A 57,671-nucleotide genomic window follows, 5' to 3' on the forward strand; every position below is an offset into this window, starting at 1 on the left:
GATTCTCGGAGATGCTACCAATAAAGTCGACAGTCCATCTGTTATTAGGATTATAACTTATATAAGTCTGATAATCAACAAAATTAGGCTTGTACTCTCCAGTTGTTTCTAATGATCCGAGTAAATAACGATTGGTCTTATATCTCAAACCATGTGACATAGAGAACCGACTATTTCCATAACCCAAGAATCCACTTGCCCCTAAGAGCGATGCTGTCGCTGATGCCTCGAAGCCTTTAATACGTCGGTAAGTGATATCGAGTGCCGATGACATCTTGTCGCCATATTTCGCTTCAAAACCACCGGTTGAGAATCCAACCTTCTCAACCATGTCTGGGTTGATAATAGAAAGTCCCTCCTGTTGTCCGCTGCTGATAAGTAAAGGCCGGTAGACCTCTATGTCATTAATATATACTGAATTCTCATCAAAAGATCCACCTCTGACGTTGTATTGTGAAGATAGCTCATTATGGGTTGACACACCTGACTGCTGCTGAATCAACTCTTCAACAGCATTACCAGTCGTTGACGGATTTTGCCTCATGTCCTTCGTGTCAAGCTGCTCTGTCTGTGAAGTTTGTCTTCTACGCTCCGTAATAGTGATTTCTTGCAATTCTGCTGCAGGACGCATAACAATCTGTATGTTGATTTTTCCTTTCGGACGGCGAAATACACGCTTTCGGGCTCCATAACCCACCATTGTGAAACGTACTTCTACAGAATCTGCCGATTGTAAGTTGATTGAGAACTCACCTTTCAGGTTGGTCATCGTTACCTTACCTTGTGCCAAACACGACACTGTGACCAGTTCCAACGCACGTTCATCCTCATCGACGACTTTGCCTTTAAGGGTAAAACCGTCGGCCCTTGCTGTGATGCTTACTATCATGCACAGTATTATTAATGCAATTCTGCTATTCCATCTTGCCATTCTCTATAATAACGCAAAAAACAAAAAAATATTTGGATGTATCAGAGTTTTTTCGTACCTTTGGCCCCAAAAGAACAAAACCAAACGGATATGAAGAGATTATTACTAACGACATTGGTATGGGCTGTCAACGTACTGATTACGTTCGCAGTTCCTGTAAGTGAGCAAGCTGCAAAGAAAGCGGCTCAAGTTTTTTTCCACCAACAGTGGAAGGCAATGACCCGTGGAGAAGCCCAAGAGTTGACTCGTGCCGTAACAGGTGTAGCTGATGGCGAGGATGCGGGTATTTTTGTGTTTAATGCAGAAGATGGTTATGTTGTGATAAGCGCAGACGATAAGCTGCCTGCAATTTTGGCTTATGGTTATGGTTCTCCTTACGATGCACGAACGGCTCCAATTGCCATGAAGGAGATGCTGGAGGCTTATCATTATGCAGCAACAGCTACGGCGAAGACCCGTGCAACCGTTCCTACTCATGCGGATATTTCACCTCTGATTAAGACAACATGGGATCAGGAGACACCTTATAATAAATTGTGTCCGAATGGATATCCTACAGGCTGTGTGGCAACTGCAACGGCCCAGATCATGTATTATCATCAATACCCTAACACCTATGAATGGGGCAAGATGAAGACTGGATACAAGTCTTCGGATACGGGTGAAGCTGTTGATGCTGTTGCTAGGCTGATGGCGGATGTTGGAGAGAAAGTTTTTATGAGTTATGGCCAGTCAGAATCCTCCGCACGTTTTCTTGATGCCTGCGAAGCTTTGCGTTACGATTTTGGTTATTCCGAGACCACAGAGTATGTAGAGCGTAACAGCTATACTGCCCAAACGTGGGATGAATTATTGTATAATGAGCTCTCATCTAAACGTCCAGTCCTTATGGGCGCACAATCGATGTCTCCGACGGGTGAAGGAGGCCATGCGTTTATTATCGACGGTTATGAAGTGAAGGGCAGCACAGGTTATTTCCATGTAAACTGGGGGTGGAGTGGCCATAGTGATGACTATTTCCTAATCTCCGTGCTTAATCCTACATATCAGTATGCAGGTGGCCATGCAGGCTCAAGTGGTTATTCTTATGAGCAGAATGCCATTGTTGGAATCCAGCCAGCCACCACACCGATGGCAAAAACCTGTCGCTTCATTACGGATTGTTGTTATATTGATGGTGATAAAGGCACGTATACCCGAACATCCACTTCGGTAGATTTTCCCAACGTGGTCATCAATTTCTCTTTTTTTAATCTATGCTATCCTAAAGAAGCGCGTCGTTATGATGTTGCCGTTGCTCTCTATAAGGATCGTGATCTAATTAAGATCCTTGACCAGGGTTCCTTAGGAGATGCGATGGGTTTCGGATTTGGAGGAGGATTTCATAGCAATAGCGTTTCTTTCGGAAAAGACCTGTCGGATGGTACTTACCAGATACGTATACTAAGCCGTGAGACTGGTAAAACAGAGTGGGCTTGGGCAATCGAGTCTGCATGCAGATATGTTGAACTTACCATCAACGGCAATACGATGACGACCACCACCTATGGTAATCTTGAAGAATTTGATAATATTAATGACCTCACAGTCAATTCTGTCAATGTAAGCGGATCGAAGAAGGTTGGTGAGCCATTAACAATTACAATCAATGTGACAAATAATCATGTGCCGAGCAACTCCCCGTTATTCCTTTGGGGCAATGCCAGCTTGGCGGAAGGAACAGATAAATACCAGTGCTTAAGTGGCGGTGGTACAAATCTCGATCCAGGAGAGACAGGCGATCTTGTACTTGAATATACACCTCAGCGCGCTGGTACTTTTAACTTTGTCCTTAGCGCCAGTTCTAGTAATGCCAAGAACCCGCTATATTCCTTCTCTGAAGAAATAACTGGCACTTATTTGTCTTTAGAACTTGTTGTAGATGGAGCAACACCTCAGTCAGATGGAACCAACAAAGTTGATGGCAATACTTTCAAAGGGGTTGTCAAACTATCAAATCATGGCTCTGTGGCATACGATGATAATATCACTTTCAAGCTCGCAGAACTGGATAAGAGTGTTGGTAAATTCAGGTTCATTGATACTTCAAATAAGAAAGCTACTATAGGAATCGGTGAAACCAAGGAATTCTCATTTAGTTATGAGAATCTGACCAATGGTTTATACTATGCCTTGATTGTTGGCTATCAAAACGGATCGTCGACCGTTTATATGAATATGGAAGACGATCTAGTGGCATATAACCAGTTTTACCAGATGACCGAGAGTACTGGCATAGGCATGTTGAAAGCCGATGCTTCCGATGCTGATGTTTATAATATGAATGGTGTCCGATTGGGTAAAGCTGCCGACTTGAAAAACTTGCCTAAGGGCATTTATATCATTAATAAAAAGAAGGTGATAAGGTAACATTGCGAACTTTTGCGAAGTAAAAAAGCATTTGCAAACTATTGCGAATGCTTTTTTTTGGTGGAATAAAAAAAACTTCCTATCTTTGCGCTATGATTTACGAAATACTAATAGGAATTGTGCTTTATGCAGTACTCTTTGTCGTTACTGTACAAAACAGTCGCCGCAAGGTGGTTGCACTCCAGGACCGTCTTGATAAGGTACGTGCGTTGCAAGAGTTGCAACAAGCACAAAGCCTACAGAATATCGAACGTAATGAAGCTAAAATACGCGAGTTGGAGGTCCTGTTGCAGAAGTTGGGTGATGAGAATTCGTTGCTGCGCTTGGAACTTGAAGAGAAGAAAGCCACACTCGATTATAATAATAAGGTGGCGATGATTGAGAACGAGAAGCGCCGACAGGCTGAGACCGTTATCTTTTCGTCGGAGGTCTATCGACAGCTGCAGGATTGCCTGAGAGAAGGACGCAGTTTGGGCCATCAGGAATGGACGGCTTTAGGCGAGCTGGTTAATAGCATCTATACCGACTTTACCGAAAAGCTCTATAATCTCTATCGTATGTCTGATCAGGATTATCATGTCAGCTTGCTCATTAAGGTGCGCATTCAACCGAAAGATATCGCTTTGCTTACAGCTCATTCTAAGGAGAGTGTGGCCTCCACGCGAAGCAGGCTTTACTCTAAAGTATTCGGGCGCAAAGGTTCGTCGAAAGACTGGGATGACTTTATTTTATCACTTTAAAATCCAAATAACATGATGATTGATTATTTTACACAACACTTGTGGCAGATGTGGTCGGTTCTAGCCGTTGTCTGTCTGATTTTGGAGTTGATGGCAGGCGATTTCTTTATCATCTGCTTCTCTATCGGTGCAGTATTTGCAGCCCTGTCTGCTGCTCTTGGTGGCAACATCTATGTCCAGCTGATCTGTTTTGCGGTGTGCGCTCTAATCAGCTTGTTCTGGGTGCGCCCCTTTGCTAAGCGTTATTTGCGTAAGGGTGAAGATTCGCGTGTCAGCAATGCCGATGCGTTGTTAGGAAGACAGGGTAGGGTTGTAGAGACTGTCGAGGCTGATGGGTTCGGGCGTGTGCAGATTGACGGAGACATATGGAAAGCTGTTACTAACGAGAATCAGAGTATCCCTACAGGCACTAACGTATACGTGATTGGACGCGAGAGCACTATTATTACAGTAGAAACAATTCATTAATATTTTATTTTAAAACTAATTATTATGGACATTGCAACTTTCATTCTGGTAGCCATCGTGATATGCGTGGTTATCTTTGCCAAAATGGCACTCGTGATTATCCCTCAGTCAGAAACAAAGATTGTGGAGCGTCTCGGACGCTACTATGCCACACTCCAGCCTGGTATCAACATTATTATTCCTTTCATTGACCGCGCCAAGTCTATTGTTGTATTGAACCATGGAAGGTATCAATACTCCACCACTATTGACCTGCGTGAACAAGTCTACGACTTTCCTAAGCAGAATGTGATTACGAAGGATAATGTACAGACTGAGATCAATGCGTTGCTTTATTTCCAGATTGTAGATCCCTTCAAGGCCACATATGAGATTAACAACCTGCCCAATGCTATCGAGAAGCTGACGCAGACCACGTTGCGTAATATCATTGGTGAACTTGAGCTCGACGAGACACTGACTTCACGCGATACTATCAACAAGAAATTGAGTGCTGTGCTCGACGATGCAACCGATAAGTGGGGTGTGAAGGTGAATCGTGTGGAGCTACAGGACATCACGCCTCCTGACTCTGTGCTTACTGCAATGGAGAAGCAGATGCAGGCAGAACGTAACAAACGTGCCCAGATTCTTACTTCCGAGGGTCAGAAGGCTGCCGAGATTCTTGCGTCAGAAGGTGAGAAGACTGCTATCGTCAATAAGGCAGAAGCCGCAAAGCAGGAAGCTATCCTTCAGGCCGAAGGCGAGGCGCAGGCCCGCATCCGTGTGGCCGAGGCTGAGGCGAAGGCTATCGAGCTGATTACTGAGGCTGTCGGTAAATCGACCAATCCTGCCAACTATCTGCTGGCCCAGAAATATATCCAAATGATGCAAGAGTTAGCCGAAGGCGAGAAGACCAAAACCGTCTATTTGCCTTATGAGGCCACCAACCTACTTGGCTCATTAGGAGGTATCAAGGATCTATTCAAGGCAGAATAACACAAAAAATGAAAAAATCGCAGCATTTTGCTGCGATTTTCATTTTATTTGTGTACCTTTGCAGCCGAAAAGATTAGACGATATGGTACAGAATATTTTCAAGGGTTTGGGTATCGCACTCATCACCCCCTTTAAGGAAGACGGTTCGGTAGACTATGAATCGCTGATACGCCTTGTGGATTATCAGCTGAACAACGGGGCCGACTTTTTCTGTATTCTCGCTACTACAGGCGAGACACCCACACTTACCAAGGAAGAAAAGCAGAAGATTAAAGACCTCGTCGTAGACTATGTCCAGGGGCGTGTGCCCATCCTGATGGGTTGTGGTGGCAATAATACTGCTGCCATCATTGAGGAACTGAAAACCGGCGATTTTCGTGGGGTTGACGGTATACTCAGCGTATGTCCATATTATAACAAGCCTTCACAAGAAGGTCTCTACCAGCATTTTAAGGCGATTGCTGCAGCTACCACGTTGCCCGTTATATTATATAATGTGCCAGGTCGTACAGGGGTAAATATGCAGGCAGCCACAACAGTGAGATTGGCACGCGATTGCCATAACATTGTAGGTATTAAGGAAGCTAGTGGTAATTTGGAACAAGTCGACGAGATTATCAAGAACAAGCCCAATGGCTTTGACGTAATCAGTGGTGACGATTCCCTGACATTCCCTATGGTCAGTTGTGGTGCCGTTGGCGTTATCTCCGTTATTGGCAATGCCCTTCCTAAGGAGTTCTCAAGAATGATCCGTTTGCAGATGCGCGGTGAATACGATCCAGCCCGCACTATCCATCATCGCTTTACAGACTTGTTCTCGTTGCTCTTTGTCGACGGCAATCCCGCTGGTGTAAAGGCGATGCTCTCAGAGATGGGCTTTATTCAGAACGTCCTTCGCCTGCCGTTGGTGCCCATGCGTATCAACAATATGCAGCGCATGTCAGAGATACTGAAAGAGCTGAAAATTTGAAGAAAATCAGGTAAAAAGGGGCGAAAATACATTTTTCTTGAAAAAAGTCGCCAAAAGATTTGGTCAGTTCAAAAAATCTTCGTACCTTTGCACCCGCAAAAAGGAACAAGGTTCCGTAGCTCAACTGAATAGAGCATCTGACTACGGATCAGAAGGTTGTGGGTTTGAATCCCGCCGGAATCACTTGAAGAGAGAAAATCGAAAGATTTTCTCTCTTTCTTTGTATTTCCGATTATTTTTTTGTATCTTTGCCCCAAAATAAGTTTTTATGGAAGATTCAGCACTTAACAGATATTTGGATGAAATCGGAAAGGAAGCTCTGCTTTCCGACGAAGTAGAGAAACAACTCTCATCGCAAATCCTGAAAGGCGATACTAAAGCCCTCTCGAGACTTGTGGAAGCAAACCTTCGCTTTGTGGTGGCCGTAGCCCGTCAATATAAGGGTAAAGGTGTTGCGATGGAGGATCTCGTCAGTGAGGGTAATATCGGCTTAATGAAAGCCGCCTCGAAGTATGATGCCAGCAAAGGTGTCCGCTTTGTAAACTATGCCGTTGTCTATGTGCGTCAGGCTATCGAGAAGTTCATCGAGCAGCAGGCTGGTCTCTACCAGGTGCCAAAGAATGTAAAGGATGAGGTCGTTGCCCGTCAACAAAGTATGCCTCTTTCAGTAGATGCCCCCTTAGGTCATCGAACGAATATGAGTTTATTGTCTGTTTTGATTAATCAGGATGCTCCTTTGGCCGATGAGCGTGTCCATTCTGAAGCCGTTGAGGCTGCGGTGGAATATGCCTTAGGCAGTCTTGACCAGCGTGAGACAAAGGTGGTGAATGCCTTTTTCGGTATTGGCCAAGAACGGGAGACTATGGCTGAGATAGCAGAAGATATGGATGTGAAACGTGAGCGTGTGAGACAGATACGTGATAAGGCTGTGCGAAAACTCCGCAAAGCCTATAAGGCTCGCCTCCGTGAATTACGAAGATAAAATAAATGCTCCCTCGAAAATGAGGGAGCATTTATTTTATTTAATCAAATCAACTGAGCGCTTTAGGAATTTATCCAGCGCCTCGCCTTTGAGCATGCCATTCTGAAGGAGCGCCAGGTCGATAAGTTGGTGAACGATGGAATTGCCCTTTGCATAGTCGGCAATCACAGCTGTCTTCTTGTCCTTCTGCTCCTGTACGGCTTTCTCAGCCTCGGCCTTCTGGTCCTTTTCCTCCTGGGTAATCTCGTCATATTTCTTTTTATCCTGTGCGGCACGAATAGCGGCCAGACGAGCTTCTTGACCCTTTAGCTCGCTCACGATGGGCTTCAGCGCCTCGGCGGTAGCAGCCTCACTCTCCTCAAGTACTTTCTTTACCAATGGATGATCGGAATTCAGGACGATGTTGAATGAGTCGGGCATCTGTCCATAGAAGTTCATTCCTGGCTGGAAACGGCTCATCTCCTTCATACGACGCATATACTCATTTTGTGTGATAATCACAGGACGTGCCTCTTCGCCGAGGGCATCCACCTGAACCATAAACTCTGCCTTCTCAATCTTTGGCATCTGGGTGCGGAACACGGCTGACAAATTGTCACTCTCTTCCTCCGAGAGCTGCGTCTTCTTGGCGTCCTCCTTCACAATCAGACGGTCGATGATGTCGGCATCCACACGTGTGAAGTGGCTCTTCTCAAATTTCTGCTCCAATGTCTGAATAGTGGGAACATCAAGCTGACCGTCAAGTAATAGTACTGAGTAACCCTTGTCCTGAGCTGCCTTGATGTAAGAGTACTGCTCTTCCTTGTCGGTAGCGTAGAGATATACCAACTGATCGTTCTTATCCTTTTGATTGGCCTCGATGAGCTTCTTGTAATCCTCAAATGTGAAGTACTTACCATCTGTATCCTTCATCAGGGCAAAGTCCTTGGCGCGGTCGTAGAAGCCCTCCTCAGAGAGGATACCGTAGTTGATGAAGAGCTTCAGATCGTCCCACTTCTCCTCATACTGCTTGCGGTCTTCCTTGAAGATGGCATTCAAGCGGTCGGCAACTTTCTTCGTGATATAAGTAGAGATTTTCTTCACCTCACGGTCACTCTGCAGATAGCTACGAGAGACGTTCAGGGGAATATCCGGTGAGTCGATCACACCATGCAGTAACGTCAGGAATTCGGGTACGATGCCCTCTACCTGATCGGTTACAAATACCTGGTTGCAGTAGAGCTGGATTTTATTCTTCTGCAGCTCAATGTTCGACTTAATCTTCGGGAAGTAGAGGATACCCGTCAGGTTGAAGGGATAGTCCACGTTCAGGTGAATCCAGAACAGGGGCTCATCGCTCATTGGATAGAGCGTACGATAGAAACTCTTGTAGTCCTCGTCCTTCAGCGAAGAGGGCGTCTTCGTCCACAGCGGCTCCACATTATTAATAATATTGTCTTCATCAGTATCCACCTGTTTGCCGTCCTTCCATTCGGTCTTCTTACCGAAAGCAACGGGCACAGCCATGAACTTGCAATACTTCTGAAGCAAACCCTCAAGCTTGTACTTGTCAAGGAATTCCTTGCAATCGTCATCGATATAGAGGATGATGTCACTACCACGTTGTTCACGCTCGGCATCGTCAATCTCGTAGGCAGGACTGCCGTCACAACTCCACTTTACGGCCTTCGAACCCTCTTTGTACGACTTGGTGATTATTTCCACCTTCTTCGACACCATGAAACTTGAGTAGAAGCCCAGACCGAAGTGACCAATAATGTTGTTGGCGTTATCCTTATATTTCTCCAAAAAGTCGCTAACGCCAGAGAAGGCGATCTGGTTAATATACTTATCAATCTCCTCTTCGGTCATTCCGATACCATGATCGCTGATGGTGATGGTACCCTTGTCAGCATCAAAGTTGACACGTACAGTCAGGTCGCCAAGATCGTCTTTAAACTCTCCTTGTGCGGCGAGGGTCTTCATCTTTTGCGTAGCATCGACTGCGTTCGACACCATCTCGCGGAGGAAAATCTCATGATCACTGTAGAGAAACTTTTTGATAACGGGGAATATATTCTCGGTTGTAACCCCGATGTTACCTTTTTGCATGTTATTATCAATTTATAATTTCATTGTTTGAACATTATTCTGCAAATATCGTGCCAAACAAAAATCCCCCCTGGAAAAACTTCCAGAGGGGATAGGTATGTAAGAGGGTAGAGCAATTACTTCTTCTTGCTCTCACCTTCCAGCTGAGCCTTCAGCTGAGCCAGTGCGTCGATGTCACCCAGTGTTGTGCTGGCTGCAACATTCTCGATCTTCGGAGCATCGTCCTTCTTCGGAGCACGTGCCTTCTTAGCGGCAGCCTTCTTCTCCTCGCGGGCGGGATCCTCGAAGGTGCGACTGTGAGAGAGGATGATACGCTTGCTGTCCTTATTGAACTCGATCACCTTGAAGGGCAGAACCTCACCAGCCTGAGCCTGTGAACCGTCCTCCTTCACGAGGTGCTTCGGAGTAGCAAAGCCCTCAACATTCTCCTCGAGTGATACAACGGCGCCCTTCTCGAGCATCTCGCTGATCTTACCCTCGTGGATAGAACCAACGGTGTACTTCTCCTCGAATACATCCCAAGGATTCTCCTCGAGCTGCTTGTGACCGAGAGACAGACGACGGTTCTCCTTATCGATATCCAGAACGATAACGTCGATCTGAGCACCAACCTGAGTGAACTCTGAAGGATGCTTTACCTTCTTGGTCCAAGAGAGGTCGCTGATGTGAATCAGGCCGTCAACACCTTCCTCGAGCTCAACAAATACACCAAAGTTGGTGAAGTTGCGAACCTTTGCGGTATGCTTGCTGCCAAGAGGATACTTGTTCTCGATAGCCTCCCAGGGATCCTCACGAAGCTGCTTGATACCCAGGCTCATCTTACGCTCATCGCGGTCAAGGGTCAGGATGACTGCCTCAACCTCTTCGCCAACCTTCAGGAACTCCTGAGCTGAACGCAGGTGCTGGCTCCAAGACATCTCTGAAACGTGGATCAGGCCCTCAACACCAGGCTGGATCTCAACGAATGCACCGTAGTCAGCGATAACGACTACCTTACCCTTCACGTGGTCACCAACCTTGAGCTCCTGATCCAGAGCATCCCAAGGATGAGGAGTGAGCTGCTTCAGACCGAGGGCGATGCGGCGCTTCTCGTCGTCGAAGTCCAGGATAACAACGTTGATCTTCTGGTCGAGCTCCACCACCTTGTGGGGATCGTCTACGCGGCCCCAAGAAAGGTCTGTGATGTGGATGAGTCCGTCAACACCGCCGAGGTCAACGAATACACCGTAGCTGGTGATGTTCTTAACTGTACCCTCAAGGATCTGACCCTTCTCCAGACGACCAATGATCTCCTTCTTCTGGGCCTCGAGCTCCTGCTCAATAAGAGCCTTGTGAGAAACGACCACGTTGCGGAACTCCTGGTTGATCTTCACAACCTTGAACTCCATGGTCTTGCCAACGAACTGGTCGTAGTCGCGTATGGGGTGAACGTCGATCTGCGATCCGGGGAGGAAGGCCTCGATACCGAATACGTCGACAATCATACCGCCCTTTGTGCGGCACTTGATGAAGCCCTGGATGATAGCATCTGCCTCGAGAGCCTCGTTGACCTTATCCCAAGACTTGCTCAGACGGGCCTTCTTGTGAGAGAGGATCAGCTGACCCTTCTTGTCCTCAGCGCTCTCTACGTAAACCTCTACCTTATCACCGATCTTCAGGTCGGGATTGTAGCGGAACTCAGAAGCGGGGATGATGCCGTCGCTCTTGTAGCCGATGTTGACAACAACTTCCTTCTTGTCAACGCTGATCACGGTACCTTCTACTACCTGGTGGTCGGCTACCTTGTTGAGGGTTTCGTCGTACGCCTTGTCAAGCTCTTCTTTGTTGACACCAGCGGGCGTGCCATTCTCGAACTCGTCCCAATTGAAATCGTCGAGCGGCTTCACGTTCTTTGTTAAATCTGACATAATAAATTAATTCTGTTGCCCCACGTTTGTTTGTCGGGGCGGGGTCTGAACAGACGTTTACCAGACCATCTTTTAAAGGGTTAATAATTCATAGGAGCAAGCGCCTGTTCCGGCCCCTATTCCCCCTACGGGGGACAAAACGGGTGCAAAGGTAGTAAAAAGAAGTGAGAAGTGAGGGGTGAGAAGTGAAAAGTAGATATTAATTTATGAATTATTAACAAAACAAAGGCCGACCCTCGCGAGTCAGCCCCTGTTAACAATACGTTATTCTATTATAATTATACTTTCACTTGAATACTTCAAACTTCGTCCGGCTTATACAATGCCCTGAGCCATCATGGCGTTGGCCACCTTCATGAAGCCTGCTACGTTAGCACCCTTCACGTAGTTGATGTAACCATCAGCCTCGGTACCGTACTTCACGCAGTTCTCGTGAATGTCATTCATGATGCGCTTCAGATAGTCATCAACCTCCTTAGAAGTCCAGCTCAGACGCTCTGAGTTCTGTGACATCTCCAGGCCAGATACTGATACACCACCAGCGTTAGAAGCCTTACCAGGAGAGTAGAGCAATTTGGCATCCTGGAAGATCTTGATAGCATCGGGCAGGGTAGGCATGTTTGCACCCTCGGCAACGGCGATCACACCATTGTCTACGAGAGCCTGAGCCTGTTCTGCGTTGATCTCGTTCTGAGTAGCGCAAGGCAGGGCGATATCAGCCTTCTCGTGCCAGGGGCGCTCACCAGCATGATATACAGCGTTGGGATACTCCTCAACATATTCCTTAATACGTCCGCGCTCAACGTTCTTCAGCTCCTTCACATAAGCGAGCTTAGCCTCGTCGATACCATCGGGATCGAAGATGTAACCGTCTGAGTCAGAGAGTGTCAAGGGGATAGCACCGAGCTGGATACACTTCTCTGTAGCATACTGTGCCACATTACCAGAACCAGAGATCAGCACCTTCTTACCCTTCAGTTCGATACCACGGGTAGCTAGCATAGAGGTCAGGAAGTAAACACAGCCATAACCTGTAGCCTCAGGACGGATCAGTGAACCACCGAAGCTCAGACCCTTACCTGTCAGCACGCCCTGGAACTGATGAGTCAGCTTCTTGTACTGTCCGAAGAGGTAACCGACCTCACGTCCACCAACACCGATGTCACCAGCGGGAACGTCCTCATCTGGACCAATCACGCGATAGAGCTCATTCATGAATGCCTGGCAGAAGCGCATCACCTCAGCATCGCTCTTGCCACGGGGAGAGAAGTCTGAACCACCCTTTGCACCACCCATAGGCAGTGTGGTCAGAGAGTTCTTGAAGGTCTGCTCGAAAGCCAGGAACTTCAGGATACCGAGGTTTACACTCTTGTGATAACGAAGACCGCCTTTGTACGGGCCAATAGCATTGTTGTGCTGGATACGATAACCCATGTTGGTCTGAACATTTCCCTTATCATCTACCCAAGTGATACGGAACTCACAAACACGATCGGGGATGCAAAGGCGCTCGATGAGGTTGGCCTTCTCAAACTCGGGGTGCTTGTTGTACTCTTCCTCGATAGTAGGAAGTACCTGAGAAACTGCCTGGATGTACTCCGGCTCATTGGGGAATCTCTGTTTCAGATCCTCTACAACTTTTGCTGCATTCATAATCTAAAAGTTTTTTAAGTGTTATACTGATTAAAAATTACTATATTTCGCTGTTTATACTGCTTCGACAGTACATTCTGTCTTTGCTTTCTTCTTTTCGGGTGCAAAATTACATCAAAAATTCGAAATAGCAAACATTTTATCAACTTTTTCTTCAAAAACCTTTCTTTTTGTCACTTAATTGACATAAATCAAGTCAAAAGGTCATTAAATGCCTTTTGTTATGTGTTCGTCCACACCTGTTTGCAACCTGAAAGACCTTATATATAATATGTGGGATTTAGCTTGTGATTATGAAAGCAAAATAGAGGGGAATAGCGTATAGGTGGTTTGTGGGTAACAGAATGTAAAGATTCTATGCCAAAATTTAACACTTCCAGAGTGCTCCTTCTAGAGAAAATAAGAGATGATTTAGGATACGTTCGGAGTTTAATTACGGTAAACTATGGGTTTAGATAGTCTTTTAGGGGCGTTAAGATAGTCTTTACGAGTCATCGGACTATCTTCCATATAGTGAAAGATGACGTTTGAATGAGCGAAAGATAACGTTTCGACGGGTGAAAAGCCTTATTTTAACGACCCAAAGATGACCCCCTTTTTAACAATACAACATAACGTCCAATGAATCAGATATTTAGCAAAACGGCTCAAAACTCACGTATTGACGGCCTTGGAATGGTTTGGGCTCTAGAACACGATTCTCACGAACCGACTTGTTAAGTAATTTAACCAACAAGGGCTGCCTCGAAAGACAGCCCTTGTTGGTTTTTATATAGAAAATATGTGATTACTTTCCAGCGTTGTTGATGCGATCCTTGATCTTGGCCACATAGGCATCGATGGTTGCTACTGCCACGATGTTCACAATGTCGCGCACAGTGGCACCGAAGTCGATGAAGTGGATAGGCTTGTTCAGACCCATCTGGATCGGGCCGATAATCTCGGCGTCGCTACCCAGCATCTGCAGCATCTTGTAAGATGAACGGGCAGAGGTCAGGTTGGGGAACACCAGTGTGTTCACCTTCTTGCCTTTCAGTTTGGTAAACGGATACTGCTCGTCTCTCAGCTCGTTGTCAAGTGCGAAGCCCAGCTGCATCTCTCCGTCGATGGGAAGATCGGGGTAGAGCTGCTGCATCTCCTCTACGGCATATCTGACCTTCTTGGCACCATCGCTGGTGTTGCTACCGAAGTTAGAGTGGCTGACCATTGCAATAACAGGTTTTTCGTTGAAGAAGCGAACGGCGGTAGCTGCGAGCTTGGCGATATCCATCAGCGCGTCCTTATCGGGGTTCTCGTTGACGAGCGTATCGGTAACATAGTAAGTACCCTTAGGCGAGTTGATGATGTGCATGGTACCGAAATGCTTGAACTCAGGACGGATACCAATCACCTCGTTGACTACCTTGATGGTATTCGAGTACTTCGTATACAGACCAGTGATGTAGGCATCAGCCTCGCCAGTCTCCACCATCATCATACCGAAGTAGTTGCGCTCGAACATCTTGTCGTTGGCTTCCTGGAAAGTGTAGCCGTCGCGCTGGCGCTTCTCTGTGAGGATGCGGGCATAACGTTCGCGGCGCTCCTGTTCTGACGGATGGCGCAGGTTCACAATCTCAAGACCATCGAGGCTCAGGTCGAGCTTCTTGGCGAGTTTGGTGATGACTTCATCGTTACCGAGCAGAATCGGGTGACAGATACCTTCAGCGTAAGCCTGTACGGCAGCCTTCAGCATGGTGGGGTGTACGGCCTCTGCGAATACCACTCGCTGCGGATGGGCTGCTGCTGTGGCGTAGAGATTCTGGGTGAGTTTGGTCTCCTGACCAAGCAGCACAGAGAGCGAATCCTTATATTCATCCCAGTCCTCAATCTTCTTGCGAGCCACACCACTCTCGATGGCGGCTTTGGCCACAGCCGCTGACACTTCGGTAATCAGACGGGGATCAACGGGCTTCGGAATGAAGTAATCGCGACCGAAAGAGAGATTGTTGACGTGATAGACATCGTTCACCACATCAGGCACTGGCTGCTTTGCAAGATCTGCGATGGCATGAACGGCAGCCAACTTCATCTCCTCGTTGATGGCGGTGGCGTGAACGTCGAGCGCACCACGGAAGATGTAAGGGAAGCCGATAACGTTGTTGATTTGGTTAGGATAGTCGGTGCGCCCCGTAGACATAAGCACATCGGGACGGGCCTCCATGGCGTCCTCGTAAGAAATTTCGGGTACAGGGTTGGCGAGAGCGAAGATAACGGGATCCTTGGCCATCGTCTTTACCATATCCTTGGAGAGCACATTACCTTTTGAAAGACCCACAAACACGTCGGCACCGTTGACAGCCTCTGCGAGGGTATGGATATCGGTACGACTGGTGGCGAAGAATCTCTTTTGCTCGTTCAGGTCCTGACGCTCTACAGAGATCACGCCCTTGGAGTCGAGCATCACGATATTCTCCTTTTGGGCTCCGATGGCCATATAGAGCTTGGTGCAACTGATGGCAGCAGCACCTGCGCCGTTGACCACAATCTTTACCTTCTTGATATCCTTGCCAATCACCTCCATGGCATTCTTCAGACCTGCAGCAGAGATGATTGCGGTTCCGTGCTGGTCATCGTGCATTACGGGGATATCGAGTGTCTTCTTCAGACGCTCCTCAATGTAGAAGCACTCAGGAGCCTTGATATCCTCGAGGTTGATACCGCCAAAGGTAGGGGCGATGCGCTCAACAGCCTCACAGAACTTCTCGGGATCCTTCTCAGCAACCTCGATGTCGAATACGTCGATACCGCCATAGATCTTGAAGAGCAGACCCTTTCCTTCCATGACGGGCTTACCACTCATGGCACCGATATCACCCAAGCCGAGCACCGCGGTACCATTGGAGATAACAGCCACAAGGTTACCCTTATCGGTGTACTTATAGGCTGCGTCGGGGTTCTCTTGAATCTCCAGACAGGGATAGGCCACGCCAGGAGAGTAGGCGAGACTCAAGTCGGTTTGCGTACGATAAGCCTTGGTGGGCTTTACTTCAATTTTTCCAGGGCGTCCGCTCTCATGATATTCGAGGGCAGCTTCTTTCGAGATCTTAACCATAATCGTGTATTACTAATAATCTTTTTACCTATTATCAAATTTTGGTGCAAAATTACAAAAAACTATTTAAAAATATCGCCTATTTTTGTTTTTTTTGTACCTTTGCAACTGAAAATGTATGAATATGCAAGAAACCAAAGACATTTCTCCCTACAAACAGGGGCTTAGAGACAAAATCATCACATCGGCGATGATGGCTTTTGCCAAGAAGGGCATCCGTCAGGTAAAGATGGATGACGTGGCATCTGAGTTGGGTATCTCGAAGCGCACACTCTATGAGATCTTCGACAAAAAAGAGGATTTGCTCTATGAGGGTGTGAAATATTATCTCGGTGAACGGCGTTCTCAGATGCAGCAGAAGGCACAGGACTGCAACAACGTGATGGAGATTATCCTGGTGGCATACAAGCTGAAAGTGGAAGAGGTGCGTCAGACCAATCCGCTGTTCTATTCAGATCTGGTGAAGTATCCGAAGGTGGCGCGTTATTTAGGACAACAGAACCAGCAGATGCTGACAAATATGACGAAGTTTATCGAGCGTGGCATAGATGAGGGCTTTTTTCGCAAGGAGGTGAAGCCAGAACTTGTGGCACGACTATTCGATGCATTAGGAAAATATGTGATGGAGCAGCAGCTTTTCCTCAGCTATACGATAGAGGAGATATTCATGAATCTGATCTTTGTATCGCTAAGGGGTATCTGTACCAACAAAGGGGTTGAGGCAATTGACAAGTTGATATAGAAAAGAAGAAATCCCAGCCAGCTGGCTGGGATTTCTTTTGTTTACTGATGTTGTTCGCGTAGCAAGTCGTTGACGGTCTTCACTGGGTTGAAGGTGCCGAGAGGCACTTCTACGAAGACCGTACTCCAATTACTCATAGCACCATTCCATAGGCCTGGTAACTCCAAGGCCTTCAGCTCTTTACCGGCTTTCGATTTAGAAGAGATGAAACCTGTGGTCTTATCAACAAACTCAGGCAGGTTGAAGGGCTGACCCTTATAGTCCTTCACGGCGCAGACGAGGTCTACGGGGTTGAAGTGAGTACCCTGAGTGAACATCTTCATATAAGCCTCGTTGTTAGTGTCAATCTGCGAACTCTCCAGAATCTGCAGCGATACGGTTCCATCCTGATTGTAGGTCAGGAACGGTCCACCACCAGGTTCACCCACGTTCTTCACCACGCCACAGACGCGCATTGGGCGGTTCAGCTTCTCACGCAGATAGGCGGCATCGGCCTTCTTGCCCTTGGCATCGGTGCAGAGTTTCTCACTGACGAACTTGGCAATCTCCTCGAGCTGGGCATCGGTAGCACCTGCATCAAGTAGACGCAGATATTCAAAAGCCTGCTTCTGCAGCGAAACGAGCACACCAGCAATGACCTGCTTCCACTCTACGGTCTCTGGCTTCAGACGGTCGGGTACCACGTTGTCGATGTTCTTGATAAAAATCACGTCGGCGTCTATCTCATTAAGGTTCTCAATGAGGGCACCGTGACCACCGGGACGGAACAACAATGAGCCGTCATCGTTGCGGAATGGTGTGTTGTCGGGGTTGGCGGCAACGGTATCGGTAGAGGGCTTCTGCTCTGAGAAGGTAATGTCATACTTGATACCATATTTTTTAGCAAAGGAGTCAGCCTTTTCAGCCACCTTAGCCTTAAAGAGCTCCATGTGCTCATGAGAGACGGTGAAATGAACATGGGCCTCACCATTAGAGGCAGCATAGAGGGCACCTTCCACAAGGTGTTCCTCCATCGGGGTGCGCGGTCCTTCAGCATACTTGTGGAAAAGTAACAGTCCCTTAGGAAGCTGACCGTAGTTCAAGCCTTCGGCCTTCAGCATGTTGGCAGCGACTGCTTTGTAATTACCTGCAGCAATCAGTTCTTTGATTCCCTTGCCTTCGTTCTTCTGGCAAGCGGCATCAAGAGCATCATAGAAAGCGAACTTCTCTATCGAGTCGAAGTATTTCTTCTCGAAATCGGAGGTGGGTACATCATAGTCGGCATCCACAAAAGCAAACATGTTTTTGAACATACGGCTGGCGGCACCTGAGGCGGGCACAAACTTTACGATTTTGTTGCCAGCAGCCTTGTACTGGTTCCATACTTCCTCCAACTGCTTGCGCTCGTCGGCGTTGGGGGCGATAATGCCACGACCGATGCCAGCGGCTGCTTCCAGCTTCAGGAAGGGGAATCCGGTTTTAAACTCATTCAGTTGATTCTCGATCTGCTCAGCGGTGATTCCTTTCTGAGCAATTTGTTTCAGGTCTTGTTGTGATAACATAACGATTTTTGGAATTTAAATTGTTTTCTGATGCAAAAATACTAACTTTTTTGAAAAAAAACGAAGATTTTCCAAGAAATTTGTATCTTTGCAATGAAAAAAGTCAATTATGGCAGAATTATTCGCATTTACATACGAAGAAAAGAAACAGATGGCTGCTCGTACGGCTCAACTTCTGAAAGAGGAAATTGGGCTGAAGGGTGACGCAATACAGGCGGTTTATCTCATTCCCGAGATTGACGAGGGGCACATGACTATTGAGCAGGTCGAGGAGCAATACGGCCCGCAGGTGGCCCGCATCCTTCACGGTCTGAACCGCATCCAGCAGCTGTATCAGAAGAATCCCGTTATTGAAAGCGAGAACTTCCGTAACCTGCTGCTTTCATTCGCTGAAGATATGCGTGTGATTCTCATCATGATTGCTGATCGTGTGAATCTGATGCGCCAAATCCGAGATACGGAAAATATAGAGGCAAAGATGGAGGTCTCTCAGGAGGCGGCCTATCTCTATGCACCGCTTGCCCATAAGCTAGGCCTCTATAAGCTGAAGAGCGAACTGGAAGACCTCTCGCTGAAGTATCTGGAACACGATGCTTACTATATGATTCGTGAGAAACTGAATGAGACGAAAGCCTCGCGTGATGCCTATATAGAAAGGTTTATCAAACCTATTGAGGAAAAGGTGAAGGCGGCGGGTATCAACTGTCATATCAAGGGTCGTACAAAGTCGATACACTCTATCTGGGAGAAGATGAAAAAGCAGAAATGCGGCTTTGAGGGAATCTATGACCTCTTCGCCATTCGCATCATCATCGACTGTCCGGAAGATAAGGAGAAGATGCAGTGTTGGCAGGCATACTCGATTGTTACCGATATGTATCAGCCCAACCCTAAACGACTTCGTGACTGGCTATCGGTTCCTAAATCGAATGGCTACGAGTCGTTGCATATTACAGTTCTTGGCCCTGAGAAGAAATGGGTGGAGGTGCAGATCCGTACGGAACGTATGGACGATATCGCTGAGCGGGGTGTGGCTGCCCACTGGCGTTATAAGGGCGTAAAAGGTGAAACGGGGCTTGACGAGTGGCTCACGGGCATTCGTTCAATGCTGGAACATGCTGAGGGTCTGGAGGCTATGGACCAGTTTAAGATGGAGCTCTATGAGGATGAGGTCTTTGTGTTCTCGCCTCGTGGCGATCTGTATAAGTTCCCCGTGGGAGCTACTGTGCTCGACTTTGCCTATCATATCCACTCGAATTTGGGCAACCAGTGTACGGGAGGTCGCATAAACGGCAAGGTGGTGCCCATCCGCTATCAGTTGAAAAGCGGTGACCAAGTGGAGATTCTGACATCGGCCAATCAGAAACCGCGTCAGGAATGGCTTTCGATTGTGAAGTCGTCACGCGCCAAACAGAAGATTCGCCTGGCATTGAAGGAAACTCGTCAGCGCGACGGACTTTTTGCCAAGGAGATGCTTGAACGTAAATTCAAGAATCGTAAGATTGATCAGGAGGAGTCGGTGATGTTCCACGTCATCAAGAAGCTTGGCTTCAAGGAGGTGAGCGATTTTTATAAGTCGATTGCCGACGGCGTATTGGATGTGAACACCGTCATAGATAAATATATAGAGGTACGCGATGGGGAGAAAACGGTGACAGGCGACAACATCGCCCGTTCGGCATCGGAGTTTGAGCTGGAACAATCGAAATTCTCACCTGTCAATACGGGGGCCTCTGACGATACCCTCGTCATTGACCAGAATCTAAAGGGCTTGGACTACCAACTGGCACGCTGTTGTCATCCAATCTATGGTGATCCAATCTTCGGCTTTGTCACCATCAATGGCGGTATCAAGATTCACCGGCAGGATTGTCCTAACGCCCCAGAACTGCGACGCCGTTACGGCTATCGCGTGGTCAAGGCTAAGTGGAGCGGTAAAGGGGCCTCGCAATATTCCATCACACTCCGGGTTATCGGTAATGACGATATCGGTATTGTAAACAATCTCACGAGCATTATCTCCAAAGACGAGAAGCTCGTACTGCGCTCTATCAACATCGACTCGCACGATGGTCTTTTCAGTGGAAACCTTGTGGTAATGCTGGAAGATACCTCTCGTCTGGAGTCGCTGATCAAGAAGTTACGCACTGTAAAAGGCGTAAAGCAAGTGGAAAGAATATAAAAGATACCAATAACTATATGAAGAAGTTGTTTTATTTTTGTGTTGGGATGTTAGTGTTTGCGACGTATAGCTGCCGACCGAATCAGGCAGAGCTTTATCAGCGTTATTTGGAAGACGTGGCCGATACTACCTTTGAGTATGTTACACCTAAGGCAGACTCTCTTAATGCTGATGGTGAGCCTATTGTTCCTGAAGGACAGGCTGAGGGTGGCTGGGCGAATGACGACGGACTCGTAGCTGTACCTGACATTCCGAAAGAACGCCGAGTAAACAAGGGTGCCAATTCGTATGACGTTGAGAGAGCTATGTTAGGTAAAGAGTAATAATTACTCCCTGTAAAGCCAGGAGAGTAAGGAGTTAATCCAACGGATGGAGAAACGGAACCAGCGATAGGTGCTTTGTTCTTTGCCTCCAAACCGAAGAATGAACTCTCGGAAAGGATTCTTCGAGAAAGGTAAGCCTACATCCATAAAGCACATGTGGGCATAACCGTTTTCATAGGCGTGTTTCATCACATCCCATACCACTACAACATCGGGATGCAAAAAACGGTAGGTTTTGCGTCTGAAGGCCGAATACCAGAGATAGGCATCTCCCATGCTATAGACACAAGCGGAACATGCAATTACTTTACCACGATATTTGGTCACGAAGAGCCGCCCATGTTCTCCCTCCATTATTTTTCTGAAAAAGGTATCATCAGGTATATAGCGTTTCGGTTTTAATAAATTGTGTTTCCTAAGCAACTTGGAGAACGCTTTGAAGTCGTCTTCTGTTTGGACGATCTCTGTAGTAGCCCCACGTTCACGGGCAGAATTGATACGCTTCTGAAGCTTTGAAGAAATACGCTCCTCCGGGGCATGACTATGAAGCGAATTATGGACACTGGACCAGTTTACAGGGAAAAACTGCAACTGACGTAGTTGTTTGTAACCAAACATTTTCTGACTCAGGTTACTTACCTCCATATACAACGTACGTGTACTCATGCTCAACTTCAGTGCTGTCAGCATTTCACCGAAAAGTTCTTCTTTCTTGTAAGGACTGTCGTAATAGACGCCCTCACCGAGAACACGACAATGGATAATCAGAAATGGGGGAATTACCAAAGTTCGGTAACGAATAATACCCAGCATGTGGCTGACAACATGTCCTTCGGCATCAGTGGTAACCACCATAACAGGCTTCTGACGGGGGGTCTCTCTTGCGATGTCGAACAATTCACGGCTATGGAAGAAATTACTTTCATCCAAAGCCGGCAGTTGTTCGCTGCGCTTGTAGAGCGTTGTCTTCAGTCCTTTCATGCTGCAAAGATAATAAAAAAATAAGAATCGAGAAGTAAGAATTGAGAAAAATATATTATCTTTGCACCAAAATTAGATATTTAAGCATAATATGACAGAATTTAAAGATTTGGTGCAGAAGCGCCGCAGTCACAGAAAGTATACCGATGAAGAGATCGATGCCGACGACCTCAAGTTAATCATTCGTGCAGCCCTGATGTCACCTACGTCAAAAAACCAGCGCGCCTGGCAGTTTGTGGTCGTGGACGACAAGCAGGATTTGGAGAAACTCGCTGATGCGAAGAATCTTGGATCGCAGTTTCTCAAGGATGCCCCTGTAGCTATCGTTGTTTTGGGCGATCCCATGCAAAATGACTGTTGGGTTGAGGATGGTTCCATTGCCGCAGCCTCCATGCAATATCAGGCAGAGGAGCTAGGGCTTGGCTCGTGTTGGATTCAGATGCGTGGGCGTGGTCTAGACGATGGCACAACTGCTGATACTGTGATTAGAGGGGTCCTGGACATCCCCGACAATTTGAATTGTCTTTGTATCATTGCACTTGGTCATTGGACTGACGAGCGTCGTGAGCAAAGTGAGGACAAGTTAAAATGGGAGAACGTACACTTGAATAAGTTTTGATGGTTGATAGATGATTAATTACGACTTAAAAGAAATAAAGGCCATTATATTTGATATCGATGGTGTGTTGAGTTCAGAGACCATCACGCTCTCATCTGAAGGCGAACCTCTACGTACCGTGAACATCAAGGACGGTTATGCTATACAGCTGGCGATGAAACTTGGCTTGAGAATCGCGATTATGACTGGTGCTAAAGTTACCAGTATCCGTAAACGTTATGAGGGTCTTGGAGTGGAGGACATCTATATCGGCTGTTCCGTAAAGATTGAAACATACGAGACTTTCCTTCATAAATATGGTTTGACAGACAAGGAAATAATGTATATGGGCGACGATATTCCCGATCTTGAGATTATGCGTCGTGTGGGATGTCCAGTTTGTCCAAAAGATGCTTGTCCTGAGATTAAAGAGGTCAGCATTTATGTGAGTGACCGTATCGGTGGTCATGGTTGTGGACGTGATATCATAGAACAGGTGCTTCGCGCACAAGGAAAGTGGATAATGGATAAAAAGGCATTCGGATGGTGAAAAAACTTGTTTTGGCAAGTAACTCGCCACGAAGGCGCGAATTGCTTGCAGGTCTCGGAATCCCTTTTGAGGTACGAATCCTCAATGGTATTGAAGAATCTTACCCATCTTCGATGCCAGTCTCTGAAGTTGCCCTTCACATAGCAGGACTAAAGGCTGAAGCCTATCGGTCAAAAATGGCATCGGATGAAATCATTATCACTGCAGACACTGTGGTGATTGTAGATGATGAAATTCTTGGCAAACCTGTTGACAAGGCCGATGCCGACCGTATGCTGCGGCTCCTTAGCGGACGTACGCATCAGGTGATGACAGGTGTTTGCCTGGTGGCCGAAGGATGGGAAAAACGTTTCTCCGTCACCACAGATGTGACATTTAAGATACTTTCTGACGAAGAGATAAATTACTATATCACCACTTACAAACCCTTCGACAAAGCTGGTGCATATGGTATACAGGAATGGATAGGATACATAGGCGTAACCGCTTTGAAGGGCAGCTATTACAATGTGATGGGACTTCCCGTGCAGCGTATCTACGAAGCGCTGAATGCAAAGCAATAAAATGCCTTATCTGCTTATGTAAAGACCAAACAACACCAGTTTTGGTCTTCTTTTTGTTGTTGGAGGGTAAGCCCTAAAGTTTTTGCCTTCTCGATGAGCAGGGGAGCATCTTCAGTATAGAATCCGCTGAGGATAAGTATTGCTCTTTGCGCCATCTTCTTTCGGAAGAAAGACATATCTGTCAATAGAATATTACGATTGATATTCGCCATTACCACCTTAAACTCGCCATCTACCTTATTTAATATAGAAACATCACCGAGGAGGGAGGTAAAGTGATTGTCAACGTGATTTATTACCGCATTATGGCGCGCATTATCGACACTCCATTCGTCGATGTCGTAACCTATAGCCTCTTCGGCGCCGAGTTTGAGTGCGCAGATAGAGAGGATGCCAGTGCCTGTTCCGCAATCCAAAACGCGACCTCTGGGGTGGTGATCTACCAGTGTTGCGCAAATCATACGGGTGGTTTCGTGTGTTCCTGTGCCAAATGCCAGTTTGGCATCAATCTCAATATTAATAGTGTCAGCAGGCATATTGTCAGGAAGATGACGGCCATCGTGAATAGTCATTGCACCATCAGAGATGACTATTGGCTCAAAACCTTCTTGTTCCCACTGCTCATTCCAATCACGATCTTCGGTTTCGCGAATAGTGTAGGTAACGGCGGTCCCTTCGAAGGGGAAATCTTCTATAATTTCACGAAGGGCTTTCTCGTTGAATTGTGTTTGCTGCACGTAGCCCTTGAGCCCGTCTTTTGTTTCTTCAAAAGTCTCGAATCCTGCCTCTCCAGCCATTGCTGCCAATATATCGGAGGCGTCTGTAGAGTAGGGAGTAATGGTAAAAATGGCTTCGAAATATTTCATAAGGATGTTAATTTTTGAGGCAAAATTACAAAAAATAGGGAAAATCCTACCATAAGTTAGGGTTTTTCCGTACATTTGCACTAAAAATCGTTGTATTTTTGCAACGTGAAACCATATAAAGACAAAGAAAATGAAAAAACTGTTACTGATTTCCCTGCTTATCGGAGCCATGCCTTTGGGTATGATGGCTCAAGATGATGATCTCTACTTTGTGCCGAAAAAGAACAAAGCGGCTTCAAAGATTGAGGTGGTGACGGAGGATACGCAGTATGAGGGCCTGAATCGTACTGTGGATGACTACAATCGTCGTACGGCTAGTACATATGAGGTTATTGATGGTGATACAACGAAACTTGACATCATAGAATTCAGCGAGGGTAAGGGCGTATATCCTGACTCTCTGAAGGAGGACTATGAGCTGACGAAGAAGATGCAGCGTTTCGACGATTACGATATGTCAGACAATGCTGCCTTCTGGGCAGGTTATAATGCTGGTCGCTATGACTGGGGGTGGCATTCACCTTGGTACTATCGCACCTATGGATGGTACGATCCCTGGTATTACGGCTCTTGGTACAGCAGCTATTACCCCTGGTATGATACTTGGTATTATCCTTACGGCTATTATGGCTATTATGGCTGGGGTTGGCCATACCACTATGGCTACTACGGTTGGGGTTATCCCTACTATTACGGTTATCCATATTACTATGTGATTGGCGGTAGTGGCAGTGGCCACTATTATGGCCGCACAGGCAATGCAGGTACTATCGACCGCCGAGGTTCTTCTTCCTACCGCAGATACAATTCTGTGGCAGGCAATGCCAGCCGCACTTCCAGTCTGAGAGACCGTGCTGCCTCGATGGGAGGAGGCCGTGTCTACCGCAGTGGCAATTCGCAAACCTCCCGCAGTGGCAACTTCAGCGGTCGTCGTGGTAACAGTTCCACCTATAGTCCCAGCAGTTCCTCTTCGCACAGTTCATCCTCTTGGAGTGGTTCACGAAGCAGTGGAGGCGGGTTCAGTGGCGGAAGTCACTCCTCAGGCGGCTCACGCTCTTCTGGTGGCGGTGGCTCTCGTATGGGAGGACGCAGGTAATTTTACTTCTTTAAAATGTAATAATTTAATGATTAGATAATGAAAAAAGGTTTTATTTTAGCTCTGTCTCTGACAATGGTTTTGCCAGCAGTAGCACAAGATACATACGAGAGTGCCCGCCTCCTGGGCAACGACCTGAATGGTACTGCCCGTTATGTGGGCATGGGTGGTGCGATGGAAGCCCTTGGAGCAGATATCTCCACCATCAGTTCGAATCCCGCAGGCATAGGACTATTCCGTCACTCTACAGCTAGTCTCAGTTTTGGCATAGTGTCACAGCAGGATGTACAGAAGTTCGATGGCCTTAATAAGACCAATATGTCATTCGACCAAGTTGGTTTTGTCTATGCCTGTCGTACGAGTCCCACATCTTTTATCAATTTCGGGTTCAACTATCATAAGAGCCGTAACTTCGATCAGATTCTCTCAGCCGCCAACTCGCTGAGTGGTTGTTCGCAGAATGGTCTGTCGTATGACAAGTCAGCCCGCGGCCTCTATGAGCTCGACTTCAATAAAGATGGTGATATCATGGGGTGGAATGGTGACTATCGTTCGCAAATTTATTCACAGGCCGATTATATGAATACTAATGTGCTTTTGTATGATCCCAATGATGAATATTATTATTTCAACGATGCCAGCCGCTATACGTTCGATAAGGCCCATCGTGGTTGGATAGCCGACTTCGATTTCAATATCAGTGGCAACTCCAACGACCGTTTCTATTGGGGTATCACAGTCGGTGTAAAGGATGTCCGCTATAAAGGCTATTCCGAGTATGGTGAGGAGATGGTCGACTCGGAGGGCAGTTGTGGTTCTGTGGCCTATGGCGACGAGCGTAAGATCAAGGGCACCGGCTACGATATCAAGGCTGGCGTCATATTCCGTCCGGTCGAAGAGTCTCCCTTCCGCATCGGTCTCTCTGTCTCCACCCCCACCTGGTACGACCTCACCTCCAGCAATTCCAGCTATATGGTGAACAACACCCCCTATGGAGCTTGGGATAAGGGCACTAGTGGTGAGAGCTACGACTTCCATTTCTATACCCCCTGGAAGTTTGGAGCCAGCCTCGGTCATACCATTGGCACCAACGTAGCCCTCGGCCTGAGCTACGAGTACAGCGACTATGGAGCCAGCAAGAACCGCATCATCGACGGTTATGACTATTATGATAATGCCGAGAGTTCTACTGATGAATTAATGAAGCGTAATACAGAGAAGTCTCTTAAAGGTGTTCACACCCTAAAGGCAGGACTAGAATTTAAGCCAGATCCTGCACTGGCCGTTCGCTTTGGTGCCAACTATATCTCGGCTGCATATGATAAGAACGGTGTACGCGATATGACCATCGATTCCCCTGGTGTGATGTATTCTTCTACCACAGATTACACTAACTGGAAGGATACCTACCGCATTACTTGTGGCTTGGGTTATAAGTCTGGTGGTTTTAATATTGATTTGGCTTATCAGTATAGTGCTACCAATGGTGAGTTCCATCCATTCCAGCCCTATGCTGGTGGTCAGACAGGTGCTTTAGACGTAAGCCAGAAGCGTCATCAGGTACTCTTGACACTGGGTTATACTTTCTAAGTTGAAAGATTTCTGAATATAAATGCGGCTTTATGCAAATAAGGCCGCATTTATTTGTTTATTTGGCTGAAAATGCGTAACTTTGCGCACAATTTAAGAAGTAAAATTGTATAATACTCAAATAATCAAATGAAAAAGCTTTTATTGGGAGATGAGGCAATTGCTCAGGGTGCCATCGATGCAGGTCTGAGTGGTGTGTATGCCTATCCAGGAACACCTTCGACGGAGATTACTGAGTATATTCAGGATTCCCCCGTCGCGAAGGAAAGAAACATCCACCGTCGCTGGTCAACAAATGAGAAGACTGCAATGGAGGCTGCACTCGGTATGTCGTATATGGGCAAACGGGCGCTGGTGTGTATGAAACATGTTGGTCTGAACGTGTGTGCCGACCCATTTGTGAACTCTGCGATGACAGGTACAAATGGCGGACTAGTGGTTTTGGTGGCTGATGACCCCTCAATGCACTCCTCGCAGGACGAGCAGGATTCTCGCTTCTATGCGAAGTTTGCCATGATCCCTACACTGGAGCCCAGTAACCAACAGGAGGCCTACGATATGATGCAGGAGGCTTTTGACCTCTCGGAACAATTGCATCTACCCATTTTGATGCGTGTCACCACTCGTATGGCCCACAGCCGTGCTGTTGTAGAGATTAAAAACGAAGCCCGTCCACAGAACGAACTCAATTACGATGCACAGGCATCAAACTGGGTGTTGTTACCTGCTTTTGCCAAGAAGCGTAATATTGTGGTTACAGGTCAGCAGCCATTGCTAGAGCAGATGGCTGTTGACAGCAAATATAATAAGTATATTGATGCTGATAATCATAAACTTGGCATCATTGCCAGCGGTATCGCTTACAACTACCTTATGGAGTGCTATCCAAAAGGTTGTCCATTTCCAGTGCTAAAGATTTCACAGTATCCTATTCCTAAGAAATTAATTCGCCGTATGACCGACGATTGCGAGCAGGTGCTGATTGCTGAAGAAGGTCAGCCTTTTATCGAGGATCAGGTACGCGGTGTGATGCCTGGCAATGCCGTGATTAAGGGACGTCTTACGGGTGAGCTGCCTCGTACGGGTGAGCTCAATCCCGACTTCTTGAAGAAGGCACTCGGCATCGAGAGTTCTGAGAACTATGCACCTTGTGAGGATGTTACTCCACGTCCACCTGCACTTTGTCAGGGTTGTGGACATCGTGATGTCTATACAGCTCTGAACGAGGTGTTGAAGGAGTATCCCAATGCACGTGTATTTGGTGATATCGGTTGTTATACACTTGGTTTCCTGCCGCCTTATAAAGCCATCCATTCTTGTGTGGACATGGGTGCTTCGATCACGATGGCGAAGGGTGCCAGCGATGCAGGTCAGTGGCCCGCAGTTGCTATCATCGGTGACTCTACCTTTACTCATTCAGGAATGACAGGTCTGCTCGATGCCATCAATGAGAATGCGGATATTACTGTGATCATCTCCGACAACCTGACAACAGCCATGACGGGTGGTCAGGATTCTGCCGGTACAAATAAGTTTGAGGCTATCTGTAAAGGCCTTGGTCTGTCAGAGAATCACCTGAAGGTGGTGAACCCCATCCCTAAGAACATGCCTGAGATCACACAGGCCATCCGCGATGAGATCAACTATCATGGTGTGAGTGTGATTATCCCGCGTCGTGAGTGCATGCAAACTTTACAACGACATCTTAAACAAAAGAAAGCAAAATGAAAACAGATATCATTCTTTGCGGCGTAGGAGGACAAGGTATCCTCTCTATTGCCACGATCATTGGTGAGGCAGCCATGAAGGAGAACCTCTATATCAAACAGGCAGAGGTTCACGGCATGAGCCAGCGTGGTGGTGATGTGCAGTCAAACCTGCGTATCTCCAGCAATCCCATCTCCAGTGATCTGATTCCCCTAGGTGGTGCCGATGTGATTATCTCTATGGAACCGATGGAAGCCCTGCGCTATCTGCCATTCCTGGCAAAAGACGGTTGGATTATCACCTCTAGCACACCTTTCGTGAACATCCCGAACTATCCTGACATCGAGACCATTAAGGCTGATCTCCAGAAGATCAACAATGTGATCATGCTAGATATCGAGCAGGCTGCCAAGGATAATGGCGTGCCCCGTTCTGCCAACGTGATCCTGTTGGGTGCTGCCCAGAAAGCATTAGGCATCGAGTACGATAAACTTGAGGATGCCATCCGTCGTGTCTTCGGACGCAAGGGTGAAGCTATCGTCGAGGCAAACATCAAGGCTCTGGCCATCGGTAAACAAGCACAGAAGTAATGGAAACGCCAATAAAGAAAGAAATCGTTGACGGACTGGTGGCTGAGCTTGGCATCACGGATTTTGCTAAGGCAACGATCCGTGAGGTTAAACAAGTGGCAGCCAAATCCGAGAAAGCGAGTGGGGTAGAGTTCATCAAGATGGAGATGGGCATCCCTGGGTTGCCTGCGGCTCAAGCAGGTGTCGATGCACAGATCAAAGCCCTTCAGGACGGTATCGCCCATTCTTATCCCGATATTCAGGGAACGCCCGTGCTGAAAGAAGCTGCCTCTCAGTTTGTGAAAGCATTCATCGGTATCGATATCAAACCCGAGGGCTGCATCCCCGTGACAGGTTCGATGCAGGGCACCTTCGCCTCGTTCCTCACCTGTTCACAACGCGACAAGCAGAAAGATACCGTGTTATTCATCGACCCAGGATTCCCTGTTCAGAAGATGCAGCTGGAGGTGATGGGCGTGAAGTACCAGACCTTCGATGTGTATCATTTCCGTGGTGAAAAGTTAGGTCCGAAACTCGAGAGCTATCTCTCAAAGGGCAACATCTGCGCCATCGTGTATTCCAACCCCAACAATCCCTCGTGGATCTGTCTGCGTGAGGAAGAGTTGCAGGTGATTGGTGAGCTCGCTACGAAATATGATACTATCGTGATGGAAGATCTTGCTTACTTTGCGATGGACTTCCGTAAGGATCTTTCCACACCGTTTGAGCCGCCTTATCAGGCTACCGTAGCCCGTTACACGGATAACTACATGCTGCTGATCAGTGGTTCAAAAGCCTTCAGTTATGCAGGCGAGCGTATCGGTGTCACCTGTATCTCCGACGCTTTGTTCCATCGTCACTTCGATGCCTTGTCTGAGCGTTATCAGGGTTTGCCTTTCGGCCCGGTGTTCTCCACCCGTATGCTTTACGCTTTGAGTTCTGGTACAAGCCACAGTGCCCAGTATGCCTTGGCAGCCATGCTGAAAGCCGCCTACGAAGGCAAGTACGACTTCCGTAAGGAAATCAGTGTCTACGGTGAGCGTGCCAAGAAGCTGAAGGAGATTTTCTGTCGTCACAACTTCTATGTGGTGTATGACAAAGACCTTGATGAACCGATTGCTGATGGATTCTACTTCACCATCGGTTATCCTGGCATGACTTCTGGACAACTTGCTCTTGAATTGATGTATTACGGCGTGTCAGCCATCTGCCTGATTACCTGTGGTTCTGAACAGGAGGGGCTGCGTGTATGTACTTCGTTCATCGAAGACCATCAGTACGAGATCCTTGAAGAACGCATGAAAATCTTCGAAACAAACAATCCCCGATAAAGAAGAAGCCCCTGCAAGTGCAAGGGCTTCTTCTTTATTTATTTGGTGATGGAGTCTTACCATCGCGTGGTGTGCGCTGACCATCCTTTTTAGACTTCTTTTCCTTTTTGGGCTTTTCGGCTTTGATAGGTTCAGATTCCTCACTGAGATCTAAAGGTGTGAATTTGAACTCACTTTCCGGCAAATAACGTACATCGTAAGTACCTTTCTTATTATAAATGTATTGCTGTTTCATCTTGGCATACTTCTTTTCAACATCCTTGCGTTTTACAGAGCCAATGACTACGCAGGTACGATTTGGCAAGTTTCGCTCACGAGCGAAAAAGTCGCGCAGCTGATACGAGTAGTTGCTCTTACCTGCAATCATGTCCTTTTTCTTTGTCACCCACACATTATCCATCTCCTGGATATCAGTGAAGTATACGGTCGAGTCATTGAATGATGCCACAAAGCCAAACATATAAGCCTTGGGAACTTGTTTGTTTTGTGCCAATACAATCTGGCAACCTGCTATTATCAGTATTGATACTGATATGGTCTTTATCAATTTCATTATCCTAAAAATGTCTTTAAAATTTTGTTCTTACTACAACTGCGGAGCTTGCGGATGGCTTTTTCCTTGATCTGACGCACACGTTCACGGGTCAAACCGAACTTAGCACCAATTTCTTCAAGCGTCAACTCTGGACGGTTGATACCATACGAGGCCTCTATCACATTGCGTTCCCTTTCGTTGAGTATATTCAGTGCGTTCTGTATCTCTGCCCTCAATGATTCTTCGACTAGCGATGAATCTGCCATTGGTGAGTTCTCGTTCGCCATCACGTCAAGTAGACTATTGTCTTCTCCTTCGACGAAAGGGGCATCCACCGAGATATGATGTCCATTGATATTCATTGCTTCGTCAATCTTCTCTTCGGGAAGATCAATCTTCTCAGCAATCTCGTCGAGCGAGGGCTTGCGTTCAAATTCCTGCTCGAAACGGTTAATCTCGTGAGCTATCTTATTTACACTACCAACCTGATTCAGGGGAAGTCTCACAATACGACTCTGCTCGGAGATGGCTTGGAGGATACTCTGCCTAATCCACCACACGGCATATGAGATAAACTTAAAACCACGCGTCTCGTCGAAACGCTCTGCAGCCTTCAACAGCCCAAGGTTTCCTTCGTTAATGAGATCAGGTAGCGTAATGCCCTGATTCTGGTACTGCTTGGCCACACTCACTACGAATCTAAGGTTTGCCTTCGTTAACCGTTCCAACGCCTTTTGGTCGCCGTGACGGATTCGTTGTGCGAGTTCAACCTCTTCTTCCGCCGAGATCATCTCTTCCTTACCTATTTCCTGAAGGTATTTCTCCAGGGCGGCACTCTCTCGGTTTGTGATAGATTTAGTGATTTTTAGCTGTCTCATGATTGGTTATTGTTTTTAGCCGTTCTGCAAAAGTATAGCATTTTCCTGAAATGACCAAAAAAAAGCCACGAATTTTTATATTCGCGGCCTTTTTTTCATCTATTTGGCTTATTCATTGGCCAAAGGAACTGCAAAATAGCCTTTTTTACCAGTAGGATAGATGCCTTGAATATAGAGCACAGGTTCGCGACTCGTAGAGGCTTCTTTCACAACATTTTGCAAGTCATCGATGGTCTTGATTGTCTGATCGTTCACGCGCTGGATGATAAATCCCTTGGGCACGTTGGCATCCTTCAGTTTGCCACCATTAATTTTCAAAACCTCTAGACCATAGCCAATGTTTAACTGTTCCTTCTGAGCATCAGTCACAGCACGGAATGTACCACCTAGCACGTCAAGGTCGGCATTTTTCACCACCTTTGTGTTACCCTGCTCGTTTTTCAGTGTCAGGGTTACTGTGTGACTCTTCTTATCGCGCAGATAGGTGAGTGAAAGCTTATCACCAGGACGCTTCTGAGCAATAATAGCTTGTAGATCACCCATCGTCTTCACCTTCTTGCCGTCGACAGAAGTAATGACGTCGTCGCTCTTCAGATTGGCATCAGCAGCTGCGCCGTCTTCCACCACCTTGTCAATGCGTACACCTTCCATTGTACCGTAGTCTTTCACCTCCTTATCCTGATCCTTCATGATGTCAATGTAATCCTTAACACTACCGCCCTGAATGCCAATCATGGCACGCTGGTAAGAACCATACTGTTTGAAATCTTGCACGGCCTTGTTCATGATGGCCGTAGGAATGGCGAAACCATAACCGATGTTTGAACCTGTCTGGGAGTAGATCATGGCGTTGATACCAATCAACTCACCACGGGTATTTACTAGGGCACCACCAGAGTTACCCTGATTGATAGCAGCATCTGTTTGAATCATCGACGATACACCTTGTCCCATCGAACGGGCTTTGGCCGATACGATACCTGCAGTCACCGTGTTGTTCAATCCAAGAGGATTACCAACTGCGAGCACCCACTCACCAACACGTACATCATCAGAATTGGCAACCACGATAGCTGGCAGATCTTTGGCATCAATCTTAATCAATGCCAAATCCGTGGTCTTATCAGCACCAATAATACGAGCAGAATATTCCTTCGAGTTCTCATTGAGGGTTACCGTCAGCTCGTCTGCGCCATCCACCACGTGGTTGTTGGTCACGATATAACCGTCCGCAGAGATAATTACACCAGAGCCTGCTGCCGCACGCTTCGGGGTCTGTACCTGACGCTGGCGCTTCTGACCATTATTGCCCTGACCACGTCCGAAGAAACCACCGAAGGGGTCGGAGAAGAAATCCTCAAAGGGATCACTGTACTCTACGGTCTGAACCTTGGAGTTCTGAACAGACTTGATGTACACCACAGAGGGCAGAGCCTTCTCGGCAGCATAGGTAAGGTCTACAGGTTGTCCTGCGGGTGCTGATGCAACGACAGGAGCAGGTGTGGGAGCAGTAGCTGCATTGGTCTTGGTAAAGGCTGCTACTGAAAGAACCAAAGCAACGGCGCACACGGCTGGCGTTGCTACATTTACGATCTTTTTCATATTCTCAGTCATTTTTGTTATAAATTTAAAATCCTACTTATGCAACTCTTTGTGTTGCGTTGACTCACTCAGAGTTTTCGGGTGCAAAAATAAGTGCATTTTTTCAGATACTGACAAAATGTCTTGATTATTTGTCCCAATTTAACAATTCACTTCATAGCCTTAACGGGCATTTGCGTTTAACAATTAAATTCTTAAATTACTGACAAAATTAAGAATTTATACTATTTATAGTTCAAAATAAGCAATTATAAGAATATTTATGTGCGGATTCAATCGCATATTCGTAACTTTGAGACTTTATCTTGAAGATAAGCAACATCAATTTATACATCTTTCTCATGATTATGAATACAAATTTATTAGTTTTCTCTTCGCTAAATCGAAAAATTACACTACCTTTGCACCCTAGAAAGCACTGCAACGGTCTGTCGCTGGTGTCATTTTGGCACGAGAGGAAAGTCCGGGCAGCATAGGGTACCCCACTTCTGAAAGTGGAAGCTATTGGTGACAGTAGGTGTCGGTAGAAGAAAAGAACCGCCTTTCTTCGGAAGGGTAAGGGTGAGAAGGTGGTGTAAGAGACCACCAGCCAGCGGGTGATCGCTGGGCTGTGCCAACTGGGGGCTGCAAGTTCATGTAAACCGTCCCGAGAGAGGGTTACCCGCCCGAGTTGACGAAGGTCTGAGCAGCAATGCAATAGGGCTGGGACTCATGCGGCGGAGGGTAGAACGCTTGAGCCATGGGGTGACTCATGGACTAGATAAATGACAGACGCCACGCAAGTGGTACAGAACCCGGCTTACAGAGGCAATGCTTTCTTTTATACAATTATCCCCGCCAATCAGGCGGGGATAATTGTTATTTATACATCAGATAGGTCTTAAAATCGGCAAATGCCTTCGTCATGGGCACACTCTGTTTCTCGCCTTTCATAAAGGCAGCCAAGCGATCGGGAATCTCAACATCGATTCCTAGGATATCATCAACCTTTTCCTTAAACTTGGCAGGATGGGCTGTCTCACAGAACACGCCAACCTCACCTTCCTTTAGGCCGTCTTCTAATGCCTGATAGCCACAAGCACCATGAGGATCGAGTATATAACCTGTTTCCTCGTAGCATTGTTTCATTGTCTGGCGAATCTGCTCGTCGCTATAAGTAGCACCACTAATCAGCGAGGTGATACGCTCGTGGCTCTTGCCATAGAGATCGTAGATACGGGCAAAGTTAGACGGATCGCCTACGTCCATCGCATTAGCGAGTGTCTGCTTTGAGGGTTTCGGCTCATATTTGCCTGTCTGTAGGTAATTAAAGAAAATGTCATTGGCATTGTTGGCAGCAATGAATCGCTTTACAGGCAGACCCATTTCATGGCCAAATAGGGCGGCGCAGATATTACCAAAGTTCCCTGAAGGAACACACATAACCAAGTTATCAGCCTTGCCAAGCGCCTTCATTCTTGCATATGCATTGAAATAGTAGAATGCCTGTGGCAGGAAACGGGCTACGTTGATACTATTAGCTGATGTTAACTTCATGTGCTGGTTCAGCTCAATATCCATAAAGGCATTCTTTACCAATGCCTGACAGTCATCGAAAACACCATCCACCTCAATGGCTGTAATGTTCTTGCCTAGCGTCGTAAATTGACACTCCTGAATCGGACTTACCTTCCCTTTTGGATAAAGCACATACACATGGATGCCGTCGACTCCTAAGAATCCGTTGGCCACAGCCGAACCTGTATCACCAGAGGTAGCTACAAGTACGTTTACCTCTTCTTTCTGACCTTCCATGCGGATAAAATACTGGAGCAGGCGGGCCATAAAACGGGCACCTACATCCTTAAAGGCGAGAGTAGGACCATGGAATAGTTCGAGGGTATAGATGCTATCCTTTACCTGAACCACAGGACAGTCGAATTGTAGCGTATCGTAGACAATATCCTTCAGGGCATCGAGATCCACATCTTCGCCAAAGAAGGCACTAGCCACCGTATAGGCAATCTCCTGAAATGTCATCTTGTCAATTTCATCAAAGAACGCCTGGGGTAACTTCTGTATTTTCTCTGGCATATACAAGCCCTTGTCTTCAGCCAAGCCCTTTACCACTGCTTTGTGCAAATCAGCTATGGGAGCCTGATTATTCGTACTGTAGTACTTCATATTTTTGATTATTTACAATTATTCTTTTTACTCTTGTCATCTCGACTTTACTTTTGTCATCTCGAGCGTAGTCGAGAGATCTCTCCATGCGCTTTCGCTTAGTCGAGATGACATCTTTTTACTTTTTTCAGACACTCATGAGTGTCTGCATAAACTCATTGAGTTTTAGCAAACCGAATGAACCACTGACACAGCTCACCTCATCGTATTGCTGAACATCATCAGCCTTAATGCCACGATACCAGATAAGGAAAGGCACGGGCTGTCCCACATGGATACGCTGCTCCACTGGTGTGAGATGATCTGGGAGTACGGCGATGCATACAGGCTCATTCCATGATTCCACCTTATAATATATAGGGGCTATGAGACGCTGATCCAGATACTCGATGGTCTTCAGTTTCAGTTCCAAGTCTCCATCGTGGCCTGCTTCATCACTGGCTTCTACATGTACAAATACGAAATCATCGTTTTCAAGCGCCTCAATCGCTGCCTGAGCCTTGCCTTCGTAGTTGGTGTCTGCCAAACCTGTAGCACCTTCCACCTCAACAATCTTCAAGCCTGCATAGTGGCCGATGCCGCGAATCAGATCAACGGCAGAGATGACGGTTCCGGACTTGATCGCTGGATACTGCTGCTGCAGGGGTTCCATTGAAGGACGATAGCCTCCGCTCCAGGGCCAGATGCTGTTGGCTTGCCGTTCTCCACGCTTCGAACGTTCCTGATTAAAGGGGTGTTTCGCAAGGAGCTCCTGAGACTTCAGAATCATCTCGTTGATGAGGTCTGCTGTCTGCTGGGCTGAGAGTCGTCCAACTTCCACAGGTGCATTCTCCTCAGCCTTCACTAGCAACTCACGCCAAGCCTCATTGGGATGATCATGGGGTGGGGCGCAGACGATATGTTTCGAGCCACCCTTGATTACCAGCAGATGACGATATTGGATGCCAGTGATGAACTTCACCCGTTCGCAGCCCTCTCTTTCATTAATAGGCTTGGCCAGGTTCTCGTTCAGGTATTTAATCAGCACATCGGCATCGTCAGTCTCCAGATTACCGCCATTATGCGTGATGATCTTTCCGTCAGCCAGTGTGATGATATTGCAACGGATGGCAAAATCGTCGTTTGCCATCTTGTAGCCTATCGAAGCTGCCTCTAGCGGGCCACGTCCCTCATACACTTTGTTGAGATCATAACCAAGAATCGCAGTATTCGCCACCTCAGAACCTGGAGGGAAACCCTCTGGCACAGTAATGAGTCGTCCACAACGACCTTCACGGGCCAACTGGTCCATCATGGGCTTATGGGCATATTGCAATAAGGTCTTCCCACCGAGACGTTCGACGGGAAGATCTGCCATGCCATCACCAAGTATGATGATATGCTTCATAAGTTAAATGTTTGCGATAGACATGATGTTTGCGAAGACACCTGCTGCTGTGACAGCGGCACCAGCGCCGTAGCCTTGGATGAGCATGGGGTATTCCTTATAGCGCTCAGTGGTAAGCAGTACGATATTGTTAGAGCCTTCGAGTCCATAGAACGGATGTCCGTAAGGTACCTCCTTCAACGCCACGCTGGTCTTGAAGTTCGATGGGTCGTTTTCATCAGCTTCCATCGTGGCCACAAAGCGCCAACGCTTGTTCTCTGCTTCCAGCACCTTACGACGTGCCTCAAAGTCGGCATCAAGTTCTGGCAGCTTAGCCCAGAAGTCCTCGATAGAACCCTCGAAATAACTGTCGGGCACGAAGAGATGCTTCTCTACTTCGTCCTGTTCTACCTTATAGCCAGCTTCACGCGTCAGGATTACCAACTTACGGATGACGTCAGTACCACTGAGGTCGATACGTGGATCTGGCTCAGAGTAACGCTGTTCCTTAGCACGCTTCACTGTCTCTGAGAAGGGCACATCAGCAGCAATCTCGTTGAAGATAAAGTTTAGCGTACCAGAGAGGATTGCCTCAATCTTCAGAATCTTATCACCAGAGTTACACAGGTCGTTGATGGTACCGATAATTGGCAAACCAGCACCTACGTTGGTTTCATAACGGAACCACACACCACGATCGCGAGCTGTCTGCTTCAGTTTCATATAACTGTCATAATCGCTCGAAGCAGCAATCTTGTTGGCAGCTACTACTGATATATTATGCTCCAGGAATGTCTGATAGAGTGATGCAATCTGTCGGCTTGCAGTGCAGTCAACAAATACAGAGTTGAAGATATTCATCTTCACGATCTCGTCGCGCATATGCTCTGTATTGGCAGCAAACCCTGCACGCAGAATCTTCTCGTAGTTGTCGAGATCGATACCATCACGATCGAGTACGAAGTTATCCACATCGCTGATACCTACCACGTTCAGCTTCAGTCTGCGTGACTGCATCAGGAACTGCTGCTGAGTACGGATCTGCTCGAGCAGCATGCCGCCTACGGTACCGATACCACAGATGAAGATATTCAGCACCTTGTACTCCGACAGGAAGAACGAGTCGTGAAGTACGTTGAGCGACTTACGCAGGAACTTTCCATCTACCACAAATGAGATGTTCGTCTCTGAAGCACCCTGGGCACAGGCAATGACAGAGATACCAGAGCGTCCCAGTGTGCCAAACAACTTACCTGCAATACCTGGTGTCTGCTTCATGTTCTCACCCACAATGGCGATAGTGGCCAGACCACTCTCCACCTGCATGGGGAACATGGCGCCTGTCTCAATCTCCTTGGCGAATTCTGCGTTCAGCACTTCTGCTGCAGCCTCGGCATCCTCATCGCGCACACCAATAGAGGTGGAGTTCTCAGATGAAGCCTGTGATACCATGAATACGGAGATACCCTTGTTGGCCAGTGTGGTGAAGATACGGCGGTTTACACCAATCACACCCACCATCGACAAACCAGTAACGGTAATCAGAGAGGTTCCTTTGATGCTTGAGATACCCTTAATGGGTTTATTGTCATCTTCAATCTTCGACTTAATCAGTGTTCCCGGGTGTTCAGGATTGAAGGTGTTCTTTACTTTAATAGGTATATTCTTGACGCAGACGGGATAGATGGTTGGCGGATAGATGACCTTCGCACCGAAGTTACACAGTTCCATCGCCTCTACGTAAGAGAGTTCGTTAATGGTATAAGCACTCTTAATCACCTTGGGGTCAGCCGTCATGAAACCATCGACATCCGTCCAGATCTCGAGAATCTCAGCGTCGAGCGCTGCTGCGATGATGGCTGCAGTATAATCGCTGCCGCCTCGTCCCAGGTTGGTCGTCTCATGCGAATCACGGTCGCGAGCGATGAATCCAGGTACCACAGCCACTGTCTTGCTGGCATTGGTGTTGTTTGTCTTGAAGGTGGCAAACGACTCCTTCACCAGTTTCATGGTCAGCTCGGTATCCAGTACATGCTTTCCCTCCTTGTTCTCTGTGCGGATAAAGTCGCGAGAGTTCATGCGCACCCCATTCTTGATCATCGCAGCCACGATGTGCGAACTCAGTCGCTCACCATAACTGATGATGGTGTCCTGCGTCTTTTCACTCAGGTCGTGAATCAGGAACACACCGTAGTAGATGCTCCTCAACTGGTCGAAGAGCTGATCCACATTGTTAAATAAGTCAATGCGTTTTTTGTCGTCCTGAATGATGGCGTCGATCATCTGGTGGTGGCGGGTTACCATCGCTTCAAACTCCTCGCGATAGTGACAATCGCCATTCTTTGCCATTTCCGACGTGGCAATCAGCTTGTCGGTAATGCCATTCAGGGCGCTAACTACAACTACGACAGGCCCCCGTCCGGCTTCTGCCTCCACAATACTTTTCAAGCTAAGAATGCTTTTTACGGAACCTACGGACGTTCCGCCGAATTTCATTACTTTCATATTTCTATGCAATTTATCTTACCGCCGGTACCCCTACTTACAATGGGGGAATCCTCCAACGGCGGTGCAAAGGTACGATTAAGTGAGCAAAATACCAAATAAAATTGCATTTTTTTGTAATAAGACTCTTTTTTGACTGTTTCAGAGCATTCTGAGTTTACTCGGAGTAAAGTGGAGGTTTACCCGGAGTAAAGTCCACTTTTACTCGGAGTAAAGTCTGACGCCAGAAGAAGCCTTTTTGTTTTTTTTCAGGAAAGATTTGGATGCTTAGGAAAAAAACACTATCTTTGCACCAATGTAATCAAAGATATTAGCATTTTCCCGATTTGCCCATGAAAATGAATATATGGAGTCTGCTGAAGAACATTCTGCCGTTTGTATTACCTTACAAATGGCTGATTGTAGTCACACTGGTGCTGACACTCATCGGTTCACTGATGGCACAGGTCAATGCTGTGGTGCTCGATCGAGCTGTTGATGCCATCAATGCCTTGATTGGTCAGGAAGGTGGATTCCAATGGGGCGAGGCCGTCCGCATCCTTACGCTTATTACCATTATTCTATTAGGTAAGGAAGTGGTTGGAGCTATCGTCACCTTTTTCCAGCGCTACTATGGCGAGCGTATGCGCATCCTCGTTAGTCGTGACCTCTCTTTAAGGGTCGTCGAGCGGATCCTTTCGTTTCGGATGGCATTCTTCACCAACGAGGGCAACGAGACGGGCAAACTCCAGTCGCGCATCGATCGTGGCATCATGAGCCTCTCGAATACGGTCAACAATTTCTTCATCGAGATTCTGCCGCTATTCACGAGTGCCATACTTGCGCTGGCATTGATGTTTATTGCTAATGTCTACGTAGGGTTTGTGGCTCTTTGCATCGTGCCCCTCTATTTCTGGGTCACCTACATTCAGGCTGGTAAGATGAAAGGAGGGCGACGTGGTATCTTTGGAGGTCATCAGGCCGTTTCGCAGGGCATCCTTAACATTCTTGAGAGCATCACTGTCATCAAGTCGTTTAATCGTGAGCAGATAGAGGCCGATCGTCAGGCTGGCATTCAGCGCTCCATGACCGACTTGCAACTCAGTACACGTAAGAAGGCCTATCTCTTCAATGGCCTCAAGAGTTTCCTCGAGCAGATAGGTACTGTGCTCATCATTATCCTCACAGCTTATCTGGTACTTATCGATTATCCCGGCATGTCGATAGGAAAGATTATGTACCATGTGATGCTCTTTGCCAATGTCAGTGCGCCCATCCGTCAGCTGCATCGTATCTATGACGACATGAACGATGCCCTCATCTATGCCGAGGGGTTCTTTGGCATCCTCCATGCCGATGGTGAGGTGGAAGCTTCTGGCAAGCATCATCCTCAGAAGGTACAGGGCGATTTCGAACTCCAGCATGTCGACTTCACATATAGCAATGGTACGCAGGCGCTTTTCGATGTGTCTATGCGCATTCCAAGCGGAAAGATAACTGCTCTCGTGGGACTCAGTGGTGCAGGAAAGAGCACCATCGTCAATCTGCTCGATAAGTTCTACGAGCCCCAGCAAGGTAGTATCACCCTCGACGGCACAAACCTCAGCGAATGGGATACCGAGTGGTTGCGTGATAATGTGGGGCTTGTGCTTCAGAAAAACCATATCTTCGACGGAACCATCGAAGAAAACATCCGTTATGGCTGTCCACAGGCCACTCACGAAGATGTGGTTCGCGCAGCCAAACAGGCCTATATCTACGACCAGATCATGGCACTTCCTCATGGCTTCGAGACCACAGCCCTCCAACTTAGTGGTGGCCAACAGCAGCGTATTGCCATAGCCCGCATGTTCATTAAGAATCCACCTATTATATTCTTAGATGAGCCCACAGCCAGCCTCGATGCTATTGCTACCGAGCAGATCAAGGCTTCTATCGATGCCATCAAACAGGGACGAACTGTCATCATCATCTCCCACAACATAGGGCAGATTATCGATGCAGATCAAATCTACGTGCTCCAGCAGGGCAGGGTGGTTCAGCAGGGTACACCCCAAGAGGTCTATAGTCAGGGTGGTGTCTACAAAGATATCTTCGATGCCAGTGCCCGCAGTATGAACGTAGACAAGATTGCCAATACCATTAATCCGTTATCAAAATAGGCACGATGAAGTTAATATACAACAAATATTTCCCCTTTGGCAGTTTCTATGCTGCTAACATCTTCGGCCTTATCTTTTGTCGTAGCGACAAAGGGCGGTTGGATGAGGTGGAGAAAAATCATGAATATATTCACACCCTCCAGCAGCGCGAGATGCTGTTCGTGGGTTTTCTCCTCTGGTACTGCATAGAGTGGTTGTGGCGCTATGCCAAGTGCCATAACTTTATGAAAGCCTACCACGACCTCTATTTCGAGCGTGAAGCCTACCTGATGCAAGGTGACCTCGACTATCGCCATCATCGTCGTCATTACGCCTGGTGGCATTTGCGCAAGAAGAAGACATTATAATAATAATCAGAAAACAAGGCAAAAATGACGAATGAATACCAAATACGGGTCGTGCCAGAGGTGGCAGCACAAGAAGATAGGTTGAAGGCTTATCTGGCTGAGGAATATGGCTTCGACGTAAGGACAATATATGGTGTGCGCATTCTGAAACGTAGCATCGATGCCCGCCAGAGACAGATATACGTAAACCTTAAAGTAAGGACATATATCAACGAACAGCCACACGATGATGAATATCAGCGGACAGATTATCCGAATGTGGAAGGACACCCTCAGGTGATTGTGGTGGGTGCTGGTCCTGGAGGTCTGTTTGCAGCCCTCAGGTTGATAGAACTCGGACTGCGCCCCGTCGTATTGGAAAGAGGAAAGGACGTACACGAACGGAAAAAGGATCTGGCTCTGATTACCAAGACACAGAAAATAGATGCTGAAAGTAACTACTGTTTTGGAGAGGGTGGGGCTGGTGCCTATTCTGACGGCAAGCTCTACACACGAAGTAAAAAACGTGGTAATACAGACAAAATCCTCAACGTGTTTTGTCAGCATGGTGCTTCAACGGCTATCCTTGCTGATGCCCATCCTCATATTGGAACAGACAGGCTGCCGAAGGTGATAGAGGCGATGCGAAATACCATCATCAATTGTGGTGGTGAAGTGCATTTCAAGACGAAGATGACGCAGCTGATCATGCAGGGGAATACGACGGTTGGTTGTATTGCTGATAAAGAATATAGAGGACCAGTAATCCTGGCTACAGGTCACTCTGCCAGAGACGTTTACAGATATCTGGCTGAAGCAAAGGTTGAAATCGAAGCGAAGGGAATAGCTGTAGGCGTGAGACTAGAGCATCCGAGCCAATTGATAGACCAAATCCAGTATCACTCAAAGCAGGGTAGAGGCCGCTGGCTGCCTGCTGCAGAGTACGCGATGGTGACCCAGGTGCAAGGACGAGGTGTATATTCGTTCTGTATGTGTCCTGGAGGTTTCGTGATACCAGCAGCTACGGATAAGGAGCAAATCGTGGTGAATGGCATGAGCCCTGCCAATCGCGGTACAGCGTGGTCAAATTCCGGAATGGTAGTCGAGGTACGTCCTGAGGATGTAAAAGACGAAGATTCGTTGAAAGTGATGCGATTTCAGGAGGAGTTAGAACGTATGTGCTGGCAGCAGGGAAACATGAAACAGACAGCTCCTGCACAACGAATGGCAGACTTCGTAAACGGACGACTGAGCTACGACCTCCCCAAATCGTCGTATGCCCCAGGACTGATCTCCAGTCCGCTGCACTTTTGGTTGCCTAAGATGATATCTCATCGTCTGCAGGAAGGCTTTAAGATTTTCGGACGGAATGCTCATGGTTTCTTAACTAATGAGGCTGTAATGATAGCCGTTGAGACGAGAACGTCATCACCTGTACGCATTGTAAGAGATCGTGAGACACTGATGCACGTGAGAATTCAGGGACTCTTCCCTTGTGGTGAGGGTGCAGGCTATGCAGGAGGCATCGTTTCTGCAGGGGTCGATGGCGAGCGATGTGCTGAAGCTGCAGCACAATATTTGGGAAAGGTGATAACGTGAGAAAGGAAAAAGGTAAAAAAGAGTGAAAAGATTTGGAAGTTCCAAATCTTTTTTGTATCTTTGCGATGTAAAACTATAAGAGGAAAATGTTTAACTAATATACTGTACAATTATGAACAGGGAGGAACAATTCGTGATTACAATCAGCCGTCAGTTTGGAACAGGCGGTCACGAGATTGGAGCAGAGATGGCACGCCGCTTGGGCGTGAAGTTGCTCGACAAGCAGATTCTGAATGAGGTGGCCAAACGCAACCATGTAGTGGAAGAGGCGATGGAAAAGATTGAGGCAAGAAACCCGCTATGGCGTGACGACTTTACCAATTTCTACCGCAACTACATGAGCAAGGCGGAGTATGATGGACAGGAGCACGACCAGACATCGCGTGACCTCTTCAAGGCACAGTGTGATGCCATTAAGAAAATTGCCAGTGAAGAGTCGTGTGTCATTGTGGGTCGTTGTGGATTCCACATCTTTGAGAATCATCCTAATGCGCTGAAGATTTTTATTCATTCTACTGAGGATTGCCGTAAGCGCAGGATAGCCGAGAAATACGGTCTGGACCTGCGGGATGCAGCTGCGATGGTCGTGGACAACGACTATAGCCGCGAGCTCTATACTAAGACGTTTACGGGCAAGGACTGGACGGATGCGCGGAACTACGACATCTCAATTGACGTCAGGAAATTCGGCATCAATGGCGCCGTTGATTTCTTAATGAAGTGTATCGAGTAATTTTTTGGGGAAATAATTTGTATATGTACCGATTTTTTAGTACCTTTGCACGCTGAAATTTCAAAGTTAGTAATTACTAAAGAATCGGTATAATGAATATTTCCTACAAATGGTTGAAGGAATACGTGGATTTCGACCTCACGGCCCAGCAGGTATGTGATGCCCTGACGTCAACAGGTCTCGAAGTCGACGCATTGGAAGAAGTACAGAGTATCAAAGGCGGTCTGAAAGGCCTTTATGTCGGTAAGGTGCTGACGTGTGAGGCCCATCCGAACTCAGATCACCTGCATGTAACAACAGTAGACTTAGGCAAGGGCGAGCCTTCGCAGATTGTGTGTGGTGCGCCCAATGTGGCAGCTGGTCAGAAGGTGATTGTGGCCGATTTGGGCTGTGTCCTCTACGATGGTGATCAGGAGTTTGTGATTAAGAAATCAAAGCTACGTGGCGTAGAGAGCAATGGTATGATCTGTGCCGAGGACGAGATTGGCATTGGTACTGATCATGCTGGTATTATCGTTCTACCAGAAGATGCTGTAGTGGGTACGCCTGCTGCAGAGTACTATCATCTGGAGAGCGACTGGCTGATTGAGGTGGACATCACTGCCAACCGTGCCGACGGACTGAGTCACTGGGGTGTGGCACGCGACCTGTATGCCTGGCTCAAGAGCAATGGCTATGAGACTAAGATGCATCGCCCCGACTGCTCTGCGTTTACTGTAGATAATCACGATCTGCCTATCGAGGTAAAGATTGAGAATACAGAAGCTTGTAAACGATATGCTTGCGTTAGCGTAACCGACTGTGAGGTTAAGGAGAGTCCTGAGTGGCTTAAGAACAAATTGAATACTATCGGATTGCGTCCAATCAATAATATCGTCGACATCACTAACTATGTGATGATGGCATATGGTCAGCCTCTGCACACATTTGACGCTGACATGGTGAAGGGTCACAAGATTGTGGTCAAGACGATGCCTGACGGAACGCCTTTCCAGACTCTGGACGGGGAAGAGCACAAGTTGAGCGACCGCGATCTGGCAATCTGCAACGAGGAAGAGCCAATGTGTATCGCTGGTGTATTCGGCGGTAAGGGTAGTGGTACTTACGAGACAACAAAGAACGTGGTGCTGGAGAGTGCTTATTTCCACCCAACATGGATTCGTAAGAGTGCACGTCGCCATGGACTGAGCACCGATGCAAGCTTCCGCTTTGAGCGTGGAGTTGATCCTAACGGAACTATCTATGCTCTGCAGCAGGCTGCTATACTGTGTAAAGAGCTGGCTGGCGGTAAGGTAAGCATGGAGATTTGTGATGTTTATCCAGAGCCTATGAAGAATGCTGTGGTTGACCTCACATATAAATATGTACACGACTTGGTGGGTAAGGATATTCCTGTAGATAAGATTAAGAGCATCTGCGAGAGTCTGGAGATGAAGGTTCTCGAGGAGACTGCAGAGGGCTTGAAGCTGGAGATTCCTGCTTATCGTGTAGACGTGACCCGTCCTTGCGATGTGGTAGAGGATATCCTGCGTATTTATGGTTATAATAATGTGGAGATTCCTACACAGCTGAAGGGCTCGCTCGTTATCAAGGGCGATGAGGACCAGAAGCACAAGCTGGCTAATCTGGTTAGCGAGCAGCTGGTAGGCGAGGGATTCAACGAGATTCTGAACAACTCACTGACAAAGGGAGCCTACTATGAGGGGCATAACGCCTATCCTGCAGAGAATTGCGTTAAAATCATGAATCCTCTTTCTACTGATTTGAACGTGATGCGTCAGACATTATTGTATGGCGGTTTGGAGAGTATCCAGCACAACGTGAACCGAAAGCGTCAGAACCTGCGTTTCTTCGAGTTTGGTAATGTTTATACTTTCTCACCTGAGAAGAAGAATGAAGACGACCCGATGCAGGCCTACAAGGAGCAGTATCACTGTGGCTTGTGGCTTACAGGTAAGCGTGTTGAGGGCTCTTGGGCGCATGCTAACGAGGAGAGCAGTTTCTACGAGTTGAGCGCATACGTTGAGAACATTCTGCGTCGTATCGGTGTTAAACCAGGTATGATTGTTCGCAAGAAGAGCGATAGCGAAATCTTCTCAGCTGGTATCACTATCGAGAATCGTGGTGGTAAGAAGCTGATAGAGATGGGTATCATCGCAAAGAAACTTCAGAAGCAGTTCGGATTGGATGCTCCTGTATTCTATGCAGAGCTTAACTGGACCGCACTGATGAAGGTTATTAAGAAGAATGAGGTGCTCTACACTGAGGTGCCTAAGTTCCCTGCTGTTAGTCGCGACCTTGCTTTGCTGGTTGACAATAGCGTAGAGTTTGCTCAGATTGAGCAGATAGCTCGTCAGACAGAAAAGAAACTTCTGAAGAATGTGGAACTCTTTGATGTCTATGAAGGTGATAAACTGCCTGCTGGTAAGAAGTCATACGCCGTTAACTTCGTCCTTCAGGACGAGGAGAAGACCATGGGTGATAAGCAGATTGATGCCATCATGCAGAAGTTGATTACAAACCTCAAGAAACAACTCAACGCCGAACTGCGTTAAAAGATAAAAAGGTAAAAAAGTAAAATATAAAAAAGTTAATCCAATGGGAAGAGCATTTGAATATCGTAAGGCTACGAAGCTGAAGAGATGGGGCCATATGGCCAAGACATTTACAAAAATTGGTAAGCAGATTGCCATTGCCGTAAAGGCTGGCGGTCCCGAGCCGGAGAACAATCCTGCATTGCGTGCTATCATCGCCAACGCCAAGCGCGAGAATATGCCGAAGGATAACATCGAGCGTGCTATCAAGAACGCAATGGGTAAAGACCAGAGCGACTACAAAGAGGTGACTTACGAGGGATATGGACCTCACGGAATTGCTATCTTTGTGGAGACGCTGACAGACAACACCACCCGTACCGTAGGTGACGTTCGTTCAGTATTCAACAAGTTTAATGGTAACCTGGGTACACAGGGCTCTCTGAGTTTCCTGTTCGACCACAAGGCTGTTTTCACCTTCAAAAAGAAAGATGGTCTGGATATGGATGAGATGATTCTAGACCTGATTGATTTTGGTGTAGAAGATGAGTTCGACGAGGACGAGGAGGAGAACAGCATCACTATCTATGGTGATCCCTCAAGCTTCGGAGCTATCCAGAAGCATTTGGAGGAGAACGGTTTTGAAGTGACGGGCGCTGAGTTTACTCGCATCCCCAACGACTTGAAGGATGTAACACCTGAAGAGCGTGAAACTATCGATAAGATGGTGGAGAAACTGGAAGACTTCGACGATGTACAGACGGTTTACACCAACATGAAACCCGAGTAAAGATCTATAATCCCCGCCACCCCGGCGGGGATTGTTATTAATAGTCCTTGTCAGTCAAAGTCACTTCAAGTAAAACCTTTTTGGGATCTTTTTCGGAATGGTAGGTATAGGTGAAGTTATAGTGATTTTCCTTGTAGACCTTCATCGCCGTACTGTTCTTCAAATTCTCCTTCAGGATGTCCAGGCCGTTGATTTCCTCCATGACACCTTCACGATCAGCATTGCCTGTCAAAGTATAGTAATAATGTAATGTGTGGGTCTCACGCTCGAAAGTAAGACTGTCGATATTGATGTTCTTCTCGATTTTCGAGGGACAATTCTTCCTTGTGAACTCTTTAGCTTCTCTAGCGCAACGGTCTTCCAATGACTCCTGACATGCAGTCAAAAAGAGGGCAAATGAAGCTATCATGCATAATTTTTTCATAATGAATGCTATTTTTTGGGTGCAAAGATACAAAAAAAAGCAAAATTATGCGATTTCTACTCCTTTTTTTGTAACTTTGCAAATCAAAGTGAGAATAACTATACATGAATCATATAAGGAATTTCTGCATCATTGCGCATATCGATCATGGCAAGTCAACCTTGGCTGACCGTATGCTGGAGTTCACCAAGACCATTCAGGTTACGGAGGGACAGATGCTTGACGATATGGATCTGGAGCGTGAGCGCGGTATCACCATTAAGAGTCACGCCATTCAGATGGAATATATGCACCAGGGAGAGAAGTATATCCTGAACCTGATTGATACCCCAGGACATGTTGACTTCTCGTATGAGGTGTCGCGCTCAATTGCGGCCTGCGAGGGTGCCCTTTTGGTTGTTGATGCCACTCAGGGTGTTCAGGCGCAAACTATTTCGAACCTCTACATGGCCATAGATCACAACCTGGAGATTATCCCTGTGATTAACAAGATAGATATGCCCAGCGCTATGCCAGACGAGGTGGAGGACGAGATTATTGACCTGATAGGCTGTGACCGTGACGACATCATCCGTGCTTCAGGTAAGACGGGTGAAGGCGTGGAACAGATACTTGATGCCGTGGTGGAGCGTATCCCGCATCCTGTAGGTGATGAGAATGCCCCGCTGCAAGCGCTTATCTTCGACTCGGTGTTCAACTCGTTCCGTGGTATTATTGCATACTTTAAGATTACCAACGGCGTAATCAAAACGGGTGACCATGTGAAGTTCTTCAATACAGGCATGGAATATGATGCCGATGAGATCGGTGTGCTGAAGATGGACATGATTCCACGTAAGGAACTGCGCACAGGAGACGTGGGCTATATCATCAGCGGCATCAAGAACTCGAAGGAAGTGAAGGTTGGTGATACTATCACACATGTTGCGGCACCTTGCGACAAGGCCATCGAGGGTTTCCAGGAAGTAAAGCCGATGGTGTTTGCTGGTGTGTATCCCATCGATCCTACAGATTATGAGAACTTGAGGGCCTCATTGGAGAAACTCCAGTTGAACGATGCCTCACTGACATTCACACCAGAGAGTTCTGTAGCCCTGGGCTTCGGTTTCCGTTGCGGTTTCCTGGGGTTGCTCCACATGGAGATTGTGCAGGAGAGATTGGACCGTGAATTTGATATGGATGTGATTACCACCGTACCCAATGTAAGCTATATGTGCTACACCAAGCAAGGAGAGGTAAAAGAGGTTCACAACCCTTCAGGTCTTCCAGATCTCACGATGATAGAACATATTGAAGAGCCCTATATCCGCGCTTCGATTATCACGGCAGCCGACTATATCGGTCCGATTATGACGCTTTGTCTGGATAAGCGTGGTGAGTTGATAGACCAGCAGTATGTCAGCGGAAACCGTATCGAGTTACACTTCATGCTGCCACTCGGAGAGATTGTGATTGACTTCTATGATAAGCTGAAGAGCATTTCAAAAGGCTATGCCTCGTTCGATTATCATGTCGACGGCTTCCGTCCTTCTAAGCTTGCCAAGTTGGATATCCTGCTCAATGGTGAACCTGTTGATGCCCTGTCTACGCTGACGCATCAGGATAATGCCGTCACCTTCGGCCGCCGAATGTGTGAAAAGTTGAAGGAATTGATTCCTCGACAGCAGTTCGATATTGCCATCCAAGCAGCTATTGGTGCCAAGATTATTGCCAGAGAGACGGTGAAGCAGGTTCGCAAGGACGTTACTGCCAAGTGTTATGGCGGTGATGTAAGTCGTAAGCGTAAGTTGCTTGAAAAGCAGAAGCGCGGTAAGAAGCGCATGAAGCAAATTGGAAATGTCGAGGTGCCCCAGAAGGCCTTCCTAGCTGTATTGAAATTGGACTAATAACATAAAGAAATAAAACCTATGCCTAACATTAGTATTACAACAAGAGACGTAGCTCGTGAGCTTGCCCGCAGGTACAGTACAATGACCCATGAAGAGTTGGACCTGTTGGAGAGTATCCTTGTTCCTATGAAGTTCGCTAAGAATGAGATGATTCTGAAGGAGGGAGACACTTGCACCAACATCTATTGGGTGGTGAAGGGATTGGTGCGCCAGTTTTATTACAAGAATGATAAAGAGTTGACCGAATATATGGCGACGGAGAACTCGATTGTAATGTGTATCGAGAGTTTATTCCGTGAGCAGCCAACCTACTTGCAGATTAAGGCTCTGGAGCCGACCATTCTGATTGCAATACCCAAGGCCGATCTTGAGGCAGTGGCAATGAAGAGTGTGAACATCCAGATTCTGTATCGTAAGATTCTGGAGGAGTCGCTGATTCTAAGTCAGCATCATGCTGACATGCTGCGTTTTGAGAGTGCTCAGGACCGTTACCAGAAGCTGGTAAAGAACCAGCCTCAGCTGGTGCTCCGTGCGCCTTTGGTTTATATCGCCAGCTATCTGCAGATGACACCGGAAACACTGTCGCGTGTCCGCACTGCAGCATTGATGGAAGGGAAATAAGAAACACAATTAATCTCGCCTGAGGAAGGGCGGGATTAATTGTTTCTATGAAGGAAGAGTGAGTTATCGATACAATTCGGTAACTCATCTTCGTAATGGGTCACATAGATGAGCGTGCGGTCAGGATCTTCAAACATATAACGATCGACAATGGCTTTTACCAGATTGCGATTGCAAAGGTCCAATCCGTGAAGTGGCTCATCAAGGATTAGTAAATCAGGTGACTTCACGAAAGCGCGCGCCAGTAATACTAACCGCTGTTCACCACTCGACATCTCGAGGAATTTGCGATCAGCCAGATGCTTGATGCCAAAGACATTCATCCATTCAACACACAGGTCTTTCTCCTGCTGGGTAGGACGGAAGTAAAGGCCAATAGTGTCTTTCAGTCCGCTGGCCACAATCTGTATTGCCGGGATGTTCTGCTTGTAGCTTCGGTGCATCTCGGGCGAAACGTAGCCAATATGCTTTTTAATGTCCCAGATGCTCTCCCCAGAACCACGTTTATGACCAAAGAGTGAAATATCACAGGCATAACTCTGAGGATTATCAGCACAGACCAAAGAGAGAAGAGTGGATTTTCCTGAACCATTTTGGCCTGACAGCGCCCAATGCTCACCCCTGAGCACCACCCAGTTTAAATCCTTCAGGATGGTTCGCTCACCGTAGCGGATAGTGACGTGACTAAACTTAATTACGGGCTGTGGTATCGGGGGAATAGGTGATTGATGCTGCACTTGGATAGCATGCGGACAACGCTCAATCTGATAGTCTGTCTTGACTTTAATATCAGAAACAAAGCGAAGACGGTCTAATTTGATGACGCGCGTAATGAACTCAGGTACTTCGTCCATCTTTGAGAGAACAAGTATAATCTGAACACCTTGCTCCTCCGCCAGCATCTTAAGGAGTTCTTTAACCTGGTCTCTGGTTTCAGCATCGAGGCCGATAAAGGGATTCTCTATAATCAGAACTTTTGGCTTGGTAAACAGGTTTGCTGCCAATTTGTATTTACGCAATTCACCGCTCGACAAAAGAATGATATATTTATCCAGCAGATCTTCGAGATGGAACAACTGATAGATATGCTGCTGAAAAGCCCTGCGTTCGGGCGTATCTTCACCTGCCATCTGATAGGCCTCTTCCAGTTTGCTGCCAACGGTAGGCGTTTCCTCATCAATCTCCATTTGATTCCATCGCTGCTGGAGAAAATAAGTTCGGTCGTTGTCACCGCCATAGGTGTCACGAAAAGAGATATGCTTAATATTATTATAGGGTTCGGAGAAGGCATATTTGATCATTCCCGGGAAAACAGGATGACGACCAGTTATCATATCGACGAACATCGACTTTCCGGCTCCGTTACGGCCGATGATGGCAATATGTTCTCCCTCGTCGAGTGAGAAGTTCACAGGTTCGGCCAAAGCCCACTCAGGCTTTTTGGTGATGCCATTAATCATCTCTATTGTCTTCATCTTCCTTATTCTTTCTTTTTGATACTTTGTTTTGGTTCTTATTAATATAGTCTTTCCATCCACGATACTTGACATCATTTACGGGGCGTCCCATCTGCAGGTAGTGGCAATAAGCTGCGGCAAGGGCATCGGTTGCATCCATAAACTTACCCATCTCTTCATTGGGAATCTTCAGCAGACGCTGAAGCATGCCAGCCACCTGTTCCTTTGAGGCATTACCATTACCCGTGAGTGCCATCTTGATCTTCATGGGCGCATATTCATGAATAGGTACTCCATGATGGATAGCTGCAGCAATGGCTGTACCTTGGGCTCTGCCGAGTTTCAGCATCGACTGTACGTTCTTGCCAAAGAATGGGGCCTCAATAGCCATCTCGTCAGGTAGGTAACCGTCGATAATTCCCGTCACACGTTCAAAGATATGCCCTAGTTTCAGATAGGCATCTGGAAACTTGCGCAAGTCAATTACTCCCATGGTAATCATCTGCGCCTTACCGTCGACAATCTTCAGTAAGCCATAACCCATAATGTTCGTGCCGGGATCGATGCCCAATATGATTTTTTCCATATCGGGTGCAAATTTACAAAAAAAAACTGAGACTATCCGAAGATAGCCTCAGTTTTTTATACGAACAAACTTCCAATTTGGAAAACCGCCATACTGGCCAACCAAGCTACGGCAGTGGTATAGACGGCTGCAAAGACAGCCCAACGCCAGGAGCCTGTTTCATTCTTAATAGCTGCAATGGTGGCGATACAGGGGAAGTAGAGTAATATAAATATAAGGTACGCGTAGGCAGCCAATGGTGTGATACCTTCCTGAAGCATCATCTGGCGCAGACGGGTATATTTCTCGTTATCGTCACTGAACGTTTCATCATCGCCAAAGGAGTCATCGCCAGAATAGAGAACGCCGATGGTAGAAGCAACAATCTCCTTGGCACCCACACCAGCCAAAAGACTGACATCGAGTTTCCAATTGAATCCCTGAGGCATAAAAATGGGTTCGATGGTTTTGCCCATTCGTCCGATATAGCTCTGTTCCTGCTGTTGCGGCACGTCGAGCGCATCGTTGTGGGGATAGTAGCCAAGTGCCCATACAATGATGGAGGCCACGAGGATGATGCCTCCCATCTTCTTCAGGTATTCCTTTCCTTTTTCCCAGGTATGGCGCCAGATGGCCTTTGGCGTAGGCCAACGGTAGGGTGGGAGCTCCATCACAAAGGGGGTGTCTTCGCCCTTGATCACCAGCGAGGAGAATATCTTGCTGATCAAGACAGACACGGCAATACCTATTGCATAAAGCGACAGCAGTACCCACGATCGATATTGCAAGGAGAAGAAAGTGCCGGCAATCATGATGTAGATAGGCAGACGAGCCGAACAACTCATAAACGGCAGGATCATCATCGTGATTATTCGCGAACGACGGCTCTCGATGGTGCGGGTAGCCATCACGGCAGGCACGTTACAGCCAAAGCCCATGATCAGAGGGATGAACGACTTTCCATGAAGTCCCATTTTGTGCATCAGCTTATCCATGATAAAGGCGGCACGGGCCATATAACCAGAGTCCTCCATCAGGGAGATGAAGAAATAAAGGATCAGGATTTGTGGTAGGAAGACGATGACGGAGCCTACGCCGCCAATGACACCATCTACGAGCATCGCCTTCAACGGTCCATCAGCCATGGTCTCACTTATCCTATTACCCAGCCAGGCCACGGCCTCCTCTATCCAGTCCATTGGATACTGACCTAGGGAGAAAGTGGTCTCAAACATGATGTAGAGTAACAGGAAGAAGATGGGGAATCCCAGATACTTATGCGAAAGTAGCCTGTCAATGCGATGAGTAACCTTATAGGTATCCTTCTTAGTGCCAGTCTTAAACTTCGCCTCTTTTAAGGCACCATTGATGAAACCGTATTTAGCATCCATGATGGCTGTCTCGGAATCATTGCCCGTCTCTTCCTTCACTCGGGCTGATGCCTTGTCACGGGCATTCGTCAGATTATGAAAGTCATTCATACGGTTCTCGCCCGCCATGTGCTTACCCAGATAATCGAGCACCTGACTGTCGTGTTCCAGCAGTTTCAAGGAGAGGTATCGGGTAGAGTAGTGCTGGGTGATATGCTCATCGGCTTTCAGGTATTTCTGGATGCCTGCAATACCACTCTCGATCTCGTGACCATAGTTGATATGCAGGTGGCGTGAGAACTTGCTGGCACCCTCATAAACTTGGATGACGGCGCGGAAAAGTTCTTTCACACCCATACCGTTCTTGAACGATGTGGGAATCATCGGGATGCCGAAGAGATGACTCAACGTCTCGATATCAACGCTATCGCCGCGATGCTCGAATTCGTCATACATATTGAGCGCGCACACCATGCGAATATTCATATCGACGAGCTGGGTGGTGAGATAGAGATTGCGTTCGAGATTAGAGGAGTCGATGACATTGATGACCACGTCGGGCATCTTCTCCGTCAGGTGTTCGCGGACATAGAGTTCCTCTGGTGAATAGCAACTGAGGGAGTAGGTTCCGGGAAGGTCGGTAAGGTTAAACTCATAGCCGAACATCGAGGCATGGGCCTCCGTGGCATCAACCGTCACACCAGAATAATTGCCTACATGTCCATGAGCCCCGGAGGCATAGTTGAAGAGCGAGGTCTTACCACAATTGGGATTACCCACCAATGCTACATTGATCGTACGACGCTCCTTCATGGCCTCATGACGGATATAGTCATCTTCGTGACGATTGTCATCCAGGGAGAGCCTGAAGGTTGTAGCCTCCAATGGGGTGTCTGCCGAAACCACTTCAATATTGTCAGCCTCCTGATGCCGGAGTGACACCTCATAACCCATCAGTTTATATTTCACAGGATCCTGCAGGGGCGCATTCAGCAGTACCTCCACCTCTTGACCTTTGATGAATCCCATCTCGATGATACGTTTACGGAATCCGCCATGACCCTGCACCTTTACGATAATACCTTTTTCGCCAGTTTTTAATTCCGACAGTTTCATATCTTTCTGAATTTTTGTGCAAAGATACATAAAAAAACTTGCAACTCGTTTGCAATGAGTCACAAGTTTTATTAAATACCTATTAATGATGATATATTATGCTTCTGTCTCGAAGTAGTTCTCCAGTTCCGTACGGGCAGAGCCACCCTCGTTGGGCATGTCCTTGATAATCTGACCCTTCTCAAGCAATGTGATGCGGGTGGAGATATCTACCGTGTGCTGCAGGTTATGACTGGAGATGAGGATTGTGGCACCGGTCTGGTGGTTGTAATCCGTCAGTACATGCTTCAGTACATTCTGGCTTGAGGGATCCAGGAAGTTAAAGGGCTCATCGAGAATCACCAGCTTCGGACGATTGAAGAGGGCCGATATAATACCCACCTTCTGCTTGTTACCTGCCGAGAGGTTACGGATTAGTTTTTTCTGTCCAAAGATCTCACCACCGGCCAGACGCTCGAAATCCTTCAGGCGTTCGTCTACCTGGTCCTGAGTCATGTTCGTAATCTTACCGATAAAGGCAAAATACTCTTCTGGAGTCAGGAAGTCAATCAGGAACCCTTCGTCGATGTAGGCACCAGTGAAGGCTTTCCATTCCTCCGACTGAGCTGGGTTAATACCTCCGAGCGCCACTTCTCCGGCATCAGGTTTCAAGAGGTCAAGCAGCATGCGAAAGAATGTTGTCTTTCCTGCGCCGTTGTTACCTACGAGACCCAGGATATCCCCGTCGTTGATGGTTAAAGAGGGGATGTCGCTGGCCACCGTTTCACCAAACTTCTTTATCAGATTATTGACAGTAATCATCTTTCCGGCAGTTTATTTCAAACGATTCCCTTTCCGTGACAGTTCTTGAACTTCTTACCAGATCCACAGGGACAAGGATCATTACGTCCGGGCAGCTTATCTTTTATAATAGGTGTACGCGGCTGCTGGGCACGGGTATCACTCTGGGCTGCTGCAGCCTGATTAGGATCCGTCAGCTGTTCCTCGCCAATCTGCTGTTTGCTCTCGGTATACTGCTGGCGCTGAGTCCGCTGTTCAGGAGCGGCTTCCTGCACCTGCTGCTGAATCTCAGGAATCTGTCCACGCGTGAGGATGGAGCAGATACGGTTGTACATCTCGTTGATCATATCGTCCCACACCTTCGCACTTTCGAGTTTGAAGATGAGCAACGGGTCTTTCTGCTCGTAAGAGGCATTTTGTACTGAGTGCTTCAGCTCGTCGAGCTGACGCAGGTTCTCCTTCCACGAATCGTCGATGATATGGAGCAGGATTGCCTTCTCAAACTCCTTCACCACGGTCTTGCAATCACTCTCATAGGCCTCCTTGAGGTTACATGGGATGTTGTACATCTTACGTCCGTCGGTAATGGGCACCATGATGCGCTCATACATCTGTCCCTGAGTCTCATAGACATTCTTGATGACAGGCTGTGCCACCAACTGGATGCGCTCCGTCTTACGGCTGAAGTTACCGATGGCAGCCTGGAAGGCGTTCTCCGTTAATACCTCACGCTGCTGGTTGATGAACTCATCGTTCGTAAAGGGCACCTCCATAGAGAGCACATGCAGGAATTCTTCCTTACAGCCCTCATAGTCGTTGTTCTCTATGATGTTCACCACGCGGTCCCAGATGATGTTGGCGATATCCATACCGATACGCTCACCCATGAGGGCGTGACGACGCTTCTCGTAGATAACGGTACGCTGCTTGTTCATCACATCGTCGTACTCGATCAGGCGCTTACGGATACCGAAGTTGTTTTCCTCCACTTTCTTCTGGGCGCGCTCGATACTCTTCGAGATCATCGGACTCTCAATCATTTCACCGTCCTTGAAACCGAGCTTATCCATCACTGAAGCAATACGCTCTGAGGCGAAGAGTCGCATCAGCTTGTCTTCAAGCGATACATAGAAGACGGAAGAACCCGGGTCACCCTGACGACCTGCACGACCACGCAACTGACGGTCTACACGACGGCTCTCATGACGCTCCGTACCGATGATGGCCAGACCTCCTGCAGCCTTCACTTCAGGCGACAGCTTGATATCGGTACCACGACCGGCCATGTTGGTAGCAATCGTGACGGCACCCTTGCCGTTGGTGCTCTGACCTGCGAGTGCCACGATATCTGCTTCCTTCTGGTGCAGCTTGGCATTCAGCACCTGATGGGGGATGCCCTCACGCTTACCGGTCTCGGG

At 47.3% G+C, this 57,671-nt stretch carries 45 protein-coding genes, 1 tRNA gene and 1 other RNA gene (2 of these 47 running past the window's edge); 27 read left to right on the forward strand and 20 right to left on the reverse strand.

The window, feature by feature from the left end; genetic code table 11:
• A protein-coding gene (locus tag BMY16_RS09325) for a TonB-dependent receptor (RefSeq protein ID WP_091841894.1) crosses the window boundary here: on the reverse strand, positions 1–931 show its 5' portion. The gene continues 1,430 nt to the left of window position 1, outside the view; only the first 931 of its 2,361 coding nucleotides appear in the window; it begins with the start codon at positions 929–931; its stop codon lies beyond the left edge, outside the window.
• 90 nt (positions 932–1,021) lie between these two features.
• Between BMY16_RS09325 and BMY16_RS09330 the strand changes: the two genes are divergently transcribed.
• The 7 genes from BMY16_RS09330 (at position 1,022) to BMY16_RS09360 (ending at position 7,478) form a co-directional block, all read left to right on the forward strand.
• Positions 1,022–3,340 (forward strand): C10 family peptidase, encoded by a 2,319-nt coding sequence (locus tag BMY16_RS09330; protein ID WP_170836065.1) that lies wholly within the window; start codon positions 1,022–1,024, stop codon positions 3,338–3,340.
• 92 nt (positions 3,341–3,432) lie between these two features.
• Positions 3,433–4,080, forward strand: coding sequence for a hypothetical protein (locus BMY16_RS09335; protein ID WP_139207188.1), 648 nt, complete (start codon positions 3,433–3,435; stop codon positions 4,078–4,080).
• Between the two features lie 12 nt (positions 4,081–4,092).
• The gene (locus tag BMY16_RS09340) at positions 4,093–4,548 is read left to right on the forward strand and encodes an NfeD family protein (protein ID WP_317614780.1); all 456 of its coding nucleotides are present in this window, start codon (positions 4,093–4,095) and stop codon (positions 4,546–4,548) included.
• 24 nt (positions 4,549–4,572) lie between these two features.
• Positions 4,573–5,526: an SPFH domain-containing protein gene (locus BMY16_RS09345; protein ID WP_091841898.1), complete on the forward strand. Its 954-nt coding sequence runs from the start codon at positions 4,573–4,575 to the stop codon at positions 5,524–5,526.
• An 82-nt stretch (positions 5,527–5,608) separates the two neighbouring features.
• Positions 5,609–6,496, forward strand: coding sequence for a 4-hydroxy-tetrahydrodipicolinate synthase (dapA, locus tag BMY16_RS09350; protein ID WP_091841900.1), 888 nt, complete (start codon positions 5,609–5,611; stop codon positions 6,494–6,496).
• Positions 6,497–6,605: 109 nt separating this feature from the next.
• Positions 6,606–6,679: transfer RNA gene (locus tag BMY16_RS09355), tRNA-Arg, on the forward strand.
• A gap of 85 nt (positions 6,680–6,764) precedes the next feature.
• Positions 6,765–7,478: a sigma-70 family RNA polymerase sigma factor gene (locus BMY16_RS09360; RefSeq protein ID WP_091841902.1), complete on the forward strand. Its 714-nt coding sequence runs from the start codon at positions 6,765–6,767 to the stop codon at positions 7,476–7,478.
• Between the two features lie 36 nt (positions 7,479–7,514).
• Here the strand turns inward: BMY16_RS09360 and htpG are convergent, their stop codons facing one another.
• The 4 genes from htpG to BMY16_RS09380 all read right to left on the reverse strand — a co-directional run bounded on the left by htpG (position 7,515) and on the right by BMY16_RS09380 (position 16,220).
• Positions 7,515–9,569, reverse strand: coding sequence for a molecular chaperone HtpG (gene htpG / locus BMY16_RS09365; RefSeq protein ID WP_091841904.1), 2,055 nt, complete (start codon positions 9,567–9,569; stop codon positions 7,515–7,517).
• A 116-nt stretch (positions 9,570–9,685) separates the two neighbouring features.
• Complete coding sequence (gene rpsA / locus BMY16_RS09370; protein WP_091841905.1) at positions 9,686–11,476, reverse strand: 30S ribosomal protein S1; 1,791 nt, start codon at positions 11,474–11,476, stop codon at positions 9,686–9,688.
• Positions 11,477–11,791: 315 nt separating this feature from the next.
• Complete coding sequence (locus BMY16_RS09375) at positions 11,792–13,129, reverse strand: NADP-specific glutamate dehydrogenase (RefSeq protein ID WP_091841907.1); 1,338 nt, start codon at positions 13,127–13,129, stop codon at positions 11,792–11,794.
• 787 nt (positions 13,130–13,916) lie between these two features.
• The gene (locus BMY16_RS09380) at positions 13,917–16,220 is read right to left on the reverse strand and encodes an NADP-dependent malic enzyme (RefSeq protein ID WP_091841909.1); all 2,304 of its coding nucleotides are present in this window, start codon (positions 16,218–16,220) and stop codon (positions 13,917–13,919) included.
• Between the two features lie 124 nt (positions 16,221–16,344).
• Between BMY16_RS09380 and BMY16_RS09385 the strand changes: the two genes are divergently transcribed.
• Entirely contained in the window at positions 16,345–16,962 is a 618-nt protein-coding gene (locus BMY16_RS09385; protein ID WP_170836066.1) for a TetR/AcrR family transcriptional regulator, read from the forward strand.
• 41 nt (positions 16,963–17,003) lie between these two features.
• On the opposite strand, the gene BMY16_RS09390 is transcribed toward BMY16_RS09385, so the two are convergent.
• Entirely contained in the window at positions 17,004–18,503 is a 1,500-nt protein-coding gene (locus BMY16_RS09390; RefSeq protein WP_091841912.1) for a DUF4301 family protein, read from the reverse strand.
• Between the two features lie 109 nt (positions 18,504–18,612).
• Between BMY16_RS09390 and BMY16_RS09395 the strand changes: the two genes are divergently transcribed.
• Together BMY16_RS09395 and BMY16_RS09400 are read left to right on the forward strand one after the other, a co-directional pair.
• Positions 18,613–20,685: a RelA/SpoT family protein gene (locus BMY16_RS09395; protein WP_091841914.1), complete on the forward strand. Its 2,073-nt coding sequence runs from the start codon at positions 18,613–18,615 to the stop codon at positions 20,683–20,685.
• Between the two features lie 47 nt (positions 20,686–20,732).
• The gene (locus BMY16_RS09400) at positions 20,733–21,008 is read left to right on the forward strand and encodes a hypothetical protein (protein ID WP_091841916.1); all 276 of its coding nucleotides are present in this window, start codon (positions 20,733–20,735) and stop codon (positions 21,006–21,008) included.
• Between the two features lie 3 nt (positions 21,009–21,011).
• On the opposite strand, the gene BMY16_RS09405 is transcribed toward BMY16_RS09400, so the two are convergent.
• Complete coding sequence (locus BMY16_RS09405; RefSeq protein ID WP_091841917.1) at positions 21,012–21,989, reverse strand: GNAT family N-acetyltransferase; 978 nt, start codon at positions 21,987–21,989, stop codon at positions 21,012–21,014.
• A gap of 91 nt (positions 21,990–22,080) precedes the next feature.
• Between BMY16_RS09405 and BMY16_RS09410 the strand changes: the two genes are divergently transcribed.
• Genes BMY16_RS09410 through BMY16_RS09420 form a run of 3 tightly spaced genes read left to right on the forward strand, consistent with a single transcriptional unit; the run spans position 22,081 to position 23,700 of the window.
• Positions 22,081–22,608 (forward strand): nitroreductase family protein, encoded by a 528-nt coding sequence (locus tag BMY16_RS09410; protein ID WP_091841919.1) that lies wholly within the window; start codon positions 22,081–22,083, stop codon positions 22,606–22,608.
• Positions 22,609–22,618: 10 nt separating this feature from the next.
• Positions 22,619–23,137, forward strand: coding sequence for a KdsC family phosphatase (locus tag BMY16_RS09415; protein WP_091841920.1), 519 nt, complete (start codon positions 22,619–22,621; stop codon positions 23,135–23,137).
• Complete coding sequence (locus BMY16_RS09420) at positions 23,131–23,700, forward strand: Maf-like protein (RefSeq protein WP_091841922.1); 570 nt, start codon at positions 23,131–23,133, stop codon at positions 23,698–23,700. The genes BMY16_RS09415 and BMY16_RS09420 overlap by 7 nt, the downstream gene beginning before the upstream one ends.
• A 14-nt stretch (positions 23,701–23,714) precedes the next feature.
• On the opposite strand, the gene prmA is transcribed toward BMY16_RS09420, so the two are convergent.
• Positions 23,715–24,566 carry a 50S ribosomal protein L11 methyltransferase gene (gene prmA, locus BMY16_RS09425; protein WP_091842000.1) on the reverse strand — a complete coding sequence of 284 codons (852 nt, stop codon included), beginning with the start codon at positions 24,564–24,566 and terminating at the stop codon, positions 23,715–23,717.
• 130 nt (positions 24,567–24,696) lie between these two features.
• Between prmA and BMY16_RS09430 the strand changes: the two genes are divergently transcribed.
• The 5 genes from BMY16_RS09430 to BMY16_RS09450 all read left to right on the forward strand — a co-directional run bounded on the left by BMY16_RS09430 (position 24,697) and on the right by BMY16_RS09450 (position 30,859).
• On the forward strand, positions 24,697–25,662 hold the full coding sequence (locus tag BMY16_RS09430; RefSeq protein ID WP_091841924.1) for a hypothetical protein: 966 nt from the start codon (positions 24,697–24,699) through the stop codon (positions 25,660–25,662).
• 39 nt (positions 25,663–25,701) lie between these two features.
• Positions 25,702–27,252 carry an OmpP1/FadL family transporter gene (locus BMY16_RS09435; RefSeq protein WP_091841926.1) on the forward strand — a complete coding sequence of 517 codons (1,551 nt, stop codon included), beginning with the start codon at positions 25,702–25,704 and terminating at the stop codon, positions 27,250–27,252.
• Between the two features lie 129 nt (positions 27,253–27,381).
• Entirely contained in the window at positions 27,382–28,980 is a 1,599-nt protein-coding gene (locus BMY16_RS09440) for a thiamine pyrophosphate-dependent enzyme (protein WP_091841928.1), read from the forward strand.
• Positions 28,977–29,549 carry an indolepyruvate oxidoreductase subunit beta gene (locus BMY16_RS09445; RefSeq protein WP_091841929.1) on the forward strand — a complete coding sequence of 191 codons (573 nt, stop codon included), beginning with the start codon at positions 28,977–28,979 and terminating at the stop codon, positions 29,547–29,549. The genes BMY16_RS09440 and BMY16_RS09445 overlap by 4 nt, the downstream gene beginning before the upstream one ends.
• Entirely contained in the window at positions 29,549–30,859 is a 1,311-nt protein-coding gene (locus BMY16_RS09450) for an aminotransferase class I/II-fold pyridoxal phosphate-dependent enzyme (protein WP_091841931.1), read from the forward strand. Before BMY16_RS09445 ends, BMY16_RS09450 begins: the two co-directional genes overlap by 1 nt.
• 34 nt (positions 30,860–30,893) lie before the next feature.
• On the opposite strand, the gene BMY16_RS09455 is transcribed toward BMY16_RS09450, so the two are convergent.
• The 3 genes from BMY16_RS09455 to BMY16_RS09465 form a co-directional block, all read right to left on the reverse strand.
• On the reverse strand, positions 30,894–31,412 hold the full coding sequence (locus tag BMY16_RS09455; RefSeq protein ID WP_139207189.1) for a hypothetical protein: 519 nt from the start codon (positions 31,410–31,412) through the stop codon (positions 30,894–30,896).
• Positions 31,412–32,272, reverse strand: coding sequence for a sigma-70 family RNA polymerase sigma factor (locus BMY16_RS09460; RefSeq protein ID WP_091841935.1), 861 nt, complete (start codon positions 32,270–32,272; stop codon positions 31,412–31,414). Before BMY16_RS09460 ends, BMY16_RS09455 begins: the two co-directional genes overlap by 1 nt.
• 108 nt (positions 32,273–32,380) lie before the next feature.
• Positions 32,381–33,874, reverse strand: coding sequence for a trypsin-like peptidase domain-containing protein (locus BMY16_RS09465; RefSeq protein WP_091842002.1), 1,494 nt, complete (start codon positions 33,872–33,874; stop codon positions 32,381–32,383).
• Between the two features lie 415 nt (positions 33,875–34,289).
• On the opposite strand from BMY16_RS09465, the gene rnpB reads away from it, so the two are divergent.
• Positions 34,290–34,692, forward strand: an RNA gene (gene rnpB, locus BMY16_RS09470) — RNase P RNA component class A.
• Between the two features lie 40 nt (positions 34,693–34,732).
• Here rnpB and thrC read toward each other — a convergent pair.
• The 3 genes from thrC to thrA all read right to left on the reverse strand — a co-directional run bounded on the left by thrC (position 34,733) and on the right by thrA (position 39,908).
• Positions 34,733–36,037, reverse strand: coding sequence for a threonine synthase (gene thrC, locus BMY16_RS09475; protein ID WP_091841936.1), 1,305 nt, complete (start codon positions 36,035–36,037; stop codon positions 34,733–34,735).
• Between the two features lie 127 nt (positions 36,038–36,164).
• Positions 36,165–37,424 carry a cofactor-independent phosphoglycerate mutase gene (locus BMY16_RS09480; RefSeq protein WP_091841938.1) on the reverse strand — a complete coding sequence of 420 codons (1,260 nt, stop codon included), beginning with the start codon at positions 37,422–37,424 and terminating at the stop codon, positions 36,165–36,167.
• A gap of 3 nt (positions 37,425–37,427) precedes the next feature.
• Positions 37,428–39,908 (reverse strand): bifunctional aspartate kinase/homoserine dehydrogenase I, encoded by a 2,481-nt coding sequence (gene thrA / locus BMY16_RS09485; protein ID WP_091841940.1) that lies wholly within the window; start codon positions 39,906–39,908, stop codon positions 37,428–37,430.
• A gap of 338 nt (positions 39,909–40,246) precedes the next feature.
• Between thrA and BMY16_RS09490 the strand changes: the two genes are divergently transcribed.
• From BMY16_RS09490 to BMY16_RS09515, 6 genes are all read left to right on the forward strand, one after another.
• Positions 40,247–42,049, forward strand: coding sequence for an ABC transporter ATP-binding protein (locus tag BMY16_RS09490; RefSeq protein ID WP_091842003.1), 1,803 nt, complete (start codon positions 40,247–40,249; stop codon positions 42,047–42,049).
• A gap of 5 nt (positions 42,050–42,054) precedes the next feature.
• Positions 42,055–42,396, forward strand: coding sequence for a hypothetical protein (locus BMY16_RS09495; protein WP_091841942.1), 342 nt, complete (start codon positions 42,055–42,057; stop codon positions 42,394–42,396).
• A 24-nt stretch (positions 42,397–42,420) separates the two neighbouring features.
• Positions 42,421–43,974 (forward strand): NAD(P)/FAD-dependent oxidoreductase, encoded by a 1,554-nt coding sequence (locus BMY16_RS09500; protein ID WP_091841944.1) that lies wholly within the window; start codon positions 42,421–42,423, stop codon positions 43,972–43,974.
• A gap of 112 nt (positions 43,975–44,086) precedes the next feature.
• Complete coding sequence (locus BMY16_RS09505) at positions 44,087–44,707, forward strand: cytidylate kinase-like family protein (protein WP_091841946.1); 621 nt, start codon at positions 44,087–44,089, stop codon at positions 44,705–44,707.
• Positions 44,708–44,799: 92 nt separating this feature from the next.
• Positions 44,800–47,262 (forward strand): phenylalanine--tRNA ligase subunit beta, encoded by a 2,463-nt coding sequence (gene pheT / locus BMY16_RS09510; protein ID WP_091841947.1) that lies wholly within the window; start codon positions 44,800–44,802, stop codon positions 47,260–47,262.
• Positions 47,263–47,305: 43 nt separating this feature from the next.
• Positions 47,306–48,031 carry a YebC/PmpR family DNA-binding transcriptional regulator gene (locus BMY16_RS09515; RefSeq protein ID WP_091841949.1) on the forward strand — a complete coding sequence of 242 codons (726 nt, stop codon included), beginning with the start codon at positions 47,306–47,308 and terminating at the stop codon, positions 48,029–48,031.
• A 37-nt stretch (positions 48,032–48,068) separates the two neighbouring features.
• Here the strand turns inward: BMY16_RS09515 and BMY16_RS09520 are convergent, their stop codons facing one another.
• The gene (locus BMY16_RS09520; protein ID WP_244513014.1) at positions 48,069–48,455 is read right to left on the reverse strand and encodes a hypothetical protein; all 387 of its coding nucleotides are present in this window, start codon (positions 48,453–48,455) and stop codon (positions 48,069–48,071) included.
• Positions 48,456–48,559: 104 nt separating this feature from the next.
• Here BMY16_RS09520 and lepA point away from each other — a divergent pair, with 104 nt between their 5' ends.
• Positions 48,560–50,341, forward strand: a complete 1,782-nt coding sequence (lepA, locus tag BMY16_RS09525) for a translation elongation factor 4 (protein ID WP_091841950.1) — start codon at positions 48,560–48,562, stop codon at positions 50,339–50,341.
• A gap of 21 nt (positions 50,342–50,362) precedes the next feature.
• Entirely contained in the window at positions 50,363–50,965 is a 603-nt protein-coding gene (locus tag BMY16_RS09530; RefSeq protein ID WP_091841952.1) for a Crp/Fnr family transcriptional regulator, read from the forward strand.
• A 35-nt stretch (positions 50,966–51,000) separates the two neighbouring features.
• Here BMY16_RS09530 and BMY16_RS09535 read toward each other — a convergent pair whose 3' ends face one another.
• The 5 genes from BMY16_RS09535 to secA all read right to left on the reverse strand — a co-directional run.
• Complete coding sequence (locus tag BMY16_RS09535) at positions 51,001–52,440, reverse strand: ATP-binding cassette domain-containing protein (protein ID WP_091841953.1); 1,440 nt, start codon at positions 52,438–52,440, stop codon at positions 51,001–51,003.
• Entirely contained in the window at positions 52,418–53,008 is a 591-nt protein-coding gene (gene ruvC, locus BMY16_RS09540) for a crossover junction endodeoxyribonuclease RuvC (protein WP_091841955.1), read from the reverse strand. The genes BMY16_RS09535 and ruvC overlap by 23 nt, the downstream gene beginning before the upstream one ends.
• A gap of 56 nt (positions 53,009–53,064) precedes the next feature.
• Positions 53,065–55,473: a ferrous iron transport protein B gene (gene feoB / locus BMY16_RS09545; protein ID WP_091841956.1), complete on the reverse strand. Its 2,409-nt coding sequence runs from the start codon at positions 55,471–55,473 to the stop codon at positions 53,065–53,067.
• 96 nt (positions 55,474–55,569) lie between these two features.
• Positions 55,570–56,274 (reverse strand): ABC transporter ATP-binding protein, encoded by a 705-nt coding sequence (locus BMY16_RS09550; RefSeq protein ID WP_091841958.1) that lies wholly within the window; start codon positions 56,272–56,274, stop codon positions 55,570–55,572.
• Positions 56,275–56,291: 17 nt separating this feature from the next.
• Positions 56,292–57,671, reverse strand: the end of a protein-coding gene (gene secA / locus BMY16_RS09555; RefSeq protein WP_091841959.1) for a preprotein translocase subunit SecA. The gene runs 2,010 nt beyond the window's last position; 1,380 of the gene's 3,390 nt are visible here — the last part of the coding sequence; the start codon falls outside the window, past its right edge; its stop codon occupies positions 56,292–56,294.

The sequence above is a fragment of the Prevotella sp. ne3005 genome, from assembly GCF_900110085.1.
GTDB lineage: Bacteria > Bacteroidota > Bacteroidia > Bacteroidales > Bacteroidaceae > Prevotella.

Bases quoted from the DNA above. Each gene is read 5' to 3' on its own strand.
- htpG (WP_091841904.1), bottom strand. From the start codon at position 9,569: ATGCAAAAAGGTAACATCGGGGTTACAACCGAGAATATATTCCCCGTT.
- BMY16_RS09390 (WP_091841912.1), bottom strand. From the start codon at position 18,503: ATGTTATCACAACAAGACCTGAAACAAATTGCTCAGAAAGGAATCACC.
- BMY16_RS09405 (WP_091841917.1), bottom strand. From the start codon at position 21,989: ATGAAAGGACTGAAGACAACGCTCTACAAGCGCAGCGAACAACTGCCG.
- BMY16_RS09415 (WP_091841920.1), top strand. From the start codon at position 22,619: ATGATTAATTACGACTTAAAAGAAATAAAGGCCATTATATTTGATATC.
- BMY16_RS09450 (WP_091841931.1), top strand. From the start codon at position 29,549: ATGGAAACGCCAATAAAGAAAGAAATCGTTGACGGACTGGTGGCTGAG.
- BMY16_RS09455 (WP_139207189.1), bottom strand. From the start codon at position 31,412: ATGAAATTGATAAAGACCATATCAGTATCAATACTGATAATAGCAGGT.
- BMY16_RS09515 (WP_091841949.1), top strand. From the start codon at position 47,306: ATGGGAAGAGCATTTGAATATCGTAAGGCTACGAAGCTGAAGAGATGG.
- BMY16_RS09410 (WP_091841919.1), top strand. From the start codon at position 22,081: ATGACAGAATTTAAAGATTTGGTGCAGAAGCGCCGCAGTCACAGAAAG.
- ruvC (WP_091841955.1), bottom strand. From the start codon at position 53,008: ATGGAAAAAATCATATTGGGCATCGATCCCGGCACGAACATTATGGGT.
- BMY16_RS09520 (WP_244513014.1), bottom strand. From the start codon at position 48,455: ATGAAAAAATTATGCATGATAGCTTCATTTGCCCTCTTTTTGACTGCA.
- BMY16_RS09385 (WP_170836066.1), top strand. From the start codon at position 16,345: ATGCAAGAAACCAAAGACATTTCTCCCTACAAACAGGGGCTTAGAGAC.
- BMY16_RS09380 (WP_091841909.1), bottom strand. From the start codon at position 16,220: ATGGTTAAGATCTCGAAAGAAGCTGCCCTCGAATATCATGAGAGCGGA.
- BMY16_RS09495 (WP_091841942.1), top strand. From the start codon at position 42,055: ATGAAGTTAATATACAACAAATATTTCCCCTTTGGCAGTTTCTATGCT.
- BMY16_RS09420 (WP_091841922.1), top strand. From the start codon at position 23,131: ATGGTGAAAAAACTTGTTTTGGCAAGTAACTCGCCACGAAGGCGCGAA.
- BMY16_RS09360 (WP_091841902.1), top strand. From the start codon at position 6,765: ATGGAAGATTCAGCACTTAACAGATATTTGGATGAAATCGGAAAGGAA.
- BMY16_RS09430 (WP_091841924.1), top strand. From the start codon at position 24,697: ATGAAAAAACTGTTACTGATTTCCCTGCTTATCGGAGCCATGCCTTTG.
- BMY16_RS09535 (WP_091841953.1), bottom strand. From the start codon at position 52,440: ATGAAGACAATAGAGATGATTAATGGCATCACCAAAAAGCCTGAGTGG.
- lepA (WP_091841950.1), top strand. From the start codon at position 48,560: ATGAATCATATAAGGAATTTCTGCATCATTGCGCATATCGATCATGGC.
- BMY16_RS09435 (WP_091841926.1), top strand. From the start codon at position 25,702: ATGAAAAAAGGTTTTATTTTAGCTCTGTCTCTGACAATGGTTTTGCCA.
- BMY16_RS09480 (WP_091841938.1), bottom strand. From the start codon at position 37,424: ATGAAGCATATCATCATACTTGGTGATGGCATGGCAGATCTTCCCGTC.
- BMY16_RS09445 (WP_091841929.1), top strand. From the start codon at position 28,977: ATGAAAACAGATATCATTCTTTGCGGCGTAGGAGGACAAGGTATCCTC.
- BMY16_RS09460 (WP_091841935.1), bottom strand. From the start codon at position 32,272: ATGAGACAGCTAAAAATCACTAAATCTATCACAAACCGAGAGAGTGCC.
- thrA (WP_091841940.1), bottom strand. From the start codon at position 39,908: ATGAAAGTAATGAAATTCGGCGGAACGTCCGTAGGTTCCGTAAAAAGC.
- BMY16_RS09490 (WP_091842003.1), top strand. From the start codon at position 40,247: ATGAATATATGGAGTCTGCTGAAGAACATTCTGCCGTTTGTATTACCT.
- pheT (WP_091841947.1), top strand. From the start codon at position 44,800: ATGAATATTTCCTACAAATGGTTGAAGGAATACGTGGATTTCGACCTC.
- BMY16_RS09500 (WP_091841944.1), top strand. From the start codon at position 42,421: ATGACGAATGAATACCAAATACGGGTCGTGCCAGAGGTGGCAGCACAA.
- BMY16_RS09440 (WP_091841928.1), top strand. From the start codon at position 27,382: ATGAAAAAGCTTTTATTGGGAGATGAGGCAATTGCTCAGGGTGCCATC.
- BMY16_RS09505 (WP_091841946.1), top strand. From the start codon at position 44,087: ATGAACAGGGAGGAACAATTCGTGATTACAATCAGCCGTCAGTTTGGA.
- rpsA (WP_091841905.1), bottom strand. From the start codon at position 11,476: ATGTCAGATTTAACAAAGAACGTGAAGCCGCTCGACGATTTCAATTGG.
- BMY16_RS09530 (WP_091841952.1), top strand. From the start codon at position 50,363: ATGCCTAACATTAGTATTACAACAAGAGACGTAGCTCGTGAGCTTGCC.
- BMY16_RS09550 (WP_091841958.1), bottom strand. From the start codon at position 56,274: ATGATTACTGTCAATAATCTGATAAAGAAGTTTGGTGAAACGGTGGCC.
- BMY16_RS09400 (WP_091841916.1), top strand. From the start codon at position 20,733: ATGTTAGTGTTTGCGACGTATAGCTGCCGACCGAATCAGGCAGAGCTT.
- feoB (WP_091841956.1), bottom strand. From the start codon at position 55,473: ATGAAACTGTCGGAATTAAAAACTGGCGAAAAAGGTATTATCGTAAAG.
- BMY16_RS09335 (WP_139207188.1), top strand. From the start codon at position 3,433: ATGATTTACGAAATACTAATAGGAATTGTGCTTTATGCAGTACTCTTT.
- BMY16_RS09375 (WP_091841907.1), bottom strand. From the start codon at position 13,129: ATGAATGCAGCAAAAGTTGTAGAGGATCTGAAACAGAGATTCCCCAAT.
- prmA (WP_091842000.1), bottom strand. From the start codon at position 24,566: ATGAAATATTTCGAAGCCATTTTTACCATTACTCCCTACTCTACAGAC.
- BMY16_RS09345 (WP_091841898.1), top strand. From the start codon at position 4,573: ATGGACATTGCAACTTTCATTCTGGTAGCCATCGTGATATGCGTGGTT.
- dapA (WP_091841900.1), top strand. From the start codon at position 5,609: ATGGTACAGAATATTTTCAAGGGTTTGGGTATCGCACTCATCACCCCC.
- BMY16_RS09465 (WP_091842002.1), bottom strand. From the start codon at position 33,874: ATGAAAAAGATCGTAAATGTAGCAACGCCAGCCGTGTGCGCCGTTGCT.
- BMY16_RS09395 (WP_091841914.1), top strand. From the start codon at position 18,613: ATGGCAGAATTATTCGCATTTACATACGAAGAAAAGAAACAGATGGCT.
- BMY16_RS09330 (WP_170836065.1), top strand. From the start codon at position 1,022: ATGAAGAGATTATTACTAACGACATTGGTATGGGCTGTCAACGTACTG.
- BMY16_RS09340 (WP_317614780.1), top strand. From the start codon at position 4,093: ATGATGATTGATTATTTTACACAACACTTGTGGCAGATGTGGTCGGTT.
- thrC (WP_091841936.1), bottom strand. From the start codon at position 36,037: ATGAAGTACTACAGTACGAATAATCAGGCTCCCATAGCTGATTTGCAC.